This is a genomic window from Carboxylicivirga caseinilyticus (assembly GCF_050589785.1).
GTDB lineage: Bacteria > Bacteroidota > Bacteroidia > Bacteroidales > Marinilabiliaceae > Carboxylicivirga > Carboxylicivirga caseinilyticus.
The window spans coordinates 1-57,671 of record NZ_JBNGOX010000006.1 but is presented as its reverse complement, the minus strand read 5'-3'; the positions used below and the strand labels follow the sequence as shown (position 1 = coordinate 57,671).

The 57,671-nt window shown below is 37.4% G+C and carries 43 protein-coding genes and 1 riboswitch (1 of these 44 running past the window's edge); of the genes, 18 read left to right on the top strand and 25 right to left on the bottom strand.

Annotation, left to right across the window (positions count from 1 at the left end; genetic code table 11):
* Positions 1-47 carry the 3' portion of an aspartate kinase gene (locus ACRD62_RS04810; RefSeq protein ID WP_430818993.1) on the top strand. 1,324 nt of this gene lie to the left of the window's left edge, so only the last 47 of its 1,371 coding nucleotides appear in the window; the start codon falls outside the window, past its left edge; its stop codon occupies positions 45-47.
* 66 nt (positions 48-113) lie between these two features.
* Here ACRD62_RS04810 and ACRD62_RS04805 read toward each other — a convergent pair whose 3' ends face one another.
* From ACRD62_RS04805 to ACRD62_RS04795, 3 genes are all read right to left on the bottom strand, one after another.
* Positions 114-1,304, bottom strand: a complete 1,191-nt coding sequence (locus ACRD62_RS04805; RefSeq protein WP_430818992.1) for an ammonium transporter — start codon at positions 1,302-1,304, stop codon at positions 114-116.
* Positions 1,305-1,343: 39 nt separating this feature from the next.
* The gene (locus ACRD62_RS04800; protein WP_321407568.1) at positions 1,344-1,688 is read right to left on the bottom strand and encodes a P-II family nitrogen regulator; all 345 of its coding nucleotides are present in this window, start codon (positions 1,686-1,688) and stop codon (positions 1,344-1,346) included.
* Between the two features lie 185 nt (positions 1,689-1,873).
* Positions 1,874-2,932, bottom strand: coding sequence for an outer membrane beta-barrel protein (locus ACRD62_RS04795; protein WP_430818991.1), 1,059 nt, complete (start codon positions 2,930-2,932; stop codon positions 1,874-1,876).
* 535 nt (positions 2,933-3,467) lie between these two features.
* Here ACRD62_RS04795 and gltB point away from each other — a divergent pair.
* The gene (gene gltB, locus ACRD62_RS04790) at positions 3,468-7,988 is read left to right on the top strand and encodes a glutamate synthase large subunit (protein WP_430818990.1); all 4,521 of its coding nucleotides are present in this window, start codon (positions 3,468-3,470) and stop codon (positions 7,986-7,988) included.
* A gap of 92 nt (positions 7,989-8,080) precedes the next feature.
* The gene (locus ACRD62_RS04785; RefSeq protein WP_430818989.1) at positions 8,081-9,499 is read left to right on the top strand and encodes a glutamate synthase subunit beta; all 1,419 of its coding nucleotides are present in this window, start codon (positions 8,081-8,083) and stop codon (positions 9,497-9,499) included.
* A gap of 124 nt (positions 9,500-9,623) precedes the next feature.
* Here ACRD62_RS04785 and ACRD62_RS04780 read toward each other — a convergent pair whose 3' ends face one another.
* Positions 9,624-11,234, bottom strand: coding sequence for an amidase (locus ACRD62_RS04780; protein ID WP_430818988.1), 1,611 nt, complete (start codon positions 11,232-11,234; stop codon positions 9,624-9,626).
* 246 nt (positions 11,235-11,480) lie between these two features.
* Between ACRD62_RS04780 and ACRD62_RS04775 the strand changes: the two genes are divergently transcribed.
* Positions 11,481-12,689: a hypothetical protein gene (locus ACRD62_RS04775; protein WP_430818987.1), complete on the top strand. Its 1,209-nt coding sequence runs from the start codon at positions 11,481-11,483 to the stop codon at positions 12,687-12,689.
* 88 nt (positions 12,690-12,777) lie between these two features.
* Here the strand turns inward: ACRD62_RS04775 and ACRD62_RS04770 are convergent, their stop codons facing one another.
* The gene (locus ACRD62_RS04770; protein WP_430818985.1) at positions 12,778-13,170 is read right to left on the bottom strand and encodes a MotA/TolQ/ExbB proton channel family protein; all 393 of its coding nucleotides are present in this window, start codon (positions 13,168-13,170) and stop codon (positions 12,778-12,780) included.
* 212 nt (positions 13,171-13,382) lie between these two features.
* Between ACRD62_RS04770 and ACRD62_RS04765 the strand changes: the two genes are divergently transcribed.
* Together ACRD62_RS04765 and ACRD62_RS04760 are read left to right on the top strand one after the other, a co-directional pair.
* On the top strand, positions 13,383-14,447 hold the full coding sequence (locus tag ACRD62_RS04765) for a sensor histidine kinase (RefSeq protein ID WP_430818983.1): 1,065 nt from the start codon (positions 13,383-13,385) through the stop codon (positions 14,445-14,447).
* Positions 14,444-15,160, top strand: coding sequence for a LytR/AlgR family response regulator transcription factor (locus ACRD62_RS04760; RefSeq protein ID WP_430818982.1), 717 nt, complete (start codon positions 14,444-14,446; stop codon positions 15,158-15,160). The genes ACRD62_RS04765 and ACRD62_RS04760 overlap by 4 nt, the downstream gene beginning before the upstream one ends.
* A gap of 21 nt (positions 15,161-15,181) precedes the next feature.
* Here the strand turns inward: ACRD62_RS04760 and ACRD62_RS04755 are convergent, their stop codons facing one another.
* Positions 15,182-18,304 (bottom strand): BNR-4 repeat-containing protein, encoded by a 3,123-nt coding sequence (locus ACRD62_RS04755; RefSeq protein WP_430818981.1) that lies wholly within the window; start codon positions 18,302-18,304, stop codon positions 15,182-15,184.
* Between the two features lie 181 nt (positions 18,305-18,485).
* Between ACRD62_RS04755 and ACRD62_RS04750 the strand changes: the two genes are divergently transcribed.
* Positions 18,486-19,226 carry an ion transporter gene (locus tag ACRD62_RS04750; protein WP_430818979.1) on the top strand — a complete coding sequence of 247 codons (741 nt, stop codon included), beginning with the start codon at positions 18,486-18,488 and terminating at the stop codon, positions 19,224-19,226.
* A 157-nt stretch (positions 19,227-19,383) separates the two neighbouring features.
* Entirely contained in the window at positions 19,384-21,024 is a 1,641-nt protein-coding gene (locus ACRD62_RS04745; protein WP_430818978.1) for an ABC-F family ATP-binding cassette domain-containing protein, read from the top strand.
* A 275-nt stretch (positions 21,025-21,299) separates the two neighbouring features.
* Here ACRD62_RS04745 and ACRD62_RS04740 read toward each other — a convergent pair whose 3' ends face one another.
* From ACRD62_RS04740 to ACRD62_RS04680, 13 genes are all read right to left on the bottom strand, one after another.
* Complete coding sequence (locus ACRD62_RS04740) at positions 21,300-22,925, bottom strand: AMP-binding protein (protein WP_430818977.1); 1,626 nt, start codon at positions 22,923-22,925, stop codon at positions 21,300-21,302.
* A 215-nt stretch (positions 22,926-23,140) separates the two neighbouring features.
* Entirely contained in the window at positions 23,141-25,276 is a 2,136-nt protein-coding gene (locus tag ACRD62_RS04735) for a glycoside hydrolase family 97 protein (protein WP_430818976.1), read from the bottom strand.
* Positions 25,277-25,455: 179 nt separating this feature from the next.
* Positions 25,456-26,385 carry a molybdenum cofactor synthesis domain-containing protein gene (locus tag ACRD62_RS04730; protein ID WP_430818974.1) on the bottom strand — a complete coding sequence of 310 codons (930 nt, stop codon included), beginning with the start codon at positions 26,383-26,385 and terminating at the stop codon, positions 25,456-25,458.
* A gap of 4 nt (positions 26,386-26,389) precedes the next feature.
* Positions 26,390-26,839 (bottom strand): cyclic pyranopterin monophosphate synthase MoaC, encoded by a 450-nt coding sequence (gene moaC / locus ACRD62_RS04725; RefSeq protein WP_430818973.1) that lies wholly within the window; start codon positions 26,837-26,839, stop codon positions 26,390-26,392.
* 2 nt (positions 26,840-26,841) lie between these two features.
* Positions 26,842-27,642 (bottom strand): GTP 3',8-cyclase MoaA, encoded by an 801-nt coding sequence (locus ACRD62_RS04720; RefSeq protein WP_430818972.1) that lies wholly within the window; start codon positions 27,640-27,642, stop codon positions 26,842-26,844.
* On the bottom strand, positions 27,626-28,825 hold the full coding sequence (locus tag ACRD62_RS04715; protein WP_430818971.1) for a molybdopterin molybdotransferase MoeA: 1,200 nt from the start codon (positions 28,823-28,825) through the stop codon (positions 27,626-27,628). The genes ACRD62_RS04720 and ACRD62_RS04715 overlap by 17 nt, the downstream gene beginning before the upstream one ends.
* Complete coding sequence (locus ACRD62_RS04710; protein ID WP_430818970.1) at positions 28,795-29,334, bottom strand: hypothetical protein; 540 nt, start codon at positions 29,332-29,334, stop codon at positions 28,795-28,797. Before ACRD62_RS04710 ends, ACRD62_RS04715 begins: the two co-directional genes overlap by 31 nt.
* 63 nt (positions 29,335-29,397) lie before the next feature.
* Positions 29,398-29,525, bottom strand: a riboswitch (molybdenum cofactor riboswitch).
* Positions 29,526-29,575: 50 nt separating this feature from the next.
* Complete coding sequence (locus ACRD62_RS04705) at positions 29,576-30,196, bottom strand: rhodanese-like domain-containing protein (protein ID WP_430818969.1); 621 nt, start codon at positions 30,194-30,196, stop codon at positions 29,576-29,578.
* Between the two features lie 18 nt (positions 30,197-30,214).
* Positions 30,215-30,805, bottom strand: a complete 591-nt coding sequence (locus tag ACRD62_RS04700; protein ID WP_430818968.1) for a YeeE/YedE thiosulfate transporter family protein — start codon at positions 30,803-30,805, stop codon at positions 30,215-30,217.
* Between the two features lie 13 nt (positions 30,806-30,818).
* The gene (locus ACRD62_RS04695; protein ID WP_430818967.1) at positions 30,819-31,343 is read right to left on the bottom strand and encodes a YeeE/YedE thiosulfate transporter family protein; all 525 of its coding nucleotides are present in this window, start codon (positions 31,341-31,343) and stop codon (positions 30,819-30,821) included.
* A 68-nt stretch (positions 31,344-31,411) separates the two neighbouring features.
* Entirely contained in the window at positions 31,412-32,353 is a 942-nt protein-coding gene (nrfD, locus tag ACRD62_RS04690; protein WP_430818966.1) for an NrfD/PsrC family molybdoenzyme membrane anchor subunit, read from the bottom strand.
* A 21-nt stretch (positions 32,354-32,374) separates the two neighbouring features.
* The gene (locus ACRD62_RS04685) at positions 32,375-32,896 is read right to left on the bottom strand and encodes a 4Fe-4S dicluster domain-containing protein (RefSeq protein WP_430818965.1); all 522 of its coding nucleotides are present in this window, start codon (positions 32,894-32,896) and stop codon (positions 32,375-32,377) included.
* A 24-nt stretch (positions 32,897-32,920) separates the two neighbouring features.
* A complete protein-coding gene (locus ACRD62_RS04680) occupies positions 32,921-35,155 on the bottom strand; it encodes a molybdopterin-dependent oxidoreductase (RefSeq protein WP_430818964.1) in 2,235 nt (744 codons plus the stop codon).
* A gap of 204 nt (positions 35,156-35,359) precedes the next feature.
* Between ACRD62_RS04680 and mobA the strand changes: the two genes are divergently transcribed.
* The 6 genes from mobA (at position 35,360) to ACRD62_RS04650 (ending at position 44,988) form a co-directional block, all read left to right on the top strand.
* Positions 35,360-35,926: a molybdenum cofactor guanylyltransferase gene (gene mobA, locus ACRD62_RS04675; protein ID WP_430818963.1), complete on the top strand. Its 567-nt coding sequence runs from the start codon at positions 35,360-35,362 to the stop codon at positions 35,924-35,926.
* Positions 35,927-36,169: 243 nt separating this feature from the next.
* On the top strand, positions 36,170-38,440 hold the full coding sequence (locus ACRD62_RS04670) for a T9SS type B sorting domain-containing protein (RefSeq protein WP_430818962.1): 2,271 nt from the start codon (positions 36,170-36,172) through the stop codon (positions 38,438-38,440).
* A gap of 16 nt (positions 38,441-38,456) precedes the next feature.
* Positions 38,457-39,380: a PorP/SprF family type IX secretion system membrane protein gene (locus tag ACRD62_RS04665; protein WP_430818961.1), complete on the top strand. Its 924-nt coding sequence runs from the start codon at positions 38,457-38,459 to the stop codon at positions 39,378-39,380.
* 10 nt (positions 39,381-39,390) lie between these two features.
* Positions 39,391-40,800, top strand: coding sequence for a PKD domain-containing protein (locus tag ACRD62_RS04660; RefSeq protein WP_430818960.1), 1,410 nt, complete (start codon positions 39,391-39,393; stop codon positions 40,798-40,800).
* A 2-nt stretch (positions 40,801-40,802) separates the two neighbouring features.
* On the top strand, positions 40,803-41,780 hold the full coding sequence (locus ACRD62_RS04655) for a hypothetical protein (protein ID WP_430818959.1): 978 nt from the start codon (positions 40,803-40,805) through the stop codon (positions 41,778-41,780).
* Positions 41,781-41,787: 7 nt separating this feature from the next.
* A complete protein-coding gene (locus ACRD62_RS04650; protein WP_430818958.1) occupies positions 41,788-44,988 on the top strand; it encodes a two-component regulator propeller domain-containing protein in 3,201 nt (1,066 codons plus the stop codon).
* 60 nt (positions 44,989-45,048) lie between these two features.
* Here ACRD62_RS04650 and ACRD62_RS04645 read toward each other — a convergent pair whose 3' ends face one another.
* Positions 45,049-46,929 carry a methyl-accepting chemotaxis protein gene (locus ACRD62_RS04645; RefSeq protein WP_430818957.1) on the bottom strand — a complete coding sequence of 627 codons (1,881 nt, stop codon included), beginning with the start codon at positions 46,927-46,929 and terminating at the stop codon, positions 45,049-45,051.
* 407 nt (positions 46,930-47,336) lie between these two features.
* Between ACRD62_RS04645 and ACRD62_RS04640 the strand changes: the two genes are divergently transcribed.
* The gene (locus ACRD62_RS04640) at positions 47,337-47,609 is read left to right on the top strand and encodes a CPF_0552 family protein (protein WP_430818956.1); all 273 of its coding nucleotides are present in this window, start codon (positions 47,337-47,339) and stop codon (positions 47,607-47,609) included.
* 24 nt (positions 47,610-47,633) lie between these two features.
* On the opposite strand, the gene ACRD62_RS04635 is transcribed toward ACRD62_RS04640, so the two are convergent.
* The 5 genes from ACRD62_RS04635 to ACRD62_RS04615 all read right to left on the bottom strand — a co-directional run bounded on the left by ACRD62_RS04635 (position 47,634) and on the right by ACRD62_RS04615 (position 55,037).
* The gene (locus tag ACRD62_RS04635; RefSeq protein ID WP_430818955.1) at positions 47,634-49,091 is read right to left on the bottom strand and encodes a TlpA family protein disulfide reductase; all 1,458 of its coding nucleotides are present in this window, start codon (positions 49,089-49,091) and stop codon (positions 47,634-47,636) included.
* 1 nt (position 49,092) lies between these two features.
* Positions 49,093-49,566, bottom strand: coding sequence for a pantetheine-phosphate adenylyltransferase (coaD, locus tag ACRD62_RS04630; protein WP_430818954.1), 474 nt, complete (start codon positions 49,564-49,566; stop codon positions 49,093-49,095).
* Between the two features lie 79 nt (positions 49,567-49,645).
* Positions 49,646-51,073, bottom strand: coding sequence for a glycosyltransferase (locus ACRD62_RS04625; protein ID WP_430818953.1), 1,428 nt, complete (start codon positions 51,071-51,073; stop codon positions 49,646-49,648).
* Positions 51,074-51,121: 48 nt separating this feature from the next.
* Positions 51,122-52,777 (bottom strand): glycosyltransferase family 39 protein, encoded by a 1,656-nt coding sequence (locus ACRD62_RS04620; RefSeq protein ID WP_430818952.1) that lies wholly within the window; start codon positions 52,775-52,777, stop codon positions 51,122-51,124.
* A gap of 25 nt (positions 52,778-52,802) precedes the next feature.
* Positions 52,803-55,037, bottom strand: coding sequence for an APC family permease (locus tag ACRD62_RS04615; RefSeq protein WP_430818951.1), 2,235 nt, complete (start codon positions 55,035-55,037; stop codon positions 52,803-52,805).
* Positions 55,038-55,185: 148 nt separating this feature from the next.
* Between ACRD62_RS04615 and ACRD62_RS04610 the strand changes: the two genes are divergently transcribed.
* The 3 genes from ACRD62_RS04610 to ACRD62_RS04600 all read left to right on the top strand — a co-directional run bounded on the left by ACRD62_RS04610 (position 55,186) and on the right by ACRD62_RS04600 (position 57,548).
* Complete coding sequence (locus tag ACRD62_RS04610; protein WP_430818950.1) at positions 55,186-56,397, top strand: uracil-xanthine permease family protein; 1,212 nt, start codon at positions 55,186-55,188, stop codon at positions 56,395-56,397.
* Positions 56,398-56,513: 116 nt separating this feature from the next.
* Complete coding sequence (locus ACRD62_RS04605; RefSeq protein WP_430818948.1) at positions 56,514-57,365, top strand: SPFH domain-containing protein; 852 nt, start codon at positions 56,514-56,516, stop codon at positions 57,363-57,365.
* A gap of 6 nt (positions 57,366-57,371) precedes the next feature.
* Positions 57,372-57,548 carry a type II toxin-antitoxin system antitoxin gene (locus tag ACRD62_RS04600; protein WP_321407504.1) on the top strand — a complete coding sequence of 59 codons (177 nt, stop codon included), beginning with the start codon at positions 57,372-57,374 and terminating at the stop codon, positions 57,546-57,548.
* Positions 57,549-57,671: the final 123 nt, after the last annotated feature.

Sequence of the window (57,671 nt, the reverse complement as noted above, 5' to 3'; positions counted from 1 at the left end):
ATCGCGAAAAGGCAATTGCAGCTATTCACGATGAATTCTTTAAATAAGAAAAGGGCTGTATCTCGTTAGATACAGCCTCTTTCCCTTTCAATTATAGTAAAACAACGCAACGTCTAGTAGTTGTATGAGCTTTGTCCATGCTCATGAATGTCAAGTCCTTCACGTTCTTCTTGTTCAGAAACTCGAAGACCCATTGTATATTTAAGAACAGTAAATAAGATCAATCCCAAACCAAATGCCCAGGCTCCAATAGAAAGAACACCTAATGCCTGTACTCCTAGTAATGAGAATCCACCACCGTAGAATACACCACCATCAGTAGCAAAGAAACCTACTAATAATGTTCCAACAGCACCTGTAACACCATGTACTGAAACAGCACCTACAGGATCATCAATCTTTAATACTTTATCAATAAATTCAATTGAGAAAACTACAATAATACCTGCAATAACACCAATTGCAATAGCTCCTTCAGGTGATACAGCATCACAACCAGCTGTAATACCAACTAAACCAGCCAAAGCACCGTTTAATGTCATTGATAAATCAGGCTTACCATAACGGAACCAGGTTACAAACATTGTTGCAGCAGCACCAGCAGCAGCAGCCAGGTTAGTAGTAATCACGATTAAAGCAACAGCATATGCATTATCACCGCTAATTGCCAACTGCGATCCTGGGTTAAATCCGAACCATCCTAACCAAAGGATAAATACACCTAAAGCACCTAATACCATGTTGTGACCAGGGATAGCATTAGTTTTGCCATTGTATTTACCAATACGAGGACCGATAATCCAAGCTCCAGCTAAAGCAGCCCATCCACCAACAGAGTGTACTACAGTTGAACCGGCGAAATCGTGGAAGCCAAGCTCGCTTAACCATCCGCCACCCCATACCCAGTGACCTGAAATAGGATAAATTACCATTGTAATGATCAATGAAAACACAAGATATGTGCTGAACTTTGTTCTTTCAGCCATGGCTCCTGAAACAATTGTTGCTGCAGTTGCGGCAAATACTGTTTGGAAGAATAAATTGTGTAAATCATCTGGTTTGTCATAAAATAAATCAAATGCACCAAAGAAAGCTCCTTCGCCTCCGTACATAATGCTATATCCAATTACATAAAAAACCAATGAACCTATTGAGAAGTCCATAAAGTTCTTCATAATAATATTACCAACGTTTTTAGCTCTGGTAAAACCTGCTTCTACCATAGCGAATCCAGCCTGCATAAAAAAGACTAAAATACCGGCGATTAAGACCCATAGAATATCTAATGCTCCGTTTGCGTCCATAATTTCTAAGTTTTAATGTGTTCTTCTTAAGGTTGTTAATTACTTTTCATAAAGGGTTTCAGGTCCCGACTCTCCAGTTCTGATGCGGAATGTATCTTCAACATCGAAAACGAATACTCTACCATCACCTATTTCACCTGTTTTAGCAGCTGAAATAATTGCCTGTACAGTTTTATCAGCATTCTCGTCTCTAACAATGATAGATAAAAGACGACGCTCAATAATACTTGTGTCATATAGTGTACCTCTGTATAAATGACCTTCGCGAGCCACTCCGGTACCTCTCACATCCCAGTATGAGAAAAAAGTAATATCCTGTTCCTCAAGAGCAGCTTTAACTGCTTCAAAACGTGACAAACGGATAACTGCTTCAATTTTTTTCATGGCGTTATTTTTTATGGTTCATGTTTGTCTTTAAAAAGTAATAGAGCATCCAGGTGGTGTGTGATAAAGGTGTAGTTGCTATGTGCTAACTAAATTTTATTCGGATGCTCTATTACTTTCATAGATTTGGATTGTATATTTTTAAGCAGTTAATCAATTATATACTAACCACTTTTGGCTTATAATTAAAATTTATAGATGGCTGCTAATAAAAATTGTGTAGCAGATTTTGTTGGATCACCATTCTCTTTAGTAAACCACTCTTCGCTTGCGCTATCAAAACGAAGTTCAGTAGAGAATGTAAGTGGTCCGGCATAGTAATTTAATGTGAATGTGTTAGATAGTACATTTGATGCATCATCCATAGCTGTACCAGCAACTTCTGTTTCTTTGAATGCGAAATACTCACCTCTGTAACCTAAAGCTACCTTATCAGAGAAAGAATATTGAGGATAAATTGCGATTCCTGAAAATCCACCTTTTTCCTCACTACCATCATTCAAATCGTAGCTAGCTGTAGCAGCATTAACTCCTAAATAAAAAGCATCAGCTAACTGGAAACCTGCAGTTAAGTCGATTTCAGTAGATTTTCCCGGAGCTCCCATATAGATAGCATCATCATTATAACCATGGATAGCATTCAAATAAATATCCATACCATCAGCAGGTGCATAATATACTTGTGCTCCTATGTCAGATACACCATTAAAATCGGTATAAATATTCCAGTCGTTGAATAAACCTACCATTAATCCAAAATTATCAGCAATGGCAAAATCAGCTTTAATACCAGCGTTTTGGAATGGGCCATTGGTAAATAAATAAGATGTTGAGTAGTTGAAATTAGCTGCCGGGCTAATTACTTCATATCCAATAAAAGTACCCATGTAACCTGCTGTAAGAGTAACTAAATCGCTTAATGCATAGCTCACATAAAGATTTTGAATATTAAAATATCCATATTCTGGCAAAGATTCGATCTGACCTCTAGGACCGAAAGAAATTTCACCAACAAACGAAGCCTTACCTACAGTTTGAGAAATTCCAAGGTCAATCATACCTATTGAAACTGAGTTCTGGTCACCTGCAAAACTTGTAGGTATTTGTGATTCACCTGAGAAATCATACTTAAAATAAGTATCAACAGATCCAGTAATCTCTAAACCTGGTGTTTCTTCTTCTTGAGCATTAGCAAAAAAACCAAATGCAAGCCCCAAAGCAATTAAAATTAAATTCTTTTTCATCGGAATGTGGTTAATTAATTAATAGTTAATATTTGCCTTATTAATATTGTTGATTGGGGGAGTTAATTCTAAAAAAAGTACTTTTTAAACTCTTTACCCTCACTTCTGAGGGGTGTACTCTGCAAATATATCTGAAAAAAAAATTCATATCCTAATTTTTTGACAGTTATTTTTTCATTTTTTTACTTTTTGACTCGTTATACTATCATTTTATAGGGGTACGGTACATTTTTTTTACACTTTTATTATTTACACCCCTCTCTCAAAAGGGGGTCATTAAAATATTTGCATTTTTTAAGCCAATCGCCTTTGCACAAACTCTGCGCCAAAACATGCGAAAAGTCATAAAATTAGCGCCTCACAGCTTCAAATAGTTGGAGATTGATGTTGAAATTTGTACTTTTGCTTACGATTATTCACAAGGAAATGCTTGTCGCTTTCTAAATGAAAGATGTTTTACAGGCATAACGACAGAGAGATTAGAATCACCTTTCAGGGGATAAGTAGTTGAGTAACTCTCCATAATGATGATAGTATGATGCAGAAAAGATTTCCAAAACCTCAGGGTTTGTATGACCCGGCCAATGAACGTGACAATTGTGGAATTGGATTTGTTGCCAACATTAAAGGACAACAAACCAATGATATCGTTAAACGCGGTTTAGAGGTATTAACCAATATGACCCACCGAGGAGCAGAAAGTTCGGATAATAAATCGGGTGACGGTGCAGGTATATTGATGCAGGTTCCACATGACTTTTGTAAATCTTGTGGTTTTAACCTACCGGAAAAAGGTAAATATGGAACCGGGTTGGTTTTTTTACCAACAGATGAAAAAGAAGCACATAAATGCCTCGAAATACTAGACAAATTCATTCTCACGGAAGGACTCGAACTAATCGGATATCGCGATGTACCGGTAGATAGCAGTGTGATTGGAGAAATAGCCCAAAGCACAGAACCAGTTATCCGTCAGATATTTGTTAAAGGCAACTACGAACAGGACTTGCTGGAAAGAAAACTTTATCTTGCCAGAAAACAAGCAGAAAACACGATTCGTCAATCTGACTTAAGTGAAAAAGAAGCTTTTTATATTCCTAGTTTATCATCAAAGATATTTATATATAAAGGTATGCTTACCCCTGAACAATTGGGGCAATATTATCTTGATCTAAAAAATCCAAATGTTAAGAGTGCCATTTCATTGGTTCACTCACGGTTTAGTACTAATACATTCCCTACATGGGATCTGGCACAGCCTTTCCGTATTATGGCTCATAATGGTGAGATTAACACTATTAAAGGAAACCGTTTATGGATGCAAGCCAGAGAAAGTTTACTTGAATCGGATTTATTCGGAGATGACCTCAAAAAGCTATTCCCGGTTATAGAGCCAAATAAGAGTGACTCGGCTTCATTAGATAACGTATTGGAGTTCCTGTTCTTAACAGGTCGCACACTACCTCATGCATTAAGTATGTTGATTCCGGAATCGTGGAACAGCAAAAACCCAATTCCGAAAAGTCTAAAAGCTTATTATGAGTACCACTCAACTATCATGGAACCATGGGATGGTCCTGCTTCAATCGTTTTCTCTGACGGTAGATATATTGGAGGTACACTTGACCGTAACGGATTACGTCCTTCCAGATATGTGATTACCAAGGATGATATGATTGTAATGGGTTCTGAAGTAGGTGTTCAGACCTTCCCTGCTGAAGCTATTAAAGAAAAAGGACGTTTAAGACCAGGTAAGCTATTATTAGTAGATACTCAACTGGGTATTATTATCCCAGATCAGGAGATCAAATCACAATTATCAAAACGTCATCCATACGAAAACTGGTTGAAAGAAAACCGTATTCGCTTGCATGAGATTACCTCTAATAATCCGGTAAAATCGCAATTGGGTGATAAATTTGACACCTATTTAAAAGTATTTGGTTATAATAAGGAAGATTTCGACCAAATTATAAAACCAATGGCGACGACAGCTGGAGAACCTATTGGTTCGATGGGTAACGACACCCCAATAGCTGCTCTATCAGATAAGCCACAGAGATTATTCTCATATTTCCGTCAGTTATTTGCCCAGGTAACCAACCCGCCAATCGACCCGATTCGCGAAGGCTTGGTGATGGCATTAACAAATTATATCGGATCTGTATCAAAGAACTTGCTTAGTGAAGAACCTTCACAGTGCAGATCAATCAAGTTCGAAAGCCCAATCATGACAAACAATGATTTGGCAAAAATCAAAGATTTCCGTCGCGAAGAATTTACTCATGTTACCATTCCAATGGTATACAAAGTCAAAGATGGCAGCAAAGGTCTTGAAAAAGCAATTGATGCCATATGCGCAGCAGCTGAAAAAGCCGTTGATGAAGGAAAAAATTATATTATTCTTAGTGATAAAGATATTGATGCTGAACATGCACCAGTTCCTTCGTTACTTGCTGTAGCAACAACACATCATCACCTGATCAAAGCTCAGAAGCGTATGCAGGTTGGTTTAGTTGTTGAAACAGGAGAAGCCAGAGAAGTAATGCACTTTGCACTTTTATTAGGATATGGTGCCAGTGTAATTAATCCTTATGTAAGTTTTGCTATTTTGGATGATCTTACATCTAAAGGTAATATTGATGTTGACTTCAGTACAGCCCGTAAAAACTATATCAAGTCAATTGATAAAGGTTTATTGAAGATTTTCTCAAAAATGGGTATTAGTACCTTGAGAAGTTATCACGGTGCTCAAATATTTGAAGCTTTAGGTATCTCAGAGCAAGTTATTAATAAGTGCTTTGTTGGAACACCTTCTAAAATTGGAGGAATTGGATTTGAAGAAATTGCAAAAGAGAGTGCAATTGATCATGCCAAAGCATTTGCACCAACTTTCAATAAAAATCCATTTGATTCAAAAGGAAGCTATGCTTATCGTAAGTACGGTGAAAAACACGGATGGAATCCTGAAACGATAGGATTACTTCAGTGGGCTACATCACAAAACGATTATTCGAAATATAAAGAATATAGCCAACAAGTTGATCATGACAATCAAACTCCTCTCTTCTTAAGAGGATTGATGAAACTTCGCAAAGGCAAGTCAATTGACATTAGTGAAGTTGAACCTGTTGAAGCCATCATGAAGCGTTTTGTAACTGGAGCAATGTCTTATGGTTCCATTTCAAGAGAAGCACACGAAGCTATGGCAAGAGCCATGAATACCATTGGCGGTAGAAGTAATACCGGTGAAGGTGGTGAAGATGCTCAACGTTTCAAGAGTGATGCACGAAGTTCTATCAAACAGATTGCCAGTGGACGTTTTGGTGTAACCAATAACTACCTGGTGAATGCTGATGAACTTCAGATCAAAATTGCACAGGGGGCTAAACCAGGTGAAGGTGGTCAGTTGCCAGGATTTAAAGTTGATAAGATTATCGCTCGCTTGCGTAACTCAACTCCAGGTATTACTTTAATTTCACCTCCTCCTCACCATGACATTTATTCTATCGAGGATCTGGCTCAGTTGATTTACGACTTAAAAAATACCAATCCTACTGCCCGAATCAGTGTGAAACTGGTTTCTGAGAACGGAGTAGGTACGGTAGCTGCCGGCGTTGCCAAAGCTCATGCTGACCTTATCGTAATCAGCGGTACTGAAGGTGGTACTGGAGCAAGTCCAACAAGTTCCATCAAACATGCTGGTTTACCTGTTGAGATTGGTTTGTCTGAAACACAACAAACGTTAGTTATGAATAACCTTAGAGGCAGGGTTAAAATTCAAACTGATGGTCAGTTAAAAACTGGTTTGGACGTTGTAAAAATGGCTATGCTGGGAGCTGAAGAATATGGTTTTGCAACTTCTGCATTGGTAACCTTAGGTTGTATCATGATGCGTAAGTGTCATTTAAATACTTGTCCTGCCGGTATTGCAACCCAGGATGAAGAATTAAGAAAACGTTTCATTGGTAAATACAAGTACGTTGTTAATTTCTTCAACTTCATTGCTCAGGAAGTTCGTGAAATTCTTGCCGAGCTGGGTTACAAATCAATGGATGAAATCATTGGACGAAGCGACTTACTTGAACAAAATAAAGAAGTAAGCAACTGGAAATCGAAAGGTATCGATTTAAGCAAATTGCTATTCTTCCCTGAAGAGGGTAAGAAATATCCAATCAAAAACACTACTGTTCAGGATCATAAAATTGATGAAGTTCTTGATCGTAGTTTAATTAAGATGGCTCAGCCAGCATTATTGAACCAGCAAAAAGTATGGATTGCCAAAGACATTAACAATGTTGACCGTACTGTTGGAGCAATGCTATCTGGTGAAGTATCGAAAAAATATGGTGAAGAAGGTTTACCTAAAAATACTATCAACTGTACCTTTAAAGGATCTGCCGGACAAAGTTTCGGAGCATTCCTTAGCCGAGGTGTTAGTTTTAAATTAGAAGGTGATGCCAACGATTACATGGGTAAAGGTCTGTCTGGAGGTAAAATCATTGTGGTTCCTCCTCATGGTTCAGATTTTGTACCTGAAGAAAACATTATTATCGGTAACACAGTTTTATACGGTGCTACAGATGGTTTTGTTTATGTAAGAGGTGTTGCCGGAGAACGTTTTGCTGTGCGTAACTCAGGTGCGTATGCTGTAGTTGAAGGAGTGGGAGATCACTGTTGTGAATATATGACTGGCGGACGTGTTGCTGTACTGGGTAAAACCGGACGTAACTTCGCAGCTGGTATGAGTGGCGGTATTGCTTATGTGCTTGATGAAGATGGAAACTTTGACTATTACTGCAATAAAGGGTTGGTTGACCTAACTCCAGTTGAAGATCATGCCGATATTCAGGAATTGCAGTTTCTGTTGAATAAGCATTTATTACACACCAATAGTGAAAAAGCTCAGGATATATTAGTTAACTGGACACAGTACTTACCTAAATTTGTGAAGGTAATTCCATTTGAGTACAAAAAAGTGTTACAGGAACAAAAAATCAAAGAGCTTGAGAAAAAGTTGCGTGAAACAGAAGACGCTCCATTTATTAGAGAATAGTATTTAAAGAATAATTAAGAGCAAACCGGGATTATGAGAACGAGTGTGGTTCAATGGAACCAGTCCCGGTTTTTCTTTTAAAACATTAGATTATGGCAGATCCAAAAGGATTCATGAATATAGCACGAAAAGAAGGTGGCAACCGCCCCATTAGTGAGCGTGTAGATGATTATGGTGAAGTTGAGCAAACACTAAACCAGGAAGATCGCGTCCTTCAGGCATCACGATGCATGGACTGTGGAATTCCATTCTGTCACTGGGCTTGTCCGGTAGGAAGTAAAATTCCTGAATGGCAAGACGCAGTTTACAAGGAAGAATGGAAACTGGCCAGCGATATTCTTCACTCAACCAATAGTTTTCCTGAATTTACAGGTCGTATTTGTCCTAACCCATGCGAGAAATCATGTGTTTTGGCAATTCACAAAGAAGCTGTAACCATTCGCGAAAATGAAGCCTCTATTGTTGAAAAAGCTTTTAAAGAAGGCTTTGTTCAACCTCGCATACCAGAATACAGAACAGGTAAAAAAGTAGCTGTGGTTGGATCGGGACCTGCAGGAATGTCGGCTGCCGACCTATTAAATCAGGCTGGTCATACTGTTACTTTGTTCGAAAAGGATGATGCCATTGGTGGATTATTACGTTATGGTATTCCTGATTTCAAACTAAATAAAAAAGTTATTGATCGCCGCTTAGCCATTTTTGAGCAAGAAGGCATCATTTTTAAAACTAATACTGCTGTAGGTGAAGATGTAACTGGTGAAGAATTGTTAAAAGAATTCGATGCGGTTGTTCTTACTATCGGCGCCATGAAACCACGCGATTTACCGGCTGAAGGTCGTGAATTGAATGGAATTCATTTTGCGATGGATTTTCTAAAACAACAAAACAAAGTAAACCGTGGTGAGCAATTTACCAATGGTGAGCGTTTGATTGCCACAGGTAAAAATGTATTGGTAATTGGTGGTGGTGATACAGGTAGTGACTGCGTTGGAACATCTATTCGTCAGAAAGCTAAATCAGTGACTCAAATTGAGATCTTACCTAAGCCTCCAAAAGAACGTGCTGCGGGCAACCCATGGCCTTACTGGCCAACAGTACTTAAAACATCTACTTCGCACGAAGAAGGATGCGAAAGACGCTGGAGCCTGAACACCAAACGTTTTATTGGTGAGAATGGTCAATTGAAACAGGTGGAGCTTGTTGAAGTGGAATGGAGCAAAGATGATAAAGGCCAGTGGAAAATGGCTGAAAAACCCGATACTACTGAAATTATGGATGTAGAATTGATATTGTTATCGATGGGTTTTGTGAGTCCTGTTCACGAAGGTATTGTTAACGAATTCGGCCTTGAGCTTGACGGACGTGGCAATATTAAAGTGGACGGTAATTACCAAACAAGCCAAGCAAAAGTTTTTGCTGCAGGTGATGCTTCAAATGGTGCCAGTTTGGTGGTAACTGCCATTGCCAAAGGACGTGAAGCCGCTGAAAAAGTACATGAATATTTAAGCTAAGTCAAATTCATTGCTTCGTGTAAGCAATGAACATATCTCTAAAAATTATCGATTAGGTTGTTACTGAAAAGCCGGGATCATTTGCTGACCCCGGCTTTTTCAATATAAAATTCCACAAAATTACTTATGCCTCATCCAGTAAACTGGTTTTAAAAGCAGGTACAATTCTCTTTTTACTGGCCAGTTCGTATGCATATGATAATTGTATTAAACGGCTCTCTGTCCATGCTTTTCCAAAGAATGAAACCCCAATTGGCAAGCCTTTAATATCACCCGCAGGAACCGTAACACTCGGATAACCAGAAACAGCAGCCAGTTGTGAACTTCCGCCTTTGAAGTTATCACCATTTACAAAATCAATTACCCAGGCAGATCCATTGGTTGGAGCCATCAATGCATCCAGCTTATATTTATCAATCAGTTTATCAATTCCCTTTGTTTGCGACAGCTCCTTACATTTCTTTATCGACTCTTTATACTTTTCATCTTCCAGTCCATTCGTCTGATCACACAATTCAAAAATCTCCTGCCCAAACCAGGGCATTTCTTTTGTAGCATTCTTTTTATTGAATTCAATTAAATCAGTCAATGTCTTATAAGGTAATCCAGGATGGGCAGCCAAATACTTATTAATTCCATCTTTAAACTCACATTGTAGAACCGTCCACTCATGCTGACCCAGTTGCTTTAATTCGTCATCCGTCTCAACCTCTATAACATCAGCACCCTTATCCTTTAAGGTTTGAACGACCTCATCCATTATGGCACTAACACGTGTGTCAAAGGCAGAGACTTGTTTTAAATATCCAATTCGGGATCCCTCCAGTGCGAATTCATCAAAATTCAGATAGATACCAAAATTATCAGGTTGTTTGTTCGTTGCTTCATCTGCATCATCCTTGCCAACCAAAGCTCTCAACAGTAAGGCTGCATCTTTTACGGTTCGTGCCATTGGACCGGCTGTATCCTGACTCTCAGAAATTGGAATTATACCACTTCTCGACCAGGCTCCAACAGTTGGTTTGATGCCAACAATACCATTTATACCAGACGGACAAACAATGGATCCGTCTGTTTCAGTGCCAATTGCAAGAGGTGCTAAATTTGCAGATACAGCCACGGCTGAACCCGAAGATGATCCACATGGTGTACGATCCAACACATACGGATTGCGGGTCTGACCACCTCTTCCACTCCAACCACTGCTTGAATTGGTTGATCGGAAATTGGCCCATTCACTCAGATTTGTTTTACCTAACAATACCATACCGGCTTCACGCAACTGGCTAATAATAAAGGCATCACCAGAAGCCTTATGACTGATGAAAGCCAAAGAACCAGCTGAAGTAATCATTTTATCACCTGTATTGATATTGTCTTTGATAAGTACAGGTATACCATGAAGCGGACCTCTTACTTTACCTTCCTTCCGTTCTTTGTCCAGTTCCTGAGCAATCATTAAGGCATCAGGATTTAACTCCACCACAGCTTTTGTCATTACCTGATCAACTTTCTTAATACGATCGATATACAGCTGCGTGATTTGCTCCGAAGTTAATTCACCTTCAGTCATTTTGTTTTGTAAATCCTGAACTGTGATTTCTTCTAAATCAAATTTATTGGCAACATCTGATTTTGAATCTTCCTCTAATCCCTGTCCCTTAGGTTTACATGCATTAATACCTAATGCAGCTCCTGCCATCATAGAACTTAGGATAAAATGTCTTCTTTTCATAGTTATGATTGGATAAATACAAGTTGAATTCTACATCCAGTGCTATTATCATTAAAGAATAATTCCACTGAAGTCATTAGTTAAAGTTAAATAAAACTGAAGAAATAGACTATTTTACTTCTCAATACTTAATTAATAAATACAGTAACACGCTCACTTTCTGCTATTTTCAAAACAAAATACGTGTTTATGCTAGTTTATTTGTCATACTAGAGAGTGAGATCAATCTTAATAGAATTCGACATTTTGAAAAAATTAGCTTACATATATTCATTCCTACTGGTTTTCAATCTTTTATATACAGGTTGTAACAGGGAAGATTCCGGCGATCAGTTCAGTACATTAGGAGCTTCACAGGATAAGCAGAATATTATTAATGCAGGGCTCGCACTTTTTAGTGAGACCAAAGGCTTATCCGAAACTTCGTTTGCCACCTTAGGTGTACATTTATCAGCTTACATGACGAAAGAAATGAGTAGCCATCAAAATCTGGTTTATTCTATTGCACTTATTGGAGAGTCAATGGCAAATGAAACTTTCGTACAAAGCCAGTTTGAAGATTTGATGTTATTGACAACTACCAGTTGTGGTGATCTAGGAATATTATGGAATCAGGGACACGGAACCTGGGAGTGGAACAATGAATTATCTGATTTTGAACAAACATCTGATCTGGGCGATGATATTACCTTATTTTTTCCATCAGAACCTGGCAAGGAGGAAAACAATGCTTTCCTCAGACTGTATGATTTTTCAACATACGATGGTGATTTCCCGGGAAAAGGAGATGAATTGGATGATGGATCAACGATGACTGAAATTCTTAAGAGTCTTTATCTGGAAATTAAAGTAGATGATAAACTGGTAGCCTCCAGCAATATTATTATCGATTTTTCAGATTCCGGAAAAATTGAAAATCTGAACCTAACCTTCAATCCTATACCCTATTCATTCCAGTCTGAGATGTCGGCAAAAGACAACAATGCAATCTGGCGATATACGCTTTTGAACGATTTTGAACTGATTTTTGAACAAGTTATATCCGGCACATATGAGGAGACATCTGACGATAATCCCTTGATTAAGAACCTGCAATCTTCCACTCAAATTTTCAATATTAAATTGATGGCAGATGTTAACAGTGCTCAGTTACTTGATGATATCTCAATAATTGAAACAAAAGAGATGGAAAGTGAAAAGGTGGCTACTGAGACTGCTCAGTTAGTTAATGATAATTCAACCATTAGTCTGCGTTATACAAATGATGCCATTATAGCAAACGGACAAGCAGTAGCCCGCGAACTGAATGATGATTCGAATGAATGGATTGTTGATGTTGCATTTACTTTCAGTGACGGTTCAACTGAATACATTACAGATTTAATAACCTATCTGTATCTGTTTGAAGATAATCTGAACCTGATATTAAAAAAGACTCAAAATAAACTCAACTAGACTCTTGATGCCTAAGTTTATATTACTTTAAAAGCAAAAGAGGCAGGCCAAATGGCTTGCCTCTTTTGTTTATTTTATGTGTCATCAATCATTCCGTTTTCAACTGACCCTTATCGTCAAAATCTTCTTTTTTCTTCATCCATAATAAATAAAGAACACCACCTCTGGCAATCAAGAAGATAAAGAGTGCGAACAAAGGATTTATCAAAGCCATCTTTAAACCACCGGCTAATAAACTAGGTGTCAGTTCACCATGCGCTGAAACATTATCAAAAGCCATGATCAGGCCAAAAGTTCTTCCAAGAAATCCCCATGCCAACACAAACCAACCCAATGATTTTATCAATGCTATCGATTTTCCGTTATTTGATTTATTTATACCAGCCATAATGATCATCACAATAATAACAATCATTAATAGTAAAAGCGGATAAGTAAAAACAGGACCGCCATCGTTTAATTTGCCAATAATATCTGCCATAACAATATGTTTTAATGAATACTGACACTAATTTATACTGCTTTTCGATACAGAATTTTAATTAGCGATGAGCTCCCGGTTCTTGATGCTTTTCTGCATAAATTCATCGGACAATTGATTTAACATTCCTAAATTAGGTAAAAATGAGTCTTAAATTGGTATTTGGTCGATAATACTAATCTATAACTCTAAAAAATACTAATATTGTAAGAATGTGGAAACCAATTAAAATATCAATCAAAACCGTAGGAATCCATTTCCTGTTTTGGATTGGTGTTTGGTTTTTCTTCTATTATTTCTTCAGTTATAATTCAGACGATAAAGTATACATCACATGGTTTTCGAGTTGCTTACTGCCACTCACCATGGGAGTCACCTATTTTATGGAGCGATATCTGATCCCTCGTTTTTTACTGACAAAGAAATACAAACTATTTGCTTTGTATTCATTTTATACCCTGGTGGTTTCTTCTTACCTGATTGTACTGGCACTTTATGCCTGCCTCATTTTTCTTTTAAAATTCAATACTTCAGTAATGCCACCAATGAGTAAAAATTTCTTGTTTATTCTGATGTTGGTTTATTTGATAGTAGGTATTATTAGTTTCATTCGCATTTTGAATAATAACTTTAAAACCGATGCCCGTAACAAAGAACTGGAAAACAAAATCTTAACAACCCAGCTTCAATTAAAAGAACAGGAACTGCAATATCTGAAGCAACAGATTCATCCTCATTTTCTTTTCAACACCTTAAATACCATTTATGGGTTGGCCATTAAGCAGTCGGAACATACCCCGGAAGTGATTCTTCGCTTATCAAATCTGCTGGATTATATTCTTTACCAGATTCATCAGGCTGAAGTTCCATTAAAAGAAGAAATTGCCCATATTGAAGAGTACATCGAACTGGAGCGCATACGATTTAAAGATCATCTGAAGGTGAACTTTAATAAGGCAATCAATGGCGATTCCATTAAAACGGCCCCAATGCTGTTAATCCCTTTTATTGAAAATGCTTTTAAGCACGGAGAAATTGTGAATGGCTTTCTGACCATCAATATTCATATCGAATTAAAACAATCACAATTGGTATTTAAGGTAGCTAACAGTATTCGGGAGTATGATGAATTAAAGCATGAAGGGATAGGATTAAATAACATTCGAAAGCGCCTTGATTTGCATTACAGTAATAATTATAAACTATTGATACAACCCGAAAACCAATGGTTTATTGCAGAACTAACCATCAATGATTTAAAACAATTTACTCCATGAGCAAAGTTATTAATTGCCTGATTGTTGATGATGAATCGGCTGCCCGCGATGTTCTGGAAAGTCATTTAAGCAAGATTGACCAGATTAAAGTGGTGGCTTTATGTAAAAATGCACTGGAAGCTTTTCAATGGTTAACCAACCAATCCATTGACCTTATTTTCCTCGATATTAACATGCCTGAAATATCAGGACTTGATTTTGCCAAAGCGATCAACCGAAACTGTAAGGTAATTTTTACTACTGCCTATCGCGAATATGCCATTGACGGATTTGATTTGAAAGCTGTTGATTACCTGCTCAAACCCATAGCTTTTGACCGACTTCTTCAATCGGTTCAAAAATATCTGGATGAAACCCCTCAAATACATAAAACTTCGATGGAGGAGATTCAATCTGAAACGAATGATTTTATTTTTGTTCGCTCCGATCGAAAAATGGTAAAAATATGTTTTAATGAAATTCTCTTTATCGAAAGTCTGAGTGACTACATCAGAATTCATCTAACTGACCAGACGATTACTACCCGCGAAACAATCAGTAATATTGAGGCTAAATTACCATCAACTAACTTTATCAGAACACATCGCTCCTTTATTGTAGCCATTCAGCATATTAAGGCTTTTACCCATGAAATCGTTGAGATAGCCAACCACGAAATACCCATAAGCAGAAGCTATAAAAACGAGGTTATTGAGCGATTAGAAAAGTTATAATTAAAATTTTCTCTTTAAGAATCACATTACAATCAACTTTTCCATACCAAGAATTTTGTTCCCGTTAAACAGATTCACAAAGTATATCCCTGAAGATCGAAATCCTTTCATTTCAAATGGGAAAGATGTTGGAAAGTAGCTACACACCAAGTCTCCCTTTAAATTAACTACCTCTAACTTTATATTATTCGAATTGACTTCCTCCAACTTATAATCAACCTTCACAACATTATTACATAATACCGGATTTGGGAATAAGCTATATAATCCTGTTTCTGTTTTATTTATTGATGTAGGATCTGATTGAATTGTGCTAATTTCTTCTTCAGATAAAGCGATATCATAAACATATACCTCATCAATAGTTCCTTTAAAATCAACATTACTACTAGCAACACTGGTATCCCACCATTGTGTACGACCAATGTAATTTCTTTTGTCTGATGCGATGTTGGTTAATTGATAAGGTTCGTAAATTATAGAAGTGCTATTAGCCAACTTAACTCCATTGAGGTAGATGGCTGTTGTTTTTGTCTTAGCATCAAAAGTCATGGCTACTTTAGCTTCCTCTCCAACATAAAGGCTTTGAGATGCATTTATTAAAGTGGTTGAGTTACCATTATACTTATATCCCGCAGAAAAGCCATTAGCCCTTAAAAAATAACTATTAGAACTGGCTGAGCCAAAGTCAAAAATACGAGGCAAATTACTAAGCGACTCCGGATTAATTGTGGCTAAGAAAGTGAAGCTTCGAATCTCATCCAGAATACCTTCAGGTGCCACCACATAACCATTCGTCGAAAACCCTGTTGCAGTGTTGGAGCTTAGAACAAGTGATCCGTTAATCTGTGCACTTCCATGAACTACAGCATCCAATCCGTTGTCTGATTGATCTTTCACAAAACGTATTCCATTTTGAAGATATTCATCTTCACTATCGAAAGTGTATTTCAATACCAGGTTGTTATTAATATTACGAGGCCAAACTTCGACATCAAAATGCTTACTTGTAACATTAATAGTCGCAGTTAAAGAGACAGTAGTGACAACACCTGGTAAAGTTACAATACCGTTACTTGAAATAACAGAAGTATTATCAGATAACCAGTTAATATCATTTCCTGATACAGTTTTTGAAGGCAATACAATATCTGTGAAGATATTTGCCGGAACTGATAAACTCTGCAGCTCCATATCTGTCAACATTTCATTATTTAAGGCATAAGCCAAGCTGACTTTCGTTAACTCTCTAACTTCTTCCTGAATCAATGCTCTATTATAAATTTTGCAATCCTCAACCCAGCCATTAAAACCACCTAATTTAAGATCACTCAACGTCAATCCTTCAATTTCAATCACCTGATCAATCAATCCATTTCGATAAATGGTTAAAATATTATTGGCATAAGTAAGAGTAAGATTAAAATATTCCAGTTTAGTCGGAGTATACCATTGTCCTCCGGTACCACGGTTTGTTGTTTGCCAAACATCTGAAGTTCCCAGTAGATTGTTACTATTGTATGTTTCGCCACCCACTCTAAAGTAAGGTTTAGTGGTTGATGCATCCAATCCGTATTCCAATAAACCAGCTTCCAGCATCATACCGGCATATGATTCTGAATAGAGATAAGGAGAGAATGAGATTGAAAAAGTCGAAGTCTCCTCAACCGCAAAGGCTCCATAGGTATCTTCTGTAACAACTAATACACCATCTTTTGTGGTTGCAGTTCCGGGAACATCAGTATCAAAAGCCTCATCAATGAGTAATCCATTAGTCAAATCAATATTACCGGTAAAAACAGCGTAATCACTGTTAATACCTGTTGCATATCCTTGTGGTCGTGATGAACTCACAATCCAATCGTAATAATTACCGTGCATCCAAACCAACTTCATAGGACTATCATCTGAATTGGTTATAATATATGGTCTAACATTATTTAATTCAGAATTTGTAGTTATTTGTTCTGTTGATAAAACAACTCCATCTTCATCCAAAGAATATTTATTTAACTCATAAACACTCCCTGAAGAACCATTAACCGGAACTGAGCAATATACTTCATTAGGTGCTTTGTCATCAATGGCCATACCTCCGCTATAACATAGTTCCAGCCCCGGAGTCTGATGAAAATGACCTCCTCCATTGGCTAAAAATGTTTTACGCCACTCACTACCTGTCCATTTGGCATAGTAATAGTCGTGCGATGATTTATCATAGCTGATCTGCACCATTGCAATTACAGGATTCCCGTCAGTATCGATTGTTGTTTGCCATACCCAATCTCGCTTATTTGTTGGGTTATCAACAACTGCGTTAGGAAAAGAATTTGGGAATGTGGTTTGATTAACACCTAAAGGACCATTGGAAATGTTACTTAATATAGTTCCATTTATATCTTTTAATTGCCTGGTATTTATATCCACATAGTTATAAAAAACATAGTTTGGATATTCATTATCAGGATGACCAAGAGTATAAGTCAGATTAATTTTATCCTTACCATTCGAATCGTATTTACAATATGGACGAGCAGCAGTTGACTGTACCATTTGATATGGTCCCCAATCGAACGATACCTCATCATTTGCATCAGGCATAGTTAAACGACCAATGGTAGGATGCCAGTTAATACCTCGCCAGCAAAGATAGATATGATCCGGATCATCGGAAAGAATAAATGGTGACGGATAGGTGGTATTATATTGTGTATTCAACCTGATTTCATCTCCCAATGATGTTATATCTCCGGGCTTTGTTGAGATACGATAATAAAAACAGGCTTCATCGGTATGGCGTGAATAGAAAATCATTACACGCTCATCGGGCAATATTAAGAATGACGGGTTATTGTGATCGTCGGGTTGAAAATAAGAACGTATCAACACTTCATTGGTTACTCCCGTTAAAAAATTGTGTTGAGTTGCTTTGATATTACCATGTACATCAATGTACCCAATATAAGTACTATTAATGGTACCTTCAGAATTTTCGTAATGTAAAGCTCGTGGGTCTGCAAACCAACACCAGGCTCCTTCATCAGTAATAATATTTCCTTCGTTCACTTGTGCTTTTACAACAAAGGACGGGCTCAACAATATGAAAGCAAAAAGTACTTTTATAAGAATAGATTTCGGATTCATTACAAAACTATTTTTAAGAGATTCTGATATAAAAACTGACATACAATTTGATTAGTAATCATTGCTGATCAAAAATACTTATCAAGATAGGTTCAGCTATGTAAAGAATTCAAAAATCAATAAAAGAAAATAAATTGTTTCTCTATTTTAGATAGATATTTCTATCTGAATATGAAATACAATGAAAAAAGCGAATTTAAAGAGCATTATAGAGGATAATACAAATACATGGGGAAGACGGTTTGATTATTTCATTCAAATTTTAATTCTAATTTCTCTTATTTCATTTGCATTAGAAACACTACCAGACATTACTCAACAGACTCGAAAAATTCTCTATATTATTGAAGTAGTAAGTGTCATTTTATTCTCTATTGAATATATACTAAGAATTTACGTATCGGATAAACCTCTGAAATACATTTTTAGTTTTTACGGAATCATTGATTTACTTGCTGTTCTCCCCTTCTATCTAAAATTCACAATCGATCTGAGAGCATTACGAATATTCAGGGTTTTCAGAGTATTCAGGGCTTTCAAGTTAATACGCTACAGTAGGGCATTAAGAAGGTTTCATATTGCATTTCTATTAATAAAGGAAGAACTAATTCTTTTCTTCATTACGACCGCAATCTTTATTTTTCTCTCTGCATCCGGAATTTATATATTTGAAAATGAAGCTCAACCTGAGGCTTTTAAATCTATATTTCACAGTTTATGGTGGGCAATTGTAACCTTAACTACAGTTGGTTATGGTGATATTTATCCGATCACTGTTGCAGGTCGAATTTTCACCTTCTTTATCTTAGTACTTGGAGTAGGTGTGGTTACTGTTCCGGCAGGATTAGTGGCATCTTCTCTATCAAAGGCCAGAGAAATTCAGGATTTAGAATCTGATGAAGAAACCATGAGATTAAGTTGATAATATTAATTGATTAAAAGGTAAAATATCTGTTTCATAACCCTCTTGGTTCCTAAGCATGCTAAACCCGGCATTTACAAATCAAATTTTACGAACTTCTTTTAGCTGTTGTGCTTATGACTGAAAGATATATCTTTGCAGCGCTAAAAATGATTGTATGATTTCTGTTGATGGATTAACCGTTGAATTCGGTGCAAGCACTCTGTTTAAAGATATTTCGTTTGTAATTAACGAAAAAGACAGGATTGCTTTGATGGGTAAGAATGGTGCAGGTAAATCAACCCTGTTGAAGATTCTGGCTGGTGAACGCGAAGCCAATAAAGGGAAAGTTTCGGTTCCAAAAGATAAAGTGGTGGCTTATTTACCACAGCATTTGATGACAGAGGATAACCGCACTGTTTTCGAAGAAGCATCGCAAGCCTTTGCTGAGATTCAGGCCATGGCAAAACGTATTGAGGAGATCAATACTGAGATGACCACCCGTACCGATTATGAATCGGAAGAATACATGCAACTTATTGAAGAAGTTTCTGCGCTAAGCGAGAAGTATTATTCAATTGAAGAAACCAACTACAATGCCAAGGTAGAACAGATCCTTTTAGGATTGGGATTTACACGTGATGATTTTCAAGCTCCAACCAGTCAGTTTAGTGGTGGATGGCGCATGCGTATTGAGTTGGCAAAAATTCTGTTACGCAATCCGGACCTGATTTTACTGGATGAGCCAACCAACCATCTCGACATAGAATCAATTCAATGGCTAGAGGAGTTTTTGATTGCCTGTGGAAAAGCTGTTGTAGTAATCTCCCACGACCGTGCTTTTGTTGATAACATCACTACCCGCACCATTGAAGTAACCATGGGCCGTATTTATGATTACAAAGTAAACTACTCACAATATCTGGTACTTCGTCAGGATCGTCGTCAGCATCAGTTGAAAGCATACGAAGAACAGCAAAAGATGATTGCCGAGAACCAGGCTTTTATCGAACGTTTTAAAGGAACGTATTCAAAAACATTACAGGTTCAGTCGCGCGTTAAAATGCTCGAAAAACTGGAACTGGTTGAAGTGGATGAAGAAGATACATCAGCACTTCGTTTGAAATTCCCGCCCGCACCTCGTTCGGGTTCATACCCTGTTATTGTGACTGAATTAAGTAAGAGTTACGATGATCACCTGGTATTTAAAGACGCTTCTTTAACCATCGAACGTGGTGAAAAAGTAGCTTTTGTTGGTAAAAACGGCGAAGGTAAATCAACCCTCGTTAAAGCCATCATGAACGAAATTAAGTTTGACGGTGAATTGCAATTGGGCCATAATACCATGATTGGTTATTTTGCACAAAATCAGGCATCACTCATGGATGAAGAACTAACCGTTTTTCAAACGATTGACGATATTGCTGTGGGAGATGTGCGTACCAAGGTAAAAGATTTGCTGGGAGCCTTTATGTTTGGAGGAGAAGAATCAACCAAAAAAGTGAAGGTTTTATCAGGTGGTGAACGTACCCGACTGGCAATGATAAAGCTTTTATTGGAACCCGTTAACCTGTTGATACTCGATGAGCCTACCAATCACCTTGATATGAAAACCAAGGATATTTTAAAAAGTGCACTACAGGCTTATGATGGCACACTAATTCTTGTTTCACACGATCGTGATTTTCTGGATGGATTGGTCAGCAAAGTATATGAGTTTGGAAACAAAAAGGTAAAAGAACATCTGAGCGATATCAAGGGTTTCCTTGAAACAAAAAAGATGGAACACCTGAACGAACTGGAAGCAGCAAAAGCATAACTTGTATATACTACCCATAAATTAATTGACCTTATTAGAAATGCCATTCTTTTAGAAGCAAAACGTTAGTAAGACCGGGAAGCTGAGAACTTGTTCGAAGATCACCCGGCCACACTTATGTTTTGAGATAAAATGATTCCATTTCTAATGCAGTCTTGACTTTTTTGCTTCGTTTTTGGGTCAAGCCAAAAATGAAGAGCCCAGCGGCTAGAGCGATAAAAAAAAATATGCCCGAAGCAATTATTTACATCGGGCATTTATTATCTGATCATATCTTACTTTCGTTGCTCCAAACCCAATTCACGGGCAGATATCTCGCGCATTTCAACCTTGCGAACCTTACCAGTTACAGTCGTTGGGAATTCATCAACAAATTTCCAGTAATGTGGAATTTTGTAGGTAGCAATTTGCCCCTTGCAATATTTCACCAGTTCATCTTCCGTTACACGCGATCCTTCTTTCAGAACCACCCATGCCATCACCTGTTCGCCATATTTAGCATCGGGCACTCCAATTACCTGCACGTCTTTTATTTCATCATGATTATGAAGATACTCTTCAATTTCGAAAGGTGAAATATTCTCTCCTCCCCGAATAATCAAATCCTTGATGCGTCCAACAATCTTAACGTATCCGTCATCATCCATCTCGGCTAAATCACCGGTATGCATCCATCGGCCTTCGTCAATTACAGCAGCTGTTGCTTCCGGGTTATTCCAGTATTTCAACATCACCGAATAACCGCGTGTACAAAATTCGCCCTTCTCTCCACGAGGAACTATCTTACCCGTTTCAGGATCAATAATCTTAATCTCCAGATGAGGATGCACTTTACCTACAGTGGCACAACGGCGGTATTCTGTATCGTCTACAAATGTTTGAGTACTTACCGGCGATGTTTCTGTCATACCATAGCAAATACCTATTTCTTTCATATTCATCTTTTCGCGAACCGCTTTCATGGCCGATTCAGGACAAGAAGCTCCGGCCATAATACCTGTTCGTAAGCTCGAATAATCGTACTTATCGAAGTTAGGATGATTCAATTCAGCAATAAACATCAGTGGTACACCGTATAGTGATGTACATTTTTCATCCTGAACCGTTTTTAAAACCACTTCCGGATCAAAAGCCTCACCAGTTAATACCATACAGGATCCATGAGTGATGATGGCCAGGTTAGCCAAAACCATTCCAAAACAATGATACAGCGGCACCGGAATAGCTACTTTATCTTTTTCGGTGTAACCTAATCGCTCTCCGATAAAAAAGCCATTGTTTAATATGTTGTGATGCGAAAGTGTTGCCCCTTTTGGGAAACCTGTTGTACCGGAAGTATATTGAATATTAATCGGATCATCGAATTGAAGACTGCTTTCCAGCTCATGCAGCTGCTCATCCGAAACTTTCTTACCGGCATCAATCATCGTCTGCCAGTCGTGATCAATAACCACAATATGTTTCAAATGAATACACGAAGGTCTCACCTCATTCAGTATATCTAAATAATTGGTCTGGCGAAAACCTTTTGACATAATCAACAAGCTGATTTCTGATTGCTTAAGAGCATACTTTAGTTCAGCAGCCTTATATGCCGGGTTTACATTAACCATGATCACCCCAATACGACAAGTTGCAAACTGAACCAGCACCCATTCATACCTGTTTGGTGACCAGATTCCAACACGATCGCCTTTCTTAACCCCATATGAAAGTATTCCTTTGGCAACTTCTTCTACCTGCTCCCAAAATTCTTTATATGAAGCCCTATAATTCTGATAAGGCACAACCAATGCCTCATTATCAGGGTATTTATCAACTGTTTGTTTTAATTGTTCCGAGATGGTGATACCCAGCAATGGAGTAGAAGATATACCATTGTCATACGATAGTTTATTCACTTTTCCTGGTTTTTAGGTTATACTTCGAAATTATTGTAGACTATTCAATTTCGATTTGTTGTGTTTTGGTAGGGCAAAATTAAAAGAATAATTATCCTGAAAAAGAAATCGTTTGAAAACTTAATCAAATGTTCGATTATTTAAAACGTAACTAAAGAACACAAAAAAAGCCGCACCCAAACGGATGCGGCCCAATAGTATACTCTATCTATTTCTTACAATTTCTTTAATCCTTTTAGTTCAGCCTTATCAGTAACTTCTGTAATGCTTACCGCATATCCTCCACCCGGAGCACAATATTGGCTAAGTTTAGATTTTCTAGTTACAATATACTTATTGATCTGATATGCCTGTGAATTATTCTTATAATGAGCATCTTTGGCATCGGCATAAACAGTGGCAATGTATTTCTTACCAGGTGTCAGGAAATCAAAATTCACTTTTGATACACGTCCGTCATAGCCATTTGTACTACCCACAAACCAGTTATCCGAACCTTTTTGTTTACGTGCATAAGTTATGTATTGGCCAGGTTCTGCCTCAGGGACTTTTGTATCATCCCAATCAACTGGCACATCTTTAATAAACTGGAATGCATCCATAAACTTCTCATAGGTCTCAGGAATATCAGCAGCCATTTGTAAAGGACTATACATAGTAACATACAAAGCAAGCTGACGGGCAATGGTTGTATTTACCCAGGAGTGATTATCGGGATTATACTTACTAACATCCTGTTCGAAAATACCAGGCGTATAATCCATCGGACCACCAATCAGGCGGGTAAAAGGTAATATGGTTGTATGATATGGCATACTTCCGCCAAAAGCTTCGTACTCGGTTCCACGTGCCGACTCATTACCAATTAGGTTTGGATACGTACGACATAAACCTGTAGGACGAACAGCTTCGTGAGCATTCACCATAATTTTATAATCAGCTGCTTTTTTAACCGCATATAAATAATGATTCACCATCCATTGTCCGTAGTGTTTTTCACCACGAGGGATGATATCACCAACATAACCACTTTTTACAGAGTTGTAATTGTTATCCACCATAAACTGATAAGCTGCATCCATATGACGTTCGTAATTACGAACTGAGCTTGATGTTTCGTGATGCATCATCAAACGAACCCCTTTGCTCTTACCATAATCGCGAAGCATTTCCACATCAAAATCAGGGTAAGGAGTTAAGAAATCAAACACATAATCCTTTGACTTACCAAACCAGTCTTCCCAACCAATGTTCCATCCTTCCACCAAAACGGCATCAAAACCATGTTCTGCTGCAAAGTCGATATAATATTTCACATGCTCGTTATTGGCAGCATGCTTCCCATTTGGTTTTGTTTTTGAAAAATCTGTTTCTCCGATTTTCACACTTGGCAAATCGGTATAAGCCCATGAGCTTTTGCCAGTAATCATTTCCCACCAAACGCCAATGTATTTAACCGGTTTAATCCAGTCAGTCTCTTCATAAGCACAAGGCTCATTCAAATTCAATGTCAATGTTGATAAAAGAATATCACCGGCCTTATCGCTGGCAATAACCGTACGCCACGGAGTTGTGCAAGGAGCCTGCATATATCCTTTTTTACCCTGTGCATCGGGTGTTAAGAATGACTCAAACACCATATTTTTATCATCCAGATTAAGATGCATACATGCATAATCAATCAAAGCTGCTTCGTGAAGGTTAATGTATAAACCATCGTCACTCTTTAGCATCAGAGCTGTCTGCACTCCTGTTTCTGAGAATTGTTTCTGAGAAGCATTTCCTGTGATGGCACCCTTCATCAGTCCTCTGATTTCGGACATTTTTGAGATGGTATAATCATACTCCTGTGTATCAAAATCGCCAGGAATCCAGTAAGCAGTGTGATCGCCTGCCATAGCAAACTGAGTATGCTCTTCCTTAATCACAAAATAGGTAAGGTTATCCTGTTCAGGAAATTCGTAGCGAAATCCCAGACCATCGTTAAACAAACGAAAACGAATAATCATCTCACGGTTTGTTTCTTCTTGTTTAACGGTAACTTCCAGTTCGTTATAATGGTTACGAATCTCTTTGTACTCACCCCAAACAGGTTTCCAGGTTTCGTCAAAAGTTGATGTTTTATTGTCAACCATCTTGAATCCATCCAATAAATCGGGAGCATCAAACAATTCAAATCCCAAATGACTCTCTTTCACAATGGCTTTACCTTTGTAGTCGAGTTTGTAACTGGGTTTTCCATCAATAAGCTGGAATTGCATTTTAAAATTCCCATCTGGTGAGGTAAGACTTTGTCCAAACATCACCGAAGCAAATAATACCATGTTGATCAGGAATAGTAATTTTTTCATTGCACTGTATTTTGTTATCGATCTAATTTTTGCTAATCGCCGAATATACCTACACCATGTAATTTTAAACAGATTTAAGGACAAACAACCAACAACACAATGCAGGCAGCTCAAAATAAGGATTTGAAAAACCAATTGCAATACAAATGGCATGTAACAGGGCTGAATGTAGATGGAATTTAATGCATGTCGATTCCTTCTATCATTCGGATGGAATGCATAAACGTTTTATAGATTTCATCGACATATTCCTTAGCCGCTTTGGGACTACCGGGAATAGCGTAGATCAATGTTTTTGATGCCACTCCGGCAATGCTTCTGCTAAGTAATGCTCCCGGAATATTCTGTCCATATTTATAACGAACCAATTCCATAATACCCGGTATCTCTTTATCGATAACTTTCTTTACTGTTTCGGGTGTGATATCTTTCGGGCCGATACCCGTACCTCCGGTTATAAAAACAGCTTCCACACCTTGATCCACAGCCTCTCTCAATATTGATTCAAGCCTGACACTATCATCAGGTAATATCTCGTTTGTAACCTCAACAGGGTATCTTTCCTGCTCAAAATAATCCTTTGTCAGTTTCTGAACCATCGGACCACTTTTATCGTCATACACACCATGAAATGCCCGGTCGCTCATAGTAATAACAAGCACCCGAAACACTTTTGGGATCAATATAAGCTCATCACCTGACTTAAGTTGTGATCCTTTTATAACCCTTGCGAATATTCCTTCTTTGGGCATCACACAGTTACCTACCTCTTTAAAAATATTACAGTTTGAACCGTGACACTTCTTTCCTATCTGTGTTACTTCCAACTCAACATCATCACCTTTTAGACGATCAAATGGCCGGAGATAATGTAATTCTATTCCTTTGGTAGTTATATTCTCTGCGAACTCGCCATGTTTAATTTCTCGGCCTGCTTCCTTTGCAAACTTCTCTATGCTTTCAATCGCCAATAAGCTTACCTGCCGGTGCCATGGTCCACTGTGAGCATCCCCTTCAACACCATTTTCGTTAAGTGTTATAAAAGCCTGAGGCTTTTTAATTGTACCTTTCTTCTCAGAAATATTTACGGCAAGCACTTCAATCTTCATACGGTTATTCTTTTGTTTTCAAATCCAGTTTGATATCTGACATGACCATTTCTTTGTCTACGGCTTTACACATATCATAAATTGTTAGCAAAGCAACATTTACCGCCGTTAAAGCTTCCATTTCAACACCCGTTTCGACACTGCATTTCACCTCAGATACAACCTTCACTCCATCTGCCTGAAGATGACAGGTAACAGCCACTTTCGTTAGCATTACTGTGTGACATAAAGGAATGAGTTCATAGGTTCGCTTTGCAGCCTGAATTCCGGCTATTTCAGCAACCGTTAGCACATCACCCTTTTTCATATTATTCTCGGTAATCAGTCCCACCGTTTCCTTATTCAGGCTGATAAAACCACTGGCTTTAGCAGTTCTTTTTTGAATTGGTTTATCACCAACATCCACCATGTTAGCTTTACCTTTATCATCGATATGCGAAAATTTATTTGCCATTTCTATCCTCCAATCTGATTAAAACGTCCTGATTTATTGCGTGTTCCTGCCAATGGTTTATTTTTGATAGCCATCTGAAATGCCTTTTCTTGCCCAAACTCTTTAATGTTATATCCCAACTCATTAAATAAGCAGGGTTTAAATGAGCCATCGGCTGTTAAACGAAGTCGGTTACAACTAGCGCAATTACCACCATCACCACCATCTACTTTTGAGAAAGTACCATCCTCGAGATTCATTTGATGGATATAACGAATAGATAAATTGTTTGCTTCACAGAATTCCTTTACAGCCAGAGCATCAGGTTCGTCTGACGAATTACGAACGACGCAGTTAATCTTTACTGGTTCCAAACCAACTTTCTGAGCAACATCAATTCCTTTGAAAACCTTATTAATATCTCCACCCCTGGTGATGTAGTTATATTTTTCAGCATCCATTGTGTCCAGACTTATATTCACTCTTTTGAGTCCGGCCTTTTTTAAATCAGATGCATATTTATCCAGCAGAATTCCATTGGTCGTCATCGACAGATCTTCAACACCGGGTATTCTAGCGATCATCTCAACTAATTCAACAATACCTTTGCGAACTAAAGGCTCTCCACCTGTCAGTCTTATTTTGGTAACTCCATTATCGACAGACAACTTAACAAGTTGCTCAATTTCTTCAAACCGAAGAATATCTTCATGTGCCATTAAATCAACCCCTTCTTCGGGCATACAATAACGGCAACGCAAATTACACCGGTCTGTTACGGAGATGCGCAGGTAAGTGATATGTCTGTTATAGGGGTCTAACATAAACTTTATCTCCGGGATTTAACTCATTAATACCTTCAGGTATTTCCATCAAAGCATTGGCTTGAGTAAGAGCATGCATATGCGCTGAACCATGATAGGTTAAACTTTGTATCTGACCATCTCCAGCGATGCATACAGGAAAAAGTTCGAATCTATCACTTCTTTTTCTTCGGTGATGATAGGCTATTTCCATCTCAATTCGCAAAGGTTGAAAGCAACGATTACACATGGCATGCAAAATCCACTGCCCGCATTCTTCAAACTGAATAAAAGTAGAAACAGGATTACCCGGTAAGCCCAAAATGTATTTGTCTTCTTTTGAGGCAAACAGGGTGTGCTTTCCGGGCTTGGCGCTCATCTTTGAGAAATGAATTTCAAAACCCAATTCTTTTACAATAGCCGGAATATAATCATAATCGCCTACCGAAACACCACCTGTCACAACAAGCAAATCATGGTTCGTAACAGCCGATTCGATTTCTTCTTTCAGAGTTTGATAATCATCTTTCTTGACACCATAATTAAGGGCATCAAAGCCTAACTCTTTTAAACGGGCTTTTAACTGGTAACCATTACTATTATAAATCTGACCTTCCAGTAATTCTGATCCAGGTTCAATTAATTCGCTTCCTGTTGAAATAATTGCAACAGATGCCTTTTGATATACCTCAACTTTTGCTATACCTGAGGATGCCAAAGCTGCAATGTGAGATGACCTCAGAAGAGTATTTTTGCAAACCAGCAAATCACCCGGTTTTAAATCCTCCCCTTTAGGACTGATATTCGATTTGGTATCATCTTTCAAAAACTCAACCTTCCCATCATTCTCTCTGGTATTTTCAACCATTATTACCGTATCAGCACCATCAGGAACTGAAGCTCCTGTCATAATTCTTACACATTCACCCTCTTTGATTTGATATTTTGTTGAATCTCCGGCAGCCAAGGTACCAATTAGCGACAGTGGTCTCTTAAGATCTTCCTTGCGACAGGCAAATCCATCCATTGCAGAACGATTAAACGGAGGGATATAAACGGTTGATAAAACATCCTCAGCCAGAAACCTGCCTTGGGCATCTGTTAATGAAACTGACTCGGTCTTTAAAGGCTTCACTACTTTCTCAACAATCACCTTTGCCTCCTCAACTGATATCAGTTGATTATCCAGCTGTTCTTTTCCCATCGTATTTTTTTTGGCGGATTTACTATTTTTGATTGCAAGGACTCCAGAGCCTGATATGAAAAACTCCAGTTACAATTCTTTGCTATGTTGTTTGGATCATACACATAAAATGCTGCACCAGGATTGATAAAATTCCCTATTGAAGCAGATTCACAAATGATCAGTTCTTCACCGGTTAATACCTTATCCAGATAATTCAATTGATCCAGATTATATATATCATCATTCATTTGTGCATAAAAGACCTTTTCAGCTCCGGCTTTTAGCATCCGCACACTATCCTTATCTGATTTTGTATCGGTCTCTTCCCCTATCATCCATTTATCAGGTCCACCGTCGAGCCATTTCACTTCCGGACCCAATTGATGCATATGCGAAGCTATTTTTATGGCAACCACATTTTCCGACTCCGATAATTGGTGAATGAAACGTTCAGCCAACCATGTCTTCCCAACATGCCTTCCATTACCAGAAATTAATAACCAATTATTTAGGTTTCGTTTTGCCATTAAATTACTTCATAAAAAAAAATGCCTGACCTCCATGTACACGCAGAGATCAGGCATCTTATAATGCTTTATCTAATCTCTCCTTTCCAAATTATCCCTATCCAGGGATCGGGAGGCCAAACTGTTTCCGGTTTAACCCATCGGCTAATAAACCATTTTACAGGTTTAACAGCTCGGAGACTTATTTAACTAACAAATAAACTAATCTTTTGGTTAAAGACTTATTCCTTAAACATGAATTTTAACATCCACCAGCCACTCTTTTCTTCTTGCCAGCTTTCTTAATAACAGGTTTAGGCGCCACCGGTGCATCTTCAGTTGCAGCACTTAAATTACCGCCACCTAAGGCAGCACTGGCTCCTTTACGGAAATCGTAACGCGCAAATTCATCATCCGGACTTGTAGAGGCAGGCTTTTGCGGATTCATTATTGTTTCAGCATAATAATTCAACCCACCTTGCATCACATAATTATTCAAGTAACCCAACTGTCGGGTAATCATCCATGCTTCATTTGCACTGGTAGAACCGTTCGAATAAAAAACGTTCATTTTTACATCTTGATTCAGATAATCCTCATTTTCTGGCGATAACAAATCAGCCAAAGGAATATTTATTGCTCCTGGCAAATGAAATTTATCGTAACTATCCTGATCACGTACATCAATCAACTGCAAAGACGGATCTTTCTGAATAATCATATCAGCCACCTGATCGGTCGTTACAAACTGTATCCCTTCTTTCACCTCTTCCAACATCTGACCTGCTGTAAGCTTGTATGGTTTTGTTGTATTCTCAGGCACTGCAGCAATGATAATTCCCAAAGGAATAATTGCCAATGCCAGTTTAATTCTCATCTTCATAACATCCAATTTTACAGATTAATACTCTTCTCTGGGAAATTTACGTTCTGCCCACTCACCAACAAAAAACATTCCCAATGCAACTAATATCAACAATAAACCAAAGATTCCGCGAGAGATTCCTAATAACTGGTTGATTGTTGGAGTTCCCATGTTTTCAGCATAGAACAATCCTTCCCACATTGGGAATCCTTCAGTAAAGATTAATACACCAATTACCAACCCTCCAATAAATGCAAGAGCATCCAGCTTACCAATTGATAAGGCACAGAAAGCTGTACCCGGACAGAAACCTCCTGTAATAAAACCGGCTCCCATAACAGCTCCGCCGACCATAGCCGACCATAAGAAGGTTGGATTAATATAAACAAGACTCAGGTCGATCCAGCCAAACAAACTGAAAAACAACAAGCCAAGCATAGCTACAATAGCCGCTGTAAAAAACACCTTAAGTACGGTTGTATCATAACCGTAAAACATACCTGCCAGTTTTCTTGACGAAGAAAATCCACTTCTTTCCAAAACAAAGCCAAAGCCAATTCCAATGATAAAAGCCATTAACAAATTAGTGTTGGCTGAAATATATTCGTATACAACTAATGGTCCCATGATTACTTAGTTTTTAAATCCATAATTTACGTGCGATATAAGCTAAAGCAAAGGCTGTTCCGAAAATAAAAGCCATGGTAATAAAACCTCCGAGAGATAACACAGCCATTCCTGACAAAGCTGATCCACTGGTACAACCTCTTCCCAGCTGCGATCCAAAACCAAATAAAATACCTCCGATAACAGCAAAAATAATTCGGGTTTTGCTTGTAATCTTAGGACTATGTTCAACCTTAAATTTTAATCGGCCTGCAATGGCACCCGAGATAAAACCTCCAACCAAAACACCCAACATTTCCCAAACCAACCAATCTTTCAATGGTCCGCCGGGATGTGTTTCTTTATAACCTTTATAAAAATCCGTTGTTTCAACATGAGTCGGAGCCACGGTTTCAACTGATTTAACTACTGCACTTTTTATAGCACCACTGGCTCCCAGTCCTCGACCTGAGAAGAAAAATGCGGCCAGTAATACAAAGCCAAGTAAAACACCACCTATGTATGGATTGATGTATTTTCTACTACGATCTTCACTCATAATACTTTTTTTAGCTGATTACTATTATCAATGATAAATAGCCTTATTAGTTATTTTCTTTTTTCAAATTAATAAAGCCAGCGACTCATTTGTCCGGCATAAGCCATTATAAAACGGAATAATAAACCTCCAAACAACACCAAAGCCGGAGCTACCATGTAATGAATTTTCTTATTTCGAAGTTCCATTACTTCAAGCGATGCCGGAACTAGCAATCCCAAACCGACTACAAATACCCAGAAAGGAGCTGTAAACTGTCCTCCCAGAAACATACTTGCCGCATCAATCTGAACCTGCGTACTGGCCCTGAACCCCATAAACATGTGTATGATCAGGAATAGTTCCACTGCTATCAATACAAGATCTATCTTGGCAAACATATGTCGTTCGGCAGATGACTTTGACATAATAATTATAGCTGCAGCTCCGGTAGATAATCCAGATACCAGGAATAGAGGCCCCAGAATGGATGTATTCCACAACGGCCTTGCATTAAAAGCCGAAAGTAAAATACCTGTATAAATTCCAAGTATCACTGCCAGTATCATCATAGCCCATGCAACAGGTGTTTTATAATCCTCGAGCCATTTGATAATGTCTTTCACAAAGTCAAATTTCCAATCCCACTTTGGGAATAACGATTTGATATGAAGTGCTGCCCAAACCATTGATAAAGGAGTTATAATCATCAATGTCCAAGCTCCCCAGCTCATGGGCGATTCCAGTTTAATGGCAGTATACAACCGCCAGAAATAGAGTTTATGCTTTAAATCAAGAAACAGAAAAAACAAACCCAAAGCCAGAAACACAGGTACGAAAATAGGCGCCAGTTTAACTGCTGTTGGATATTCTTCACTCTTTCCTTTAATAAAATAGTATCCGGCAAAAAACAGAATACCTGCCGCCAAACCACCCAAAAACAGGTAGGCAGGTATTTGCCATTCCCAGATGTGTAATTGCGGATCGATATGAGGATTCATTCTTCCGCTTACAATTAATTCTTCTCTCATAATATTTTTATGAATGGTTTGTTAAATCAAAAAGTACAATTGAGGATTCGTTCCGGCTTCAGGGATTAAGGTTTTGTATTTACGCTTCTTTATCACCTTGCTGACATCTGAATTAGGATCATCCAAATCGCCAAAATACATACACTTGGTAGGACATACCGCAACACATGCAGGATCCTGACCATGCTTTACGCGATGCTCACAAAAAGTACATTTATCAACATATCCCTTTGGATGAGTGTAACGGGCATCGTAAGGACATGAAGCTATACAGGCTCCACAACCAATACATTTATCATGATCCACTAAAACGATTCCACCATCACTATAATGACTGGCTCCTGTTGGGCAACAACGCACACATGGCGAATTCTCGCAGTGATTGCATCGCTCCGAACGATATTCCAGTTCCAGTTGAGGATAAGTACCATCGGTGACTTCTACAATCCAATCACGACAATATCCTATGGGTACATTGTTTTCTGTCTGACAGGCTACAACACAGTCGCTGCAGCCCACACATTTCTTTGTATCTACGGCCATTGCATATCTCATAGCTGTCTCTCCTTAAGCTTTATCAAAGTTGAATGTTACAAAATTTCCTCTCATTCCGGTGCCTCCCATAATAGGGTCCATCATAATATTCGTAATTAACTGGGCATCACTGGCACCTCTTCCATAAGCACGACTCAGTTGCTTCTTGGCATGTCCGAATCCATGGACCATGTAAACCGAATCCCATCTGATTCGTTCTGTAACTCTAACTTTGATAGGAAATGATGAAACTACATTATCCTGGTTTTGCAAATACACTTCCTGACCATTTTTCAGTCCCCACTCTTTTGCTACTTTAGGATTAACCCATACCGTATTTTCATCCATCAAATCTGTAAGATTTGGATTATTGGCAGTGCGTGAAAAAGTATGCATGGGTGCACGACCATAAATCAGACGGTAATAGCCTGAAGGTGGTTCGGGATGTGCTGTATACTTTGGCATTGGATCAAAACCATATTCTTCAAGAGATGTTGAGTACAGTTCAATCTTACCTGTATTAGTATTGAATTCGATTTCTTCTCCATCATGATAATACAAATCATCATAAGGTCGCTCCATTTTCTTCACTCCAATTCGCTGCATCTCTTCTAATGACAAGCCAACTTTCTTTAATTGATAATCCAATTCCTCCTCAATTGAATCAAATGGGAAATAATCTCCTTTACCCATTCTGTCGGCAAGATTTTTCGCCATCCACCATGCAGGTTTTGACTCATACATTGGTTTCATAGCTGGCATTCGTAAGGCAATAGTAGGTTCGCGGTGCTGTGTTATCCGAAGGGAATCGTAACGCTCGAGATAAGTACACTCAGGAAGTACAACATCAGCATAACCTGTAATCTCCATCGGCATAGTATCAACCACAACCAATAATTCAAGGTTATTAATCGCCTCTAAAGTATTTGGTCTGTTTGGAAGAGTTTCAATCAGGTTGGTACCATTAACAATCCAGGCTTTAATACTACAATCAAATCGGGCACTTGGAATCGTGGCATCACAAACTCCATTGGCTAACGCCAGATCAGCCAGTTCATACTTACCTTCCATTGCATCCCGCCAGGTTCTTCTTGGGGTTGGATAAGGAGGATGTGGTACACCCGGAACTTTGGCTTTATCCGGAATATAGAATCCACCACGGCGTCCCCAGGAACCTAATAACGCATTTAAAATTGCTACAGCCCTTAAGCGCTGTGTGTCATCTCCATACCAGGTAACATGTCTTCCTGGATGAACAATTGTGGCAGGAGAAGCATTTGCCATTTCACGAGCTGTTTCTCTGATAACCTGTGGTTTGATGGTAGTAATACCGTAAGCCCATTCGGGCGTCATATTTTTAACGTGAGCTTTCAGCTGATCAAAACCATAGGTATACTGCTCAACGTATTTTTTATCGTATCGTTCTTCGTATATTAATACATGAATCCATGCCAGTAACAAGGCTAAATCGGTACTTGGTTTGATGGGCAACCAATATTTTGACTTACTGGCAGCAGTTGAAAAGCGAGGATCAACTGTAATAATTGTTGCCCCTTTATCAATGGCGTCAGACATCTCCTGCACATGCCCATTATGCATATTTTCACCAATGTGCGAACCAATCAGAACCATACATTTTGTATCCCTGATGTCAGTTGGCTCCGGAGAGCTAAGACCTTCACCAAAGGTGGTTATGAATCCCACTTCACGCGGGCCTCTGCACTGGGCATAAGATGGTGCGGTAATATTTTGAGAGCCCAAAGCTTTAAGCAGGTTACCGAAATACGTTCCTCCAGAGCCATGCGTAAACAAAGCAATACACTCAGGGCCATGATCTTCAATTACTTCATTAAGTCTCTCACTAATAAAATCAAAAGCTTCATCCCAAGAAGCCTGTTTGTACGTTTGATTTCCATCAGAATCTTTTACCCTTATTAGTGGATGTTTTAGCCGGTCCTCATCATAATACATACCCACACCACCAGTTCCTCTGGGACAAAAACGACCGTTACTGTTCGGATCATCATCGTTACCGGTAATTTTTTGAATCTGGCCATCCTTATTTTTATAAGTCCAACCGGCGCATTTCCAGAAACAAACTTCACAATAAGTAGGTGTTCGTTCCAGATCTTCAGCCATTTTCCATGGCCCTTGTGGATTTTCTTTGATCAGTTGCTGATTCTGAGCCATCAAATATTTCGACCCAACTACAGCTCCCGCTGTTCCTAAGGCCGAAATTTTAATAAAATCTCTTCTACTTTTCCCCATCAGTTGCATTGTTTGAGAATTGTATAGATAAATATATAGCAAAATATACAGATATCTTTATGTATGAGGCAATTGCTATTTAGACTTAATTTTAATAACGAATTTTTTCTTTTATATAAATCTGGTAATCTGATCATTATTTTTGTTTTAGTAATCAAAAAATTATCTTCAAACCAATATCTGTATATCTAAAATCGCATCACCTTGAAAAAGAACATATCAGCACTCATATTATCAGGTGGCAAAAGCTCTCGTATGGGGTTGGATAAAGGCTTAATGAAATTCAATGGCAGGCGAATGATTACATACGCGATCAATGCTGTTGAGCCAAACTGTAAGGAGATTTTCATTAGCGCCAATTCTGACGATTACCAACAGTTTAATTTACCTATAATAAAGGACACTTACAATGAGTTGGGTCCTCTTTCTGGTATTTATGAAGGACTTGTACATTCATCCAACGAATGGATATTTGTTACAACCTGTGATATGCCCAATATTACTTCTAAAGCCGTAGCCTATTTTATCAATCAAATAGATAAGGATATTAATTGCATTGTCGCAAGTTTAAACGGACAAAGGCAACCTCTTTTTGCCTGCTATCATAAAAGTCTGATTGAAGAAATTAGAAAAGCACTAACTGAAAAGAAACTCAAAATGCAATTGTTTATCGAATCGTGCCAACTAAAGGTTGTTTCAATGAATGATTTTGTGATTGATACCCCAAACCTATTTGCCAATATAAATGACAAAACCGATTTGTTACCCTGACTTACTTAACAATAAGGCATCCGATAATTCTTATACCAGCTCTCACAACCCATATAATTAACCCCTTAAAAAAGCATAAATTTGATTAAATGAATCTTTTTGTTTATCAACACCGTAATAGCTATGTTAAAATTTAATGCCGTTTGTTAATTTATATATATGTTTGTATACACGACTTATAGTGTTCATCCAGAAGCGATTTAAGGAGCGCCGATACACAAACATTAAACTAAACTTTTGGGGATGAAGTTGAAAATTCTTTGGACGTTTTTAGCCCTTTGGGGCCTTTCTTATATAAGCCTTTTTGCACAACCTACTGCCACTATTGTTAGCTTAGATGCAGATTCTTGCGAAATTGGTAAAGCAGAACTAAAAATTTTATTTGAAGGAGAAGCTCCTTTTGGGGTAGTTTATAGAATTGACAATAAAGAAACAGGAGGAAGTTCATATCAAATTGAACTTGATAAGAACATCTTTGATAACAACTTAGTTGATGGAGTTTGGACAACAACAACAATAAACATTAGCGACACTTCAGAAATTACCTTAATTGAAGTTTTTGATAATACTATTAATGCAGCAGACTGGAAATATAGTTTAGGTGATAATGGATATGGCTCATTAGATGTTAATGGGAAAATGACTCTTAATATTAATAAGATGCCAACACCAATCGCAGATAATTTCACACCCCAATGTGGATATGTTGCACCATTAAATGCAACCTTAAGTGATCCTGATCATATAATATATTGGACAGAAGAATCGGGTGCCGGTAGTTTTAGCGGTGGTAATAACACTATTCCGAATGCAATATTTATTGCAGATTCAAAGGGTTTGTACACCTTAACATTAACAGAAGAGAATGGCGCATGCAAAGCCACTGATGTAATTGAAGTTGATTTATGGGGTTCTCCAAATGCAACAATTAGTGGTAACCAGATTATCTGTTCGAACGATGGAACTAATTATTCTTTGAATGTTACAACAGAAATAACCAATGGTACATCTCCTTATAGATATACCATTTCCAATGGTTCTTTGCAGCAAACTCGCACAGGTATAACATTTGCAGACAATATCTCAATACAGGCAACAGAAGAAACATCCTGGAGTCTAATCGAAGTTGTTGATCAAAGAGGGTGTGAGGCACACGTTGACAGCTTGCATGGAGAAGCTACCGTTGTTGATAAGAAACCCAATCCATTTGCAGGCCTTGCAGATGATTGGTGTCAACTCGAAGGTTATGAACTGCAAGCTTCTTTAGAAGAAGGCGAAACCGGAGCATGGCAAGTTCATCCCAATGTTAGTTTTGTAAATAATAATGATCCCAAAACCTTAGCTTCATCTACTGTTTATGGTGCACAAACATTAACATGGTTAGCAGACAATGGCGGATGTAGTGATGTAGCTACCGTTGACATTACCTTTGTTGAGCCACCAACTTTAAACCTTTTAAGCCCTGACACAGCTATCTGTGCCGGTAATAATGCTTTATTACGCACTGCAACAACAAGCGAATATTATGATCTGGTTTTAACTTATACTGATGGAGCACAAACGTTAACGGCCAATATTAATTCAATTAATACTGAAACATTTTTGGAGCCATCTGAAACAACAGCTTATCAACTCACCGCAATTACAGACAATAAAGGTTGCTCAACAGAATTAAGCGAAACATTTAATGTAGTGGTTGATTATATTCCGGAACTAATGACAGGAACCTATGATACCATCTGCGGAAACTGGACACCTTTAAATGCCGAAATTTTAGAAAACACAACAAGTGGACACTGGAGTTCAGAGGATGGTACTTTTTCTGATCTTTCATCACCGACATCAGACTTTACATTTAATCAAACAGCTGTAATTGATTCTGCTTCCGTTCAATGGTTGGTTGTTAATGAAGAAAATCTTTACTGTAGAGATTCTGCAGTATTTAAGCTTTACTTTACAAAGGAGCCTGAGAATGTTTCGGCAGGATCAGATACCACAATATATTTGGTCGACCATGTTGTGTTGAAACCAGAAGATTGGGAAGATGGCATGACAGTTTGGTGGGAAAGCTCCGATCCCAATGTTATCATTCAATTTTCAGATGATAGTACTTATACAGCTTTCGGTATACCCCCCGGAACGAGTTATTTAACCTGGACTGTAAAAAGCAGCGATGATTGTTATATCAGTGATGAAATCACCATAACGCAGAATCCATTAACAGCTCCCAATGGTTTTTCACCAGATGGAGATGGCATTAATGATTATTTCAAAATTGGAGGTGCGGAGAACTTAAGTAATAAAAAGCTAGCAGTCTTCAACAAAAAGGGCATGTTAATATATGATACTGAAAATCTTGGTGATTACAATACAGGTAGTGATATAGTAATATGGTGGGATGGAAAGGATAACGATGGGAACATATTGCCAGCCGATACTTACTATTACACTTTTACTGGTGATTATAATGGTCAGGTGTTTACCAAAAAAGATTTTGTGGTAATTAAATATTAAGATAAAGCAAAACACAATGAATAAAATAGCCAAACTACTATTACTCTTTCTAACACTTCCTACCATTGCTGTTTTTGCTCAAAAAGATATAGTCATGAGTCAGTATATGCATAATCGCTATACTATAAACTCAGCCTTTGCTGGTAATCGCGAGGCAATTTCACTTTTTGGTTCCTACAGACAAAAATGGGTCGGATTTAATGGTGCTCCAAGCGAACAATATCTCAGTGGTCATGCACCTTTACGTAATAAAAATATTGCTCTTGGCATCGATATTTACAATCAGCAATATGGTGTTACCCGTCAAACCGGTGCATCATTTTCGTATACCTACCGGGTTTTAGTGAAAAAAAATCAGCGATTAAGCTTTGGTTTAAATGCTGGTTTTGTCAACTATAATTCAAACTGGACTTCGGTAAAAACGCTCCCAGAGTTTGGCCATGATTCGAATTTTTCATCTAACGAAAGTGCAGGAACGCCAACTGTTGGTTTAGGTATTGCATGGTATAGCAATCAGTTCTTTATAGGCTTATCCGCTCCAAATTTTATGTATTTCGATATTGGAAAAAATAAATCAGAAGGTTTTGCCCCAGGTAAATCAAATTACATTTTTACAGGAGGATACTCATTTAAGTTATCAGAAAAATTTGATATTCAACCGAGTATATTGGCACGTTACAATCCACAGGAAAAACCAATTGTTGATTTAAATTGTACAACTATTTTTAATAACATTATTTGGTTGGGTGCAAGTGTCAGAAACAATCTTGACATTGTTGGATTAGTGGGTTATCAGGTCACTCCTCAAATGCGATTTGCATATAGCTATGATTATTCTGCAGGTGATTACATTAAATCATATAATAGCGGTACTCACGAGATTTCAATTCAGTTCGATTTTGGATACAAAATCAGTACTCCGAACCCTAAATTCTTCTAAACCAAACACAATGAGAATAATATTTTTAACCATATCATTTTTGTTAGCAATAAGTTCAGGTTTAGTGGCTCAGGATGTTCAGGTGCAAAGACTTCCGTTCAGCACCAACTCGAGTAATGAAATGTCTCCATTTATTAAGGACTCTGTCCTATATTTCAGTACAAACAAACCGATAAGCTTCCTAAGAAGATACTTTGACGATAACCGCCAACTGCTTTACCATATCTTTAGTGTTAAGCTAAATCCAGATTCGAGTTTTAGCAAACCCATTCGTTACGAAAGTGATTTCTTATCTCCTTTTAATACAGGATCGATAACCTTCTCAAACGACGGGAATAAAATGTATATTGGACAAAACCACTATGATACGTACAAAAGAAGTAGTAAGAGCAATAGTGGTAATCTAATGGGGGTTTATGAATCTGATTTAGGCAACAAAGGATGGTCGCGCAAAAATAATTTATCCTTCAATTCCAGACGTAATTATAATACAGCACAACCTTCTATCAGCCCAGATGAAAGATTTCTGTTCTTTATCTCCGACATGGAAGAAGGAATGGGGAAAACTGATATCTACTATTCAGAAAATATCAACGGAGAATGGGGACCTGCAGTAAATCTTGGAGAAAGAATCAATACAAGTGAATCAGAGTTATTCCCATTTTATCATCCTAATGGCAAGTTGTATTTTGCTTCCAACGGCCATGGAGGTCTGGGTGGTCTTGATATCTTTTACACCTATCAAACAGAAGATGGATGGTCTGAGCCTGTAGCCATGGATAACATAAATACTGAAGCCAACGAGTTTAGTTGTTATATAAACGAAGATGAAATGTGGGGTATTTTCGCCTCCGACAGAGATGGATCGGATAATCTATACCGCTTCGATCAATTTTTCCCATCATTTGAAACCTGTAACATACAGGAAGAAGACAGTTATTGTTTTGAGTTCTATGATGATGTTACACAGGATGAAGAAATGAGTCGTGGCCCATATAAATACCAATGGACATTCAATAATACCGAAAGTGCCATGGGTGACACGGTTATTCATTGTTTTACCGGACCGGGAGAATACAATGTGCGTTTAAGTTTGCTAGACACTTCTATTGGTGAAGAAATGTTTGCTCTTTCTGATTATAATCTTGATGTTACCCGCATTGAACAAATATATATTACAACCGAGGAAAGCATTAAGGTTAACCAACTTACAACTTTTGATGTTTCACAATCATTCATGGGAGACTTCCAACCCAAGGAATTTTATTGGGATATGGGAGACGGAACTTTGCTAAAAGGTGAAACTATTCGTCATATTTTTCGAACAAAAGGGAAGTATCAGGTAAGATGTGGAGCGATATCAAAGGAACATCCACAGATAAAAATGTGCTCAATCAAAGAAATTATTGTAAGCGATTAAATATGTCCAAATTACTCAAACTACTTTTACCCTCGTTACTGCTTAGCACAATCACCCTTGCGCAACCAGTACCAGGAGTTGATGAAAATATTCCTAATCTTGTTACCTTCGGATCAGAAGGGGAAACGTACTGGGGAGATGACAACTTCTGTCAGATTATATTCTTTGCCGTTCCCGAAAATTTCAACAAACCTATTTATTTAAGGGTATTTGACCCCGATACGGGTGGTGATAATGATGAAATACAAGGAGAATGGGATACCCAAACCCGCATAAGTGTTTATGGTGGTAAAGGTAGCTGCTCCAATCAGGACGCAAGAGATGGTAATTTGAATGGAGATTATGATAGTGGTGCAGAATTAGATTCAAAAATTTTCGAAAACAATCCTGAATACAATCTTAAATGGTATACTTTTGGTCCTTATAATCCAAGCGAAGGAGAGTATTTACCTGAGGATGGTGGATATATTTTTAAGATAATAATTGAAGGAACAGAAGGGGATGACGGAAATATGTACCGGTTATTTTTAAGTAGTAATTCTAATGAAAATCATGAAGTAGAAGGAGCTTTTGCATACTACTTTAAATATAAATTCAGAATGCACGATGACGTAACCCAGGTTTCGCATATTTATCCATATATCAATGACACTTCAACGGTTTATATTAAGCAATCCAACTTCGACTGGGATAATGATGGTATGATTCTGGTAAGGTCAGTTGACCGCCCCGGTACACCAATGAATGTTTCAGTTGATGATAACTGGATTGACAGTAATTTTAAGATTCGTGAGAAAGAGTACTTTTCGTCGTTGGATATACGCATGATTAAAAATAAGAATGCAAAAATCATTAACAACAATGTTGTTATTCGACTTGAGAATCAAGACGGTGAAGGAATCAAACTTTATAGCATTCCAATTGGTGGAGTACCAAAGTATATTCCAAAACCAACTCACAGAAAAGTAAACGCCCAGTAACATGATAATGAATCGTCATAAGATTTTTCGAAGTACATTCATGCTATTCCTGATACTTTTTATTTCAGGAGAAATCATAGGTCAATCCTTCGATTTTAAAATTTATAATAGTGAGATAGGTCTTCCTCAAAACTATGTATACAGTTTAAAACAAGGAAAAAACGGATACCTGTGGATTGCCACAGGTGAAGGCTTGGTAAAATATGATGGTTTTGATTTCAAAGTATACACTGTTGAAGATTCTTTGGCAGATGATTTTGTAAACACCTTGTTTATTGATAATGAGGGAATAATCTGGTGTGGTCATAAAAATGGTAACTTATCCTATTTTAAAGATGGTTCTTTCAGTAAAATTGAAATTGAAGAAACCAATCAAAAGATAAATGATATTGAGCAAGATTCCGATAACAATATTTGGGCAATTGAACAACGTAATGGCCTAATCAGGGTTGACGAAAATTTTAAATTCACTACGTTTTTTGGACGAAAAAAATATAAGATTCGTAATTATTCTTCTTTAGCCATTATATCTCCACTTGAGTTTTTAATTGGTACCAGTGAAGGTTTATATCATTTAACCTTCAGCGACAACACATACGAAGATGTTGAGGTTTCAAAAGTTAAGGACATCCCAACTACCCGAATAAACACCATCATCAAAAGCAAAAGTGAGAATGGAGACTATTGGATTGGAACGGAAGATTATGGTTTTTATCAATACCGCACCGGAACCAATAAATCAGAACATATATCTGACAACCGACTTTGCTTAAGTTTCAATATCGAAAAAGAAACCGTAAATGATATCTACGAAGATCAGGACGGCAACTTATTGATTGCAACCAAGAAAAATGGTGTAATCAAACTGTTTTATGATGCTACCAAAGATGCATATACCGAATCGATGAACTTCAATACGGTTAACGGACTGGAAGTTAATTACATTACACAGATTCTAAGTGACCGAGAAGGCAACTATTGGTTTGGAACTTATGGAGGTGGTGTTGCAACTCTTATTAATCAGTATTTTGTATTCTACAACCTCGAGGAGATCGGTTTTAAAAGCCAAAAAGTGCATTCAATTTTGAAGTCGGGTAACAGCTTATGGCTTGGACTTGACAATGGCTTAATAAAACACGATCCAATGTGTTTTACCGACTTTGAATTTTACGATCCGGCTTTGGGTGTTCCCCGTGATAAAATTACAAAGTTAATTGAAGATGGGAAAGGTACCATTTGGGTGGGTACAGCAAATAATGGTTTATACTACCGTACTAAAGATGAGCTTCATTTTAAATCTTATTCTTACACCAAATCTGAGTCGGGCAAAAAAATAAATGACTTAATGGGTGTTGACTCGCTCATATATATAGCTACCAGCGAGGGTCTCTATCTTTTAAACACAGAAGATGGCAGTTTGAAGCTTTACGATATGGGTAGTGGCTTATCTCATAATACCATCAATTTTATTTATAAAGATAAAGAAGGTATTATATGGGTAGGTACAAAAGACAATGGAATCTGCAGCATATCAGACAATAAAATAGAAAGACATAAGTTAATGCAAGCCGCAGTTAATGTGGTTGATATGACAGAAGACAAGGACGGTAATAAATGGCTGGCTACAAAAAACAAAGGCATACTTTATTATGCTGCTGATAGCATGAGAGCAATTACTGTTCAGGACGGTTTGAAAAAGAATTATTGCTACAACATTGAATGCGACAGTAAAAATCGACTATGGGTTTGTCATCATGTGGGATTAAGTTGTGTGGATTTAAATACCAAACAAATACGCATTTTTGATCACGAAAGTAATATTGATGGTGAGTTCAACCAAATAATCAAAGACAATGATGGAACACTTTGGTTTGCGTCAAGTAATGGAGCAATTCATTATGATCCTTTGATGGATGCTAAGAACAATGTTGCACCGCTTCTTAACATCACGTCTTTAACTATTGATGATGTAAATTATCCTACTGATCAGCCCCTTAGCCTAAGTTATCCATATAATAAAGGATATTACAATATTCGTATTGAATTCAGAGCTATCAGCTTCATCAATCCAGAAAATGTGACTTATGAATTCAGAATTGATGATGTTGGCGAAGATGACAAGGATAAAGAATGGACTCAGTTAGGCAGTATAAACTTTAAAGAGATTGACTATCTGCGAGATGGTGATCATAAACTTCGAATACGTGCCTATAACGCTGATGGTGTAAGAACAGGTACCCCTCTTACATTAAACATTACTGTTGCCAAGCCATTTTACAAGAGTATTTGGTTCTATGTTGTATGCGTTTTAATTCTCTCGTATTTTATTTATTTACTCATTAAGTTCAGAGAAAGAAAACTACAACAACAGAAACAGATTCTTCAACGCGAGGTTGATTCACAAACCATTGTTTTACGCGAACAAAAAGAAGAAATAGAAAGAAAAAACAGGGATATCACCGACAGTATTAATTATGCAAAAAAGATTCAATCATCCATTTTACCACCAATGAATGATTTAATGGACGTATTGCCTGAATCATACATTTTCTTTGCTCCGCGTGATATTGTTAGTGGTGATTTCTATTGGTTCAACCGAAATGGTGATTATCTGGTTATCTGTTGTGCCGACTGTACCGGTCATGGTGTTCCTGGAGCATTTATGTCAATGATCGGAACAACCATTTTGAATGATATCTTCCGATTACCAGAAATAAACTCTCCGGCTGATGTATTGGAGAAACTGGATGAAGAAATAAAGAAATTGCTTCAAAAAAGCGATGAAGCACAAAGTAAGGACGGTATGGATATTTCTGTTGTGGAAGTACATATCCCAACCCGCAAAGTTCGCCTTGCTTCCGCTAAACGACCTGTTTATTTAATCATCAATAATGAGATGACGTTATATAAAGGAAACAGGCGCAGTATTGGAGACAGCCTGCAAGATATGGGACAAAGTTCGTTTATGAACATCGAATACAATTGTTCAAAAGGAGATCAAATCTACTTATTCTCTGATGGATACCCTGATCAATTCGGTGGTCCTTTAGGTAAGAAATTCATGAAAGTAGGAGTTCGGAATCTTATTGAAGAAATTTGTGAATTACCATCTGACCAGCAATATGAAAAGGTAAAAACCAACTTTGAGAACTGGAAAGGGGATCTGGATCAAATTGATGATGTTCTGTTTATGGGAATTAAGTTATAAATAATACAATCACATTAAAAAAGCATGGTTATCAGCCATGCTTTTTTTATACCATCTCATCTATTGCAACCTGAATCGCGATATCATTTTTGTCAGGTCTCTGACATGATTATCCAACTCGGTTGAACTCGATGCAAGTTCTTCTGATGCAGCAGCATTTGATTGGGTTACATTATTCAATTCACTAATTGCATTATTTACTTCCTGCGCTCCAATAGCTTGTTCTTTACTAGCTTCAGAAATCTCCTGAATCATTGACGTTGTTTTAGTCACATCTTCCAGTGATGAACGTAGCTTTTCTCCAGCTTCTGACGACTCCATTACTCCTTTTTCAATTAAGGCACTAATTGCGTCAGAGGCTTCTTTACTTCGTTCAGCCAACTTTCTTACTTCTGCGGCAACAACCGCAAAACCTCTTCCCTCATCGCCGGCTCTGGATGCCTCAACAGCAGCATTTAGCGCAAGTATATTGGTTTGCTGGGCAATTTCTTTTATGGCTACAACTTTGTCAGCCACATTATGCATTATCTTCTCACAATTATTAGAAGCATCACTTCCTTCTCTTATACTTTTAGCCATTAATAAGGCAATTTGCTCAACTTGCAAACTAAAATCACGATTCATATTAATAATGGAACTCATCTCTTCCATCGAAGCCGAAACTTCTTCAGTTGAAGATGCCTGTTCACTTGCACCTGAAGATATATCCATTGATGTAGTATTCATCTGACTACTGGCAGTTACCAAGGCATCGGAACTGGTTTTAATTTGTCGGATTAACTGCCCAATACCTACAACCATTTCGTTTAATGAATGGATTAAATCACCAATTTCATCCTTTTGGTTAACTTCCATTTTTTGCGTCAAATCACCTTCTGCAATTTTCTTCGCGAATAAAACACCCTTATTAATTCCTTTCACAATAAATTTAGAAATAAAGAAGGCAAGAAATAATCCCAATGCCAATGATCCCAAAAGAATAAATAAAGAGATAAAACCGGTTAGTTTCGCATCACTCACTAATTTATCTTCAGATAAAATATTATCTCTGGATATTTCAATGGATGTCTGGAATAACTTACCCAGAGTATCAAGCTGCAATAAAGTATTAGTATAAAACTCTTTATCTGCTGCTTTCGACATCTCTAACTTTTCATTAGTCTCCTGAATAAGAACATTTAATTTAGACAGTACACTTTGGGCAGCTTGCTGTGTATTACTTTTAAAATAAGCTTGCGCCCCTTCAAAATTCCCTGAAGCAACCATCTTTTGCAAAGACTTTGAGGAATTATGAAGTATCCGATGCGGTTCATACAGCTTTTCAAACGCTGCTTTTAATGCGGTATCATTGGCAAGAATAGTTTGTGTTTCTGGTTCGGATAACCATGCACCAAAACCACACTTTGTGTGATCCATCTGAACACCCAAACTACTTTTTCTGTTAAGAATGGCTTCTTCCACATTAAGCAACCAAAATAAATGATCAGCTTTGGCTTTATTAAGCGCAATCGCCAAATTAATATCAACATTTTGATGCAACTCCTCAATGGTAACAGCTGATTGATGAAGTTTCATATGTGGTTCTTCAAAGTTAGCCATGATACCAGCTAATTCAGGAACCAATAGTTCGGCATTTTTCCTGCCATCTCCATAGTACCAATGCCCAAAATCACATAGATGATGGTCTGTTTGCACTGTCAGCTTATCAGCTTCAGGACTGGTTAAAAACTCACTTACCTGCTTGGCCCACAGTAAATGCTGGGTATATCGCGTTTCAAGCTCAGCTCTTAGTTGATTGCCAGCAATTACTTGATTTGCATCATTTACTATCCCGAAAATTCCTAGATTGGAAATTAATCCTACCAGACATAGTAAGATTAAGATCAGACCAAAACTTACCAAAAGCTTTAATCTGATTCGCATATTATTCCATAATTTCATAAAAGGTAGATTTGGATTGATTCACATTAAATTTTGTAACTTTTTTACTAAGAATCAATATATATAACGTTCTCTACCTTATATTCAGTAATATTTTCATCATAATATTATTCCTAACATTATTATTAGATAAATATTTCATCATAAAAGTCAAAAACACACTCTTGTCACCTTGCTATATATCTGTTATTCTTGTTATTAATTAATGCTTAGCAAGCAAACATTGCATCATCATATTTGATTCATATTATGAATCATGTCAGTTTCAGATTGATTTTCATAATTTTTAAATAACATATTTACAACTACCCCATAGAAAAACATAAATAGAATAGCGTTGGAATATAGGATTACTATTGAAAACCTATCACATTATTGGTAATTTGATTATTCTAAAATCAGACAAGATGAAAAACAATGCTTTAACCGTAATACTAGGAATTAGTGTCTTCGACAGAGCTAAAGAAGCAGGTCATGTACAAACCTTACTTACCCGCTATGGATGCTCAATTAAAACCCGATTAGGTCTACACGAGGTAAATGATGAATTCTGTAGTCAAAGCGGACTGATCCTTCTTGAATTATTTGGTGATCCAAAAGAACAGGAGAAACTTGAACAGAAATTAAAAGTGATCCCTGGCGTTGAAGTTCAAAAGATGGTATTCAACACAGGCATGTAATTATAATAGCAATTAAAGTATATTTTACAAATCATAAATAGATTTCTCCTTCATTCTGGTTTTTCGAAGGTTTTCATACTTATACTGCCTTAGAGCTTCCATAAATATTGGCCCAAAACTTTCGCCGGGAGCAGGAGCTGGAGATAGTCTTAATTTACCTTCGGGATCAATCACATAATAAACCGGCAATGCTTTAATGTTATAATCCAATACCACTTTAGGCATCAAAGCATAATGTAGAAAATCCCATTTGTATTTATTCTCTTTTATCATCTCTATAGCATCAGTCGGATCTTCATCCAGAATGATTGTTACTAGTTTAACATCACGCTTCATGCGCTTCGAGATTACCTCTAATAACTGAAGATCCTGTTTACAAGCATGATTTTGAGTATGAATAAAACTCAGATACACAAAATGTCCCGAATAATCGCTTAATGATTTTTCTTTTCCATCTAAACGATATAAGGTAAATGAAGGAGCCTTCGAACCGGCACGTAACATAATTACTTTTTTGTGAAGGCCGATGGCCAGCTCTCTTATTGTTTCAGTAGAACCTACCTTCTCTGCCTCATTAAACAAATTAATTATTTGAGCTTCATTATATCTACCTGAATAAAATGCATCATACAACCCTTTTAACAAAGCAATTTCAGCCATTTCTGGATTAGCAAATAACGGATCGGTTTGAAGGGTATATGAAAGGGTATCAAAACTAACCTGACTTACAAAGGCATTCTTCAATGAATCCCCTTGTGAATTAGAAAAATAAGTAGTGAAAAAATTATTAAAAACAGTATTAATTGCCGTCTTAAAACTTGGGATGGTTACATCTAACTTTTCATCGGCAAAAACCTCTTTTATTACTCTACGTTTTTGATTTTTATATGCTATTGACTTTAAATCTCCGTATGCGTATTGTTTGTATTGATAAAAGTAAGATCCTTTCGCAGAAGGGAAAACACTATCTAATTCATTAATAATTGATAAAGCTTTCTTTGTATCACCTCTTGTGAAAATTTGCCTTGCATTAGCGTTGTATAACGACAGCAACGCCTCATCAAATTCTACAATATTTCTATTTAGTTCTTGAGACTCAGGATTTGCTATCCCAAGGATAACATCCTCGGGAATGAAGAATGGATTGAATCGCTCTGCATCTGTGCGAGGTTGAAATGGAGGTAATATTAATTCGTATGTTTTACCAGGTTCCAGATAAATGTTACCTCTATATCTTCCAACGTCAAGAGATGCATGGGTGATATGATCTAATTCAAAAGTTTCGTAAAAATTACCTTCTTCATCCACTTTTATAACAAGCAAATCCTGCATTTCAGATGAAATAGGATTAATCAAGGTTTCCAAAACCAAACTATAAGTGGCATATTCAGGAGCCTTACCTTTTATAACAACATTATTTTGTGCTGTTACATTAGTTAGATAAAGAAAGATTGCAAATAATATTAAAAATCCGTGTCTCACCTTACAGGTATTTTTTAATATTTATTTGAATAGCTTTTGGTAAAAACTGACCTGCATCACCTCCATGTTTAATAATATCACGAACAATGGAACTGTTTACAGGTGTATGTTCCGGAGTGGTTAGAAGAAACACTGAATCAAAACCACTCATAGCCTTATTAACCTGAGCAATGGCACGTTCATATTCAAAATCGGCAGCCGTTCGAATACCTCTCAAAATATGAGTACATGCCCGTTCTTTGGCAAACTCAACTGTTAATCCCTCATATTTTTCCACCAGAACTCTGGTATCATCCTTAAATACATCACGAATCCATTGCATTCTGTCTTCTATGGGGAAGAAATCCTTTTTATTGGAATTGTACCCAACAGCAATAATAACTTGTTCAAATAAACTAAGACCTCTACGAACCACATCTTCGTGCCCTACAGTGAAAGGATCAAATGATCCGGGAAATATAGCTGTTCTCTTCATTCTTCGTTTTTATTGGTCACAAGCTTGCAAAATATGTAAAAATACTCACGTTCTGCAAGAAAAAGAAAGATTTATACGCCTACCAGAATTTAATCTTTACAGCTGCAAAGGCCGACATCCTTAATAACAACCATCCTCCGCTAAATCTTGAAATGTTAGTATCTCCATAGGTTCTTTCGCGGTAACGAATTGGTAAATCAACAATTTTAAGATTTAATTTATAAGCTCCAAATAACAAATCAAAATCACCATATGGATCAAAATCACCAAAAAACTTTCTGTTTTTGGCAAGCCTTTTATAATCATTACGGAACATTACTTTGGTTCCACAGAGAGTATCCTTAATAGGTCGTTCTAAAATCCAGGTAAAAAAACGACTAAAAAAATGATTCCCGATTGTATTAAGTGTGCGCATAGCATTTTTCTCCATGGGATATACCAATCGAACTCCATTAATAAATTCGCCCTTGCCTTTGGTTATTGCCTTATAGAATTTAGGTAAATCTTCAGGAGGCATTGTTAAATCTGCATCCAAAATCATTAGTATATCACCTTCGGCAGCAGCATAACCCTTTCTAACTGCATCACCTTTCCCTTTGCCATCCTGTTGCATTATTTTAATACGATGTGTATCCTTATACTTTTCAGCAACTCTCTGAATGGTTTCCCAGGTATCATCAGTTGAATTACCTTCAACAAATATGAACTCTGTAAATTTACCCATCGATGGAGTACGGGTAATGGCATCCTCAATATTTCCACTTTCGTTTCGAGCCGGAACAACAACCGAAACAGAATACTCTTTTTCCATCTCTTCATTCGTCAGTCTTTTAGGAATAGGACGAGCAAAAACAAACTGATTCAGCCCCAGATTCTGCAGTAAGGGCAAACGTGATAATATCCGGTTGAAGAATGTTGACAAAAGCGGAATTCGATATGGCAAAAACATGCTCCGGTTATTCTTATATGCATCAAAATCTGACAAATACAACAAATTTACTATATCTCCATTTGAAAGCCAGTTCTGCTCCGGTGTGTGCTTTTTAATCCCAAGAAATTCAGCCAGTCTTATAACAGGTTCCCAAAATCGGTTATAGTAAGTTACAATGATTCTGGTTTTCTCGTGACAAACAGTTTTTAACTGATTGAAAACATGTTCAATATCATCTAAGACACCGATTAAATTTGAGAGAATAATAACATCAAACTTATGATCCAGGTTAATATTTTCAGCTTCCATCAATTCAAATCTGATGTCTGGAAATTGCTCTTTTGCCTGATCAAGAATAGGTTTACAAAAGTCTATCCCCACTTTTTCTTTACCGTTGATAGCAGCCAGAAGTTCTCCGGATCCACAACCAACTTCGAGCACTGAACTGTCTTCGTGAATAAAATAATTACAATATCTGGTTATTGAATCCCAATAATATGATCTTCTTTTACGGTACTTAACCCAATTATCAGCTCTTGATTCAAAATATTTAATACGCTCAGGATTTGCTCTCATAATCTACTTTTCCCAGTTGCTATCTACTTAGTTGTGTAAAAATCTAATTTATTGATTTGTTTCGGTTTCCAACTCAGGATTTATTCTTAACCTGTCATAATGAATCTTAAAAAGATATGCAGGCTCCTGCTCTCCTATACGATGAATAACCTCAAAAACATCAGGATATTTCTGAACAATGTAATACATATATCTCTGAATGGTATTTATGGTTTGTTTGTTATAAACCGTTGGATTCTTTCTTAAGCTTGCCATGATAATATGTGTTACATTCTTATCCTTCAGCATCTGTAGTAATTTATCCGGATCCTGTGTATCAAATCGATAGATTCCATAAAATTTACGTCCGTTGGCATACAAGCTTGCCATATTGGGTTTACGAACTGCCACATACGCAGTTTTAGGCAAACGATCATCCACATATTCAGTCATAGATAAATAATTCACCCAGTCATCGGTATAACCTAAAAGCTTTTCGCCTTTTATATTTCGACGCAAGGTCATCAAATCAATGTTGTCGAATGAAATTACAAAGGATGAAAGGGTAGAATATGCAAACAATGCTATAAAAGCATAACCAATTAGTTTCAGTTTAAAAACCTGTCTTATTTTATTCATCGAATAAAAAATCATGATTAGCATGAATGGAAAGAACGGCACAATTAAACGATACTGATCCCATAATTTCTGCAGTACCACAAATGTTATTCCTAACATTACAGCAACATAAATTCCTGTAAACTGGATATATTTATTCTCTTTAAACGATTTGATAAAACCAAAAATAAAAAGCGCATACAACATAATAGTTATCAACACATTGTACGATATCGATGTAGCTTCTTTAAGTCCTGTCATCTTGAGTAATTGCTTACCCAGATATAAGTTTGAATTATCAACAAAACGCATCAGATAGCCACCAAAAGTTTCCAATCCCTGAGATTTATCGTATGGATGCTTGTAGATTAAGGTAGAAGCCTGACCTCCATCAAACATTCCATTACCCCAAATCAAACTTTTCAGTAATAGGAAAACAAAGAAGAGTACCACAGTGCCTGCTAAAACAGCTCCAGCTTTTTTATAATTTTTATTGATTAAATAGAAAACTAAAACAGCTATCAATGTTCCGATTGCCACAGTACGGGTCAGGTAACTGATAACAATTAATCCGGCAATAAATATTAGACGCTTCCAGTTAAATTCTTCTTTTGAATCAACATCTTTAAACAACAGAATAAATACAGGTATCTGTAAAGCCATAAACAAAGCTTCACTGTAGGTCTGGCTTGTGAAAAAGATAAAATAACTGCTGGCACTCAACAGCAACATTGTTGAAAACACCAACCAATAGGGTATTCTTTCTTTAAACACTTTATAAAAGCCTATCATTGAAGTCAACATCAAGGCAAAAGACGTTAACTTTAGTAATCCCAGTTTAACACCAAAAACACTAATGAATAATGATAAGAACAGAGGATATACCGGACCTTGAAAGGAAGGATAGGATCCTTCATTTAAAAAATTTACTGCCCTGATAATGTAGGTACTATCATCTCCACCAATGCTCACACGCAGGCTAAATAACAGGAATGACATGAGCGAGAAAATAGCTAAAATAACCATTAAAATTACTGATGACCGGCTTTTACAGAAGTTTTCAAACTTATCCATAAAATCCAAATCTGACTCTTTCTTCTTCTTCATTTTTTTGCAGAAATGAAATGTTAGGCTATTTGATATCTTTTTTATTAAAGGTATTAACAAACAATACATTACCTAAGTCACCATAATCAACCAACCAACTCTGATCATTAGTAACCTGATCAGGAGTAAAACCGGCAACTGTTAAATCTGCATCAGCACTGTTTTTAACAATCGCCTCCTGAATGGTTTGATTATCGGCTAAAGGAATGAAACAAACATTTGTTGGGGATATAGGCAATCGTCCACCTTGTATCAATTCCAATAATCGCGCACGTTGTTTTTCAACCTGATTCTGCGGAAAGGTAGCAAAAATCTTGATGACCGCATTATGCCAGTCGGGATGACCCGAGATGATATATGCCAGTAGGATCATCAGGTTGGCATTTCTAAAATCTTTAGCCGTAATCCAAACATGAATTTCGCGACGATAACCAAATCCCTTGTAAGATGAATTCAGCATACATACATCAAAGCCTGTGGCCTGGTATAAATGATAATTGTCCAGGGCATCTTTAAGTGTTTCAGGATTTGATCGTGAAAATTCGAACAAGATCAGGTTATTTCCTTTTCCACTGATACCTGAAAGCTGTATAACCTGTGCAATCGCCGAAGTGTATGAAGGGCTGATAATGGTATCAAGATAAAGTCTGCTTTTACTTCCTTCAGATTGTTTTATTAATCTGGATAAAACTTCCTGTGATTCATGATGTGTCTCTTTATTCAAAAAGCCTTTGATAAAATGAATATACGTTCCGAATCCATGCTTATAGCAAATCCATCGTAGCATATCAAAAGCCGCCTGCCGTTTAAATGAGTCTTCTGTTACACAAATGGCAAATGGTCGCCAATGCGATTGCTCTTCTTCTTTATTGGCTCGCTGAACAAAAATCTGAATTTGTCGGCTCAATTGAAAAACAACTCCTTTAAAAAGCTTTTCCAATCCTTGTTTTTCAGGCCGGGCAATTGTAATAAGATGATAGATTACAGCCATTATTAAAGATGACAAAGCAGCATAGGCCCAATTCATTTTAAACATCAACCAAAACGAGAGAAGTGCTCCAATCAATGAAAAGATCCAACGGTTATATTTAAAAGTAGGCCGATAGGAAGGATCGGCTGCAAAATGCTCCAGGAATGAAATCAGACAAATTGCACCATAGGTTGCCATAAAAAACATGGAAATAATTTTGGCGACAAAATCCACATCTCCAATTACAATAAAAAAATAGGCAATGATGATTGTAATAAGGCTACCATTAATAGGTTCATTATCTTCCTTACGACCACGTGCAATCCAATTATTGAAATTACTAAAGGGCATGATTGAATCATAACCAATGGCCTGTAAAGTGCGTGGTGCAACCAACATTGACCCAATAGCTGATGATAGAGAAGCTGCTGCAAGCCCAATAGGAATGATAGGCTCCCAAATAGCAATACGAGACATTATTAACTGATCAGAAGCAAGATCTTCAACAGAGGCTGACACGGCGAGTTTGACTGCAACAGCAATATATACCAACATACCAACCAAGGTGGCTAACAGCGTCCCTCTTGGAATCGATTTTTTAGGATTCTTTAAATCTCCCGATAGTCCCAAGCCGGCAGCCATACCGGTGAATGCAGGAAACACAATGGTAAATACATAAAAGAAGGAATCATGTTCCTTTATGGTTTCATTTAGTGTTAGTGGTTGGTTGCCATCTATTGGATCACCCAATAAAAACATGGCAATTGAGACAAATAATAATGCCACCACTCCGTATAAAGCTTTCATTCCAATATTAGCACCCCTCAGAACAGCTATCAAGGCAAGGATCGTCATTACCACAAGAGTAATAATTCGCTTCAAAACAACGACATCCATATGCAGGTTCAGTTGTTCCGACATGTATGCCAGAAGGGGTTCAAAAGCTTCTCCGAAAGCAATTATATAGAAAGCTACACTTATTGCTTGTGATAAAAACAAAGCAAAACCAATTGCACCACCTATGTTCAATCCAAAAGACCGGGAAATAATAAAGTAAGCCCCTCCACCCTGCACACGCTGATTTGTTGCAATTTCAGCTACTGCCAATGCGGTTGGTACCGTTACAATATGTCCAATAACAATGATACCAATCACCCCGCCTAATCCAACATGTGCTACAGCATATCCAAATCGTAAAAACAATATTGCTCCAAGGATCGTTGAGATGGCTGTCATAAAAACGGCCACTGAACCAAAGCCAGCATTTGGATTTGTGAGGGATTTCTGCATAAACTATTTGTTTATAACAAACCTAGCATTTTTAAATAATTTGCACAAACTACATTACATTGCCAACCATTACGTTTTCTTTCATTTTGAGAATCAAATACACAATTCTATCTTTGAACCAATTCTAACTAATACAAATCGCCAATCAATGAATAAAAAATCTGATTCGATGCCATTGCCGCGTCAAATAATTATTGGAATTCAATTTCTATTTGTAGCCTTTGGCGCTACCGTTCTGGTTCCACTTCTTGTTGGTATCGACCCATCAATTGCTCTGCTATCTGCAGGTATCGGCACTTTATTATTTCATTTAGTCACTAAAGGACAAGTGCCTGTATTTCTGGGAAGTAGTTTTGCCTTTATTGCACCTATTGTAGAAGCAACAAAACAATTTGGTCTGGCAGGAACGTTATCCGGATTAATTGCTGTAGGTATCGTTTACATGATTGTTTCCGGCCTGATTAAATTATGGGGTATCGGGTTTATTGAGCGCATCTTTCCTTCTGTGGTAGTAGGACCTGTAATAATGGTAATTGGTCTCTCACTTGCTCCCGAAGCTGTTAAAATGGCAAAAAGTGATTGGACACTGGCTATTGTTTCTTTACTAACGGCCATTGCCATTGTTATTTACACAAAAGGACTGATTAAACTGATTCCTATATTTATGGGAATTCTTGTTGGATACATTCTAGCATTGATACTGGGCAAAATTGATTTTACTCCAATCAAAGACGCAGCCTGGTTTTCATTGCCTCCTTTTACAGCACCTGAATGGAGCTGGAAAGCTATTATCTATATGACTCCAGTTGCCATAGCTCCATTAATCGAGCATGTAGGTGACATGTATGCCATTGGAGCTGTGGCTGAAAAGAATTTCATTAAAAAACCAGGACTGCACCGAACCATGCTGGGTGATGGAATTGCAACTTCATTAGCAGCATTGATGGGAAGTGTTCCTAATACTACTTATTCTGAAGTAACTGGTGCAATCAGTTTAACAAAAATTACTAATCCAAGAGTTTTACGTATTGCTGCTATCACAGCAATTGTATTCTCATTGGTTGGTAAGGTTAGCGGCTTTCTTAAGTCAATACCATCGGCCGTATTGGGTGGTATTATGCTTTTACTTTTTGGTATGATTGCCAGCGTTGGCATACGAACCCTGGTCGAATCCAAAGCTAAATTATCTTCTACCCGAAATCAGGTAATTGTATCTATCATTTTAACCATTGGAATTGGTGGTGCCGTCATTAACATTGGTAATTTTTCTCTTGCCGGCATTGGTTTAGCCTCGTTATCTGGAGTAATTCTAAATCTTATCCTACCAGATAAATCAAAGCCTGTGAAAATGAAAAAATAATAATATCATTAATTTTTATTTATCATGCCCGGGAATCATCCCGGGTATTTTTTTGCTACAAAATTTGAATAAATAAAAATAAAGTGATAATATAGTGATATCAAATTAATATCACTATGAAAAACGAAAAGATTGTAAATGCAACGAGTGGATACACAATGTTGGTCATTCTGTTTATCCTCATAGCTGTATTGATAGTTGGTTTAGTTGGAGAAAGGCTTTATGCGCTTATTTTACTACTTCCAATAATTTTTATCATCAAGGGATTTTTTATTGTAAACCCGAATGGCTCAAAAGTCCTTGTCCTATTTGGAGCTTATAAGGGCACTGTAAAAGACAATGGGTTTTTCTGGGCCAATCCGTTTCTAACCAAACAACGCATTTCGCTTCGTGCTCGAAATTTCGACAGTGAAAGAGTGAAAGTCAATGACAAAATCGGAAATCCGATCCTGATCAATGTTATTTTGGTTTGGCGAGTGAAAAACACCTACAAAGCAGCATTTGAAGTAGATCAATACGAAGAATTTGTAAGAGTTCAGACAGATGCTGCTGTTCGAAAACTTGCTGGTTCTTATCCTTACGACAATTTTGATGATGAACAGGCTGATATAACATTACGCTCAGGTATGGATGAAGTGAACGAAGCTCTGGAAAACGAAATTACAGAACGTCTGGCAATTGCAGGTATAGAGGTGATGGAAGCCCGGATTGGTTATCTTGCATATGCTCCTGAAATTGCGAGTTCGATGCTAAAACGACAACAAGCTGTTGCAATTGTGGCTGCACGTAAGAAAATTGTTGAAGGCGCTGTTGGTATGGTAGAGGATGCTTTAACCCAACTGGCAAACGATAACATTGTAGATTTTGATGAAGATAAAAAAGCTTCCATGGTGAGCAACCTGATGGTTGTACTTTGTGGAGATAAAGAAGCAACTCCTGTAATCAATACAGGCACACTACATTCATAATTATATATGGCAAAAAAGAAGACCTTTGTATTAAGAGTAGATCCTGAAACATTTGAGCAGATTGAAAAATGGGCAGCAGATGAATTTAGAAGTGTAAACGGGCAATTAGAGTGGATGATCCATAAGGCTTTAAAAGATGCCAAACGCTTAAAAAAGAAAAACGAACCATCCGAAGAAGAATAACCCTTTCTTTGGATACAGATACAAAAATGAGGGTGTCCAAAAAGTGATTCTGCAAATAAGGAATCTTTCAAATTGTAACTTTACTTTCATTATACCCCACCAAACCTCCCCTAAAAGGGAGGC

What these genes read in the sequence shown, in the direction of transcription:
- ACRD62_RS04805 (WP_430818992.1), bottom strand. Translation starts at nt 1,304, where the DNA reads ATGGACGCAAACGGAGCATTAGATATTCTATGGGTCTTAATCGCCGGT.
- ACRD62_RS04800 (WP_321407568.1), bottom strand. Translation starts at nt 1,688, where the DNA reads ATGAAAAAAATTGAAGCAGTTATCCGTTTGTCACGTTTTGAAGCAGTT.
- ACRD62_RS04795 (WP_430818991.1), bottom strand. Translation starts at nt 2,932, where the DNA reads ATGAAAAAGAATTTAATTTTAATTGCTTTGGGGCTTGCATTTGGTTTT.
- gltB (WP_430818990.1), top strand. Translation starts at nt 3,468, where the DNA reads ATGATGCAGAAAAGATTTCCAAAACCTCAGGGTTTGTATGACCCGGCC.
- ACRD62_RS04785 (WP_430818989.1), top strand. Translation starts at nt 8,081, where the DNA reads ATGGCAGATCCAAAAGGATTCATGAATATAGCACGAAAAGAAGGTGGC.
- ACRD62_RS04780 (WP_430818988.1), bottom strand. Translation starts at nt 11,234, where the DNA reads ATGAAAAGAAGACATTTTATCCTAAGTTCTATGATGGCAGGAGCTGCA.
- ACRD62_RS04770 (WP_430818985.1), bottom strand. Translation starts at nt 13,170, where the DNA reads ATGGCAGATATTATTGGCAAATTAAACGATGGCGGTCCTGTTTTTACT.
- ACRD62_RS04765 (WP_430818983.1), top strand. Translation starts at nt 13,383, where the DNA reads ATGTGGAAACCAATTAAAATATCAATCAAAACCGTAGGAATCCATTTC.
- ACRD62_RS04760 (WP_430818982.1), top strand. Translation starts at nt 14,444, where the DNA reads ATGAGCAAAGTTATTAATTGCCTGATTGTTGATGATGAATCGGCTGCC.
- ACRD62_RS04755 (WP_430818981.1), bottom strand. Translation starts at nt 18,304, where the DNA reads ATGAATCCGAAATCTATTCTTATAAAAGTACTTTTTGCTTTCATATTG.
- ACRD62_RS04750 (WP_430818979.1), top strand. Translation starts at nt 18,486, where the DNA reads ATGAAAAAAGCGAATTTAAAGAGCATTATAGAGGATAATACAAATACA.
- ACRD62_RS04745 (WP_430818978.1), top strand. Translation starts at nt 19,384, where the DNA reads ATGATTTCTGTTGATGGATTAACCGTTGAATTCGGTGCAAGCACTCTG.
- ACRD62_RS04735 (WP_430818976.1), bottom strand. Translation starts at nt 25,276, where the DNA reads ATGAAAAAATTACTATTCCTGATCAACATGGTATTATTTGCTTCGGTG.
- ACRD62_RS04730 (WP_430818974.1), bottom strand. Translation starts at nt 26,385, where the DNA reads ATGAAGATTGAAGTGCTTGCCGTAAATATTTCTGAGAAGAAAGGTACA.
- moaC (WP_430818973.1), bottom strand. Translation starts at nt 26,839, where the DNA reads ATGGCAAATAAATTTTCGCATATCGATGATAAAGGTAAAGCTAACATG.
- ACRD62_RS04720 (WP_430818972.1), bottom strand. Translation starts at nt 27,642, where the DNA reads ATGTTAGACCCCTATAACAGACATATCACTTACCTGCGCATCTCCGTA.
- ACRD62_RS04715 (WP_430818971.1), bottom strand. Translation starts at nt 28,825, where the DNA reads ATGGGAAAAGAACAGCTGGATAATCAACTGATATCAGTTGAGGAGGCA.
- ACRD62_RS04710 (WP_430818970.1), bottom strand. Translation starts at nt 29,334, where the DNA reads ATGGCAAAACGAAACCTAAATAATTGGTTATTAATTTCTGGTAATGGA.
- ACRD62_RS04705 (WP_430818969.1), bottom strand. Translation starts at nt 30,196, where the DNA reads ATGAAGATGAGAATTAAACTGGCATTGGCAATTATTCCTTTGGGAATT.
- ACRD62_RS04700 (WP_430818968.1), bottom strand. Translation starts at nt 30,805, where the DNA reads ATGGGACCATTAGTTGTATACGAATATATTTCAGCCAACACTAATTTG.
- ACRD62_RS04695 (WP_430818967.1), bottom strand. Translation starts at nt 31,343, where the DNA reads ATGAGTGAAGATCGTAGTAGAAAATACATCAATCCATACATAGGTGGT.
- nrfD (WP_430818966.1), bottom strand. Translation starts at nt 32,353, where the DNA reads ATGAGAGAAGAATTAATTGTAAGCGGAAGAATGAATCCTCATATCGAT.
- ACRD62_RS04685 (WP_430818965.1), bottom strand. Translation starts at nt 32,896, where the DNA reads ATGGCCGTAGATACAAAGAAATGTGTGGGCTGCAGCGACTGTGTTGTA.
- ACRD62_RS04680 (WP_430818964.1), bottom strand. Translation starts at nt 35,155, where the DNA reads ATGGGGAAAAGTAGAAGAGATTTTATTAAAATTTCGGCCTTAGGAACA.
- ACRD62_RS04670 (WP_430818962.1), top strand. Translation starts at nt 36,170, where the DNA reads ATGAAGTTGAAAATTCTTTGGACGTTTTTAGCCCTTTGGGGCCTTTCT.
- ACRD62_RS04665 (WP_430818961.1), top strand. Translation starts at nt 38,457, where the DNA reads ATGAATAAAATAGCCAAACTACTATTACTCTTTCTAACACTTCCTACC.
- ACRD62_RS04660 (WP_430818960.1), top strand. Translation starts at nt 39,391, where the DNA reads ATGAGAATAATATTTTTAACCATATCATTTTTGTTAGCAATAAGTTCA.
- ACRD62_RS04655 (WP_430818959.1), top strand. Translation starts at nt 40,803, where the DNA reads ATGTCCAAATTACTCAAACTACTTTTACCCTCGTTACTGCTTAGCACA.
- ACRD62_RS04650 (WP_430818958.1), top strand. Translation starts at nt 41,788, where the DNA reads ATGAATCGTCATAAGATTTTTCGAAGTACATTCATGCTATTCCTGATA.
- ACRD62_RS04645 (WP_430818957.1), bottom strand. Translation starts at nt 46,929, where the DNA reads ATGAAATTATGGAATAATATGCGAATCAGATTAAAGCTTTTGGTAAGT.
- ACRD62_RS04640 (WP_430818956.1), top strand. Translation starts at nt 47,337, where the DNA reads ATGAAAAACAATGCTTTAACCGTAATACTAGGAATTAGTGTCTTCGAC.
- coaD (WP_430818954.1), bottom strand. Translation starts at nt 49,566, where the DNA reads ATGAAGAGAACAGCTATATTTCCCGGATCATTTGATCCTTTCACTGTA.
- ACRD62_RS04625 (WP_430818953.1), bottom strand. Translation starts at nt 51,073, where the DNA reads ATGAGAGCAAATCCTGAGCGTATTAAATATTTTGAATCAAGAGCTGAT.
- ACRD62_RS04620 (WP_430818952.1), bottom strand. Translation starts at nt 52,777, where the DNA reads ATGAAGAAGAAGAAAGAGTCAGATTTGGATTTTATGGATAAGTTTGAA.
- ACRD62_RS04615 (WP_430818951.1), bottom strand. Translation starts at nt 55,037, where the DNA reads ATGCAGAAATCCCTCACAAATCCAAATGCTGGCTTTGGTTCAGTGGCC.
- ACRD62_RS04610 (WP_430818950.1), top strand. Translation starts at nt 55,186, where the DNA reads ATGAATAAAAAATCTGATTCGATGCCATTGCCGCGTCAAATAATTATT.
- ACRD62_RS04605 (WP_430818948.1), top strand. Translation starts at nt 56,514, where the DNA reads ATGAAAAACGAAAAGATTGTAAATGCAACGAGTGGATACACAATGTTG.
- ACRD62_RS04600 (WP_321407504.1), top strand. Translation starts at nt 57,372, where the DNA reads ATGGCAAAAAAGAAGACCTTTGTATTAAGAGTAGATCCTGAAACATTT.